The sequence below is a fragment of the Pelagibacterium halotolerans genome (assembly GCF_044811015.1).
Classification (GTDB): domain Bacteria; phylum Pseudomonadota; class Alphaproteobacteria; order Rhizobiales; family Devosiaceae; genus Pelagibacterium; species Pelagibacterium halotolerans_A.
The window spans coordinates 224,043-279,283 of record NZ_CP085243.1; the positions used below are offsets into that span (position 1 = coordinate 224,043).

At 60.2% G+C, this 55,241-nt stretch carries 64 protein-coding genes and 2 tRNA genes (2 of these 66 cut by a window edge); 57 read left to right on the top strand and 9 right to left on the bottom strand.

Annotated elements, in window-relative coordinates; genetic code table 11:
• From LG281_RS01155 to LG281_RS01185, 7 genes are all read left to right on the top strand, one after another.
• Positions 1-421 carry the 3' portion of an ABC transporter ATP-binding protein gene (locus tag LG281_RS01155; RefSeq protein ID WP_404403555.1) on the top strand. It extends 347 nt beyond the left edge of the window, so 421 of the gene's 768 nt are visible here — the last part of the coding sequence; its start codon lies off the left edge, out of view; its stop codon occupies positions 419-421.
• Entirely contained in the window at positions 421-1,182 is a 762-nt protein-coding gene (locus LG281_RS01160) for an ABC transporter ATP-binding protein (protein ID WP_404403557.1), read from the top strand. The genes LG281_RS01155 and LG281_RS01160 overlap by 1 nt, the downstream gene beginning before the upstream one ends.
• Positions 1,183-1,425: 243 nt before the next feature.
• Entirely contained in the window at positions 1,426-3,360 is a 1,935-nt protein-coding gene (gene acs / locus LG281_RS01165) for an acetate--CoA ligase (protein ID WP_404403559.1), read from the top strand.
• A gap of 238 nt (positions 3,361-3,598) precedes the next feature.
• On the top strand, positions 3,599-4,600 hold the full coding sequence (locus LG281_RS01170; RefSeq protein ID WP_404403561.1) for a class 1 fructose-bisphosphatase: 1,002 nt from the start codon (positions 3,599-3,601) through the stop codon (positions 4,598-4,600).
• Between the two features lie 161 nt (positions 4,601-4,761).
• A complete protein-coding gene (locus LG281_RS01175) occupies positions 4,762-6,108 on the top strand; it encodes a TadE/TadG family type IV pilus assembly protein (RefSeq protein WP_404403563.1) in 1,347 nt (448 codons plus the stop codon).
• Between the two features lie 147 nt (positions 6,109-6,255).
• Positions 6,256-7,446: an elongation factor Tu gene (tuf, locus tag LG281_RS01180; protein WP_404403565.1), complete on the top strand. Its 1,191-nt coding sequence runs from the start codon at positions 6,256-6,258 to the stop codon at positions 7,444-7,446.
• 207 nt (positions 7,447-7,653) lie between these two features.
• A tRNA-Trp gene (locus LG281_RS01185) sits at positions 7,654-7,729 on the top strand.
• Between the two features lie 24 nt (positions 7,730-7,753).
• Here LG281_RS01185 and LG281_RS01190 read toward each other — a convergent pair.
• Entirely contained in the window at positions 7,754-8,242 is a 489-nt protein-coding gene (locus LG281_RS01190) for a hypothetical protein (protein WP_404403567.1), read from the bottom strand.
• A 218-nt stretch (positions 8,243-8,460) separates the two neighbouring features.
• On the opposite strand from LG281_RS01190, the gene secE reads away from it, so the two are divergent.
• The 39 genes from secE to rplQ all read left to right on the top strand — a co-directional run bounded on the left by secE (position 8,461) and on the right by rplQ (position 39,255).
• The gene (gene secE, locus LG281_RS01195; protein ID WP_404403569.1) at positions 8,461-8,655 is read left to right on the top strand and encodes a preprotein translocase subunit SecE; all 195 of its coding nucleotides are present in this window, start codon (positions 8,461-8,463) and stop codon (positions 8,653-8,655) included.
• Between the two features lie 35 nt (positions 8,656-8,690).
• Positions 8,691-9,221, top strand: a complete 531-nt coding sequence (gene nusG, locus LG281_RS01200) for a transcription termination/antitermination protein NusG (protein ID WP_404403571.1) — start codon at positions 8,691-8,693, stop codon at positions 9,219-9,221.
• A gap of 130 nt (positions 9,222-9,351) precedes the next feature.
• Positions 9,352-9,780 (top strand): 50S ribosomal protein L11, encoded by a 429-nt coding sequence (gene rplK, locus LG281_RS01205; RefSeq protein WP_404403573.1) that lies wholly within the window; start codon positions 9,352-9,354, stop codon positions 9,778-9,780.
• A 5-nt stretch (positions 9,781-9,785) separates the two neighbouring features.
• Positions 9,786-10,481 (top strand): 50S ribosomal protein L1, encoded by a 696-nt coding sequence (gene rplA, locus LG281_RS01210; RefSeq protein ID WP_404403575.1) that lies wholly within the window; start codon positions 9,786-9,788, stop codon positions 10,479-10,481.
• 344 nt (positions 10,482-10,825) lie between these two features.
• The gene (gene rplJ / locus LG281_RS01215) at positions 10,826-11,344 is read left to right on the top strand and encodes a 50S ribosomal protein L10 (protein WP_404403577.1); all 519 of its coding nucleotides are present in this window, start codon (positions 10,826-10,828) and stop codon (positions 11,342-11,344) included.
• Between the two features lie 66 nt (positions 11,345-11,410).
• On the top strand, positions 11,411-11,788 hold the full coding sequence (rplL, locus tag LG281_RS01220) for a 50S ribosomal protein L7/L12 (protein WP_404403579.1): 378 nt from the start codon (positions 11,411-11,413) through the stop codon (positions 11,786-11,788).
• Between the two features lie 245 nt (positions 11,789-12,033).
• Positions 12,034-16,176, top strand: coding sequence for a DNA-directed RNA polymerase subunit beta (rpoB, locus tag LG281_RS01225; RefSeq protein WP_404403581.1), 4,143 nt, complete (start codon positions 12,034-12,036; stop codon positions 16,174-16,176).
• Between the two features lie 92 nt (positions 16,177-16,268).
• Positions 16,269-20,477: a DNA-directed RNA polymerase subunit beta' gene (gene rpoC / locus LG281_RS01230; protein WP_404403583.1), complete on the top strand. Its 4,209-nt coding sequence runs from the start codon at positions 16,269-16,271 to the stop codon at positions 20,475-20,477.
• Positions 20,478-20,895: 418 nt separating this feature from the next.
• Positions 20,896-21,267 carry a 30S ribosomal protein S12 gene (gene rpsL / locus LG281_RS01235; RefSeq protein WP_041528652.1) on the top strand — a complete coding sequence of 124 codons (372 nt, stop codon included), beginning with the start codon at positions 20,896-20,898 and terminating at the stop codon, positions 21,265-21,267.
• A 14-nt stretch (positions 21,268-21,281) separates the two neighbouring features.
• Positions 21,282-21,752: a 30S ribosomal protein S7 gene (gene rpsG / locus LG281_RS01240; RefSeq protein WP_404403585.1), complete on the top strand. Its 471-nt coding sequence runs from the start codon at positions 21,282-21,284 to the stop codon at positions 21,750-21,752.
• Between the two features lie 12 nt (positions 21,753-21,764).
• Positions 21,765-23,855, top strand: a complete 2,091-nt coding sequence (fusA, locus tag LG281_RS01245) for an elongation factor G (protein WP_404403587.1) — start codon at positions 21,765-21,767, stop codon at positions 23,853-23,855.
• Positions 23,856-23,911: 56 nt separating this feature from the next.
• Complete coding sequence (gene tuf, locus LG281_RS01250; protein WP_404403565.1) at positions 23,912-25,102, top strand: elongation factor Tu; 1,191 nt, start codon at positions 23,912-23,914, stop codon at positions 25,100-25,102.
• A gap of 75 nt (positions 25,103-25,177) precedes the next feature.
• The gene (gene rpsJ / locus LG281_RS01255; protein WP_014130837.1) at positions 25,178-25,486 is read left to right on the top strand and encodes a 30S ribosomal protein S10; all 309 of its coding nucleotides are present in this window, start codon (positions 25,178-25,180) and stop codon (positions 25,484-25,486) included.
• A 96-nt stretch (positions 25,487-25,582) separates the two neighbouring features.
• Complete coding sequence (gene rplC / locus LG281_RS01260; RefSeq protein WP_404403589.1) at positions 25,583-26,284, top strand: 50S ribosomal protein L3; 702 nt, start codon at positions 25,583-25,585, stop codon at positions 26,282-26,284.
• Entirely contained in the window at positions 26,284-26,904 is a 621-nt protein-coding gene (gene rplD / locus LG281_RS01265) for a 50S ribosomal protein L4 (RefSeq protein WP_404403591.1), read from the top strand. The genes rplC and rplD overlap by 1 nt, the downstream gene beginning before the upstream one ends.
• Positions 26,901-27,194 (top strand): 50S ribosomal protein L23, encoded by a 294-nt coding sequence (locus LG281_RS01270; protein WP_404403593.1) that lies wholly within the window; start codon positions 26,901-26,903, stop codon positions 27,192-27,194. Before rplD ends, LG281_RS01270 begins: the two co-directional genes overlap by 4 nt.
• Before the next feature lie 20 nt (positions 27,195-27,214).
• Positions 27,215-28,054, top strand: a complete 840-nt coding sequence (rplB, locus tag LG281_RS01275) for a 50S ribosomal protein L2 (RefSeq protein ID WP_404403595.1) — start codon at positions 27,215-27,217, stop codon at positions 28,052-28,054.
• Between the two features lie 5 nt (positions 28,055-28,059).
• Entirely contained in the window at positions 28,060-28,338 is a 279-nt protein-coding gene (rpsS, locus tag LG281_RS01280; protein WP_127143346.1) for a 30S ribosomal protein S19, read from the top strand.
• 2 nt (positions 28,339-28,340) lie between these two features.
• Positions 28,341-28,721: a 50S ribosomal protein L22 gene (gene rplV / locus LG281_RS01285; protein ID WP_404403597.1), complete on the top strand. Its 381-nt coding sequence runs from the start codon at positions 28,341-28,343 to the stop codon at positions 28,719-28,721.
• Positions 28,721-29,431, top strand: a complete 711-nt coding sequence (rpsC, locus tag LG281_RS01290; protein WP_404403599.1) for a 30S ribosomal protein S3 — start codon at positions 28,721-28,723, stop codon at positions 29,429-29,431. The genes rplV and rpsC overlap by 1 nt, the downstream gene beginning before the upstream one ends.
• Before the next feature lie 15 nt (positions 29,432-29,446).
• Complete coding sequence (gene rplP / locus LG281_RS01295) at positions 29,447-29,860, top strand: 50S ribosomal protein L16 (protein ID WP_404403601.1); 414 nt, start codon at positions 29,447-29,449, stop codon at positions 29,858-29,860.
• A gap of 14 nt (positions 29,861-29,874) precedes the next feature.
• The gene (gene rpmC / locus LG281_RS01300) at positions 29,875-30,072 is read left to right on the top strand and encodes a 50S ribosomal protein L29 (RefSeq protein WP_404403603.1); all 198 of its coding nucleotides are present in this window, start codon (positions 29,875-29,877) and stop codon (positions 30,070-30,072) included.
• Positions 30,073-30,082: 10 nt separating this feature from the next.
• Positions 30,083-30,316, top strand: coding sequence for a 30S ribosomal protein S17 (rpsQ, locus tag LG281_RS01305; protein ID WP_404403605.1), 234 nt, complete (start codon positions 30,083-30,085; stop codon positions 30,314-30,316).
• A gap of 74 nt (positions 30,317-30,390) precedes the next feature.
• The gene (gene rplN / locus LG281_RS01310; protein ID WP_127143352.1) at positions 30,391-30,759 is read left to right on the top strand and encodes a 50S ribosomal protein L14; all 369 of its coding nucleotides are present in this window, start codon (positions 30,391-30,393) and stop codon (positions 30,757-30,759) included.
• A complete protein-coding gene (gene rplX / locus LG281_RS01315; protein WP_404403607.1) occupies positions 30,759-31,073 on the top strand; it encodes a 50S ribosomal protein L24 in 315 nt (104 codons plus the stop codon). Before rplN ends, rplX begins: the two co-directional genes overlap by 1 nt.
• Complete coding sequence (gene rplE, locus LG281_RS01320) at positions 31,066-31,620, top strand: 50S ribosomal protein L5 (RefSeq protein WP_231805630.1); 555 nt, start codon at positions 31,066-31,068, stop codon at positions 31,618-31,620. Before rplX ends, rplE begins: the two co-directional genes overlap by 8 nt.
• 36 nt (positions 31,621-31,656) lie before the next feature.
• Positions 31,657-31,962: a 30S ribosomal protein S14 gene (gene rpsN / locus LG281_RS01325; protein ID WP_404403609.1), complete on the top strand. Its 306-nt coding sequence runs from the start codon at positions 31,657-31,659 to the stop codon at positions 31,960-31,962.
• A gap of 12 nt (positions 31,963-31,974) precedes the next feature.
• Positions 31,975-32,373, top strand: coding sequence for a 30S ribosomal protein S8 (gene rpsH / locus LG281_RS01330; protein ID WP_404403611.1), 399 nt, complete (start codon positions 31,975-31,977; stop codon positions 32,371-32,373).
• A 51-nt stretch (positions 32,374-32,424) separates the two neighbouring features.
• The gene (rplF, locus tag LG281_RS01335) at positions 32,425-32,958 is read left to right on the top strand and encodes a 50S ribosomal protein L6 (RefSeq protein ID WP_404403613.1); all 534 of its coding nucleotides are present in this window, start codon (positions 32,425-32,427) and stop codon (positions 32,956-32,958) included.
• A 12-nt stretch (positions 32,959-32,970) separates the two neighbouring features.
• A complete protein-coding gene (gene rplR, locus LG281_RS01340; protein WP_404403615.1) occupies positions 32,971-33,324 on the top strand; it encodes a 50S ribosomal protein L18 in 354 nt (117 codons plus the stop codon).
• A gap of 41 nt (positions 33,325-33,365) precedes the next feature.
• Positions 33,366-33,896 carry a 30S ribosomal protein S5 gene (gene rpsE, locus LG281_RS01345; RefSeq protein WP_231805620.1) on the top strand — a complete coding sequence of 177 codons (531 nt, stop codon included), beginning with the start codon at positions 33,366-33,368 and terminating at the stop codon, positions 33,894-33,896.
• 25 nt (positions 33,897-33,921) lie between these two features.
• Entirely contained in the window at positions 33,922-34,110 is a 189-nt protein-coding gene (gene rpmD / locus LG281_RS01350; protein ID WP_231805618.1) for a 50S ribosomal protein L30, read from the top strand.
• 15 nt (positions 34,111-34,125) lie between these two features.
• Entirely contained in the window at positions 34,126-34,608 is a 483-nt protein-coding gene (rplO, locus tag LG281_RS01355) for a 50S ribosomal protein L15 (protein WP_231805616.1), read from the top strand.
• Between the two features lie 147 nt (positions 34,609-34,755).
• A complete protein-coding gene (gene secY, locus LG281_RS01360) occupies positions 34,756-36,090 on the top strand; it encodes a preprotein translocase subunit SecY (RefSeq protein WP_404403618.1) in 1,335 nt (444 codons plus the stop codon).
• A complete protein-coding gene (locus tag LG281_RS01365) occupies positions 36,087-36,653 on the top strand; it encodes an adenylate kinase (RefSeq protein ID WP_404403620.1) in 567 nt (188 codons plus the stop codon). Before secY ends, LG281_RS01365 begins: the two co-directional genes overlap by 4 nt.
• 182 nt (positions 36,654-36,835) lie before the next feature.
• Positions 36,836-37,204: a 30S ribosomal protein S13 gene (gene rpsM, locus LG281_RS01370; protein ID WP_231805610.1), complete on the top strand. Its 369-nt coding sequence runs from the start codon at positions 36,836-36,838 to the stop codon at positions 37,202-37,204.
• A gap of 84 nt (positions 37,205-37,288) precedes the next feature.
• Positions 37,289-37,681 carry a 30S ribosomal protein S11 gene (rpsK, locus tag LG281_RS01375; RefSeq protein ID WP_231805608.1) on the top strand — a complete coding sequence of 131 codons (393 nt, stop codon included), beginning with the start codon at positions 37,289-37,291 and terminating at the stop codon, positions 37,679-37,681.
• An 86-nt stretch (positions 37,682-37,767) separates the two neighbouring features.
• Complete coding sequence (locus LG281_RS01380; protein ID WP_404403623.1) at positions 37,768-38,796, top strand: DNA-directed RNA polymerase subunit alpha; 1,029 nt, start codon at positions 37,768-37,770, stop codon at positions 38,794-38,796.
• A 33-nt stretch (positions 38,797-38,829) separates the two neighbouring features.
• Positions 38,830-39,255 (top strand): 50S ribosomal protein L17, encoded by a 426-nt coding sequence (gene rplQ, locus LG281_RS01385; RefSeq protein WP_404403625.1) that lies wholly within the window; start codon positions 38,830-38,832, stop codon positions 39,253-39,255.
• 65 nt (positions 39,256-39,320) lie between these two features.
• Here the strand turns inward: rplQ and LG281_RS01390 are convergent, their stop codons facing one another.
• Positions 39,321-40,472 (bottom strand): hypothetical protein, encoded by a 1,152-nt coding sequence (locus tag LG281_RS01390; protein WP_404403627.1) that lies wholly within the window; start codon positions 40,470-40,472, stop codon positions 39,321-39,323.
• Between the two features lie 182 nt (positions 40,473-40,654).
• On the opposite strand from LG281_RS01390, the gene LG281_RS01395 reads away from it, so the two are divergent.
• The 5 genes from LG281_RS01395 to LG281_RS01415 all read left to right on the top strand — a co-directional run bounded on the left by LG281_RS01395 (position 40,655) and on the right by LG281_RS01415 (position 45,898).
• Positions 40,655-42,046 (top strand): Do family serine endopeptidase, encoded by a 1,392-nt coding sequence (locus LG281_RS01395; RefSeq protein WP_404403629.1) that lies wholly within the window; start codon positions 40,655-40,657, stop codon positions 42,044-42,046.
• Entirely contained in the window at positions 42,043-43,380 is a 1,338-nt protein-coding gene (locus LG281_RS01400; protein WP_404406578.1) for a replication-associated recombination protein A, read from the top strand. Before LG281_RS01395 ends, LG281_RS01400 begins: the two co-directional genes overlap by 4 nt.
• A 75-nt stretch (positions 43,381-43,455) precedes the next feature.
• Positions 43,456-44,454, top strand: a complete 999-nt coding sequence (locus tag LG281_RS01405) for an RluA family pseudouridine synthase (protein ID WP_404403631.1) — start codon at positions 43,456-43,458, stop codon at positions 44,452-44,454.
• Entirely contained in the window at positions 44,454-45,122 is a 669-nt protein-coding gene (locus LG281_RS01410) for an HAD-IA family hydrolase (RefSeq protein ID WP_404403633.1), read from the top strand. Before LG281_RS01405 ends, LG281_RS01410 begins: the two co-directional genes overlap by 1 nt.
• Positions 45,122-45,898 (top strand): ATP12 family chaperone protein, encoded by a 777-nt coding sequence (locus LG281_RS01415; RefSeq protein ID WP_404403635.1) that lies wholly within the window; start codon positions 45,122-45,124, stop codon positions 45,896-45,898. Before LG281_RS01410 ends, LG281_RS01415 begins: the two co-directional genes overlap by 1 nt.
• On the opposite strand, the gene folK is transcribed toward LG281_RS01415, so the two are convergent.
• The 6 genes from folK to lipB form a co-directional block, all read right to left on the bottom strand.
• Positions 45,888-46,331 carry a 2-amino-4-hydroxy-6-hydroxymethyldihydropteridine diphosphokinase gene (gene folK / locus LG281_RS01420; RefSeq protein WP_404403637.1) on the bottom strand — a complete coding sequence of 148 codons (444 nt, stop codon included), beginning with the start codon at positions 46,329-46,331 and terminating at the stop codon, positions 45,888-45,890. The two genes, LG281_RS01415 and folK, sit on opposite strands and share 11 nt — an antisense overlap.
• Positions 46,331-46,720, bottom strand: coding sequence for a dihydroneopterin aldolase (folB, locus tag LG281_RS01425; RefSeq protein WP_404403639.1), 390 nt, complete (start codon positions 46,718-46,720; stop codon positions 46,331-46,333). Before folB ends, folK begins: the two co-directional genes overlap by 1 nt.
• A gap of 6 nt (positions 46,721-46,726) precedes the next feature.
• Positions 46,727-47,581: a dihydropteroate synthase gene (folP, locus tag LG281_RS01430; RefSeq protein ID WP_404403641.1), complete on the bottom strand. Its 855-nt coding sequence runs from the start codon at positions 47,579-47,581 to the stop codon at positions 46,727-46,729.
• Positions 47,578-48,927 (bottom strand): 30S ribosomal protein S12 methylthiotransferase RimO, encoded by a 1,350-nt coding sequence (gene rimO, locus LG281_RS01435; protein WP_404403643.1) that lies wholly within the window; start codon positions 48,925-48,927, stop codon positions 47,578-47,580. Before rimO ends, folP begins: the two co-directional genes overlap by 4 nt.
• A gap of 211 nt (positions 48,928-49,138) precedes the next feature.
• The gene (locus tag LG281_RS01440) at positions 49,139-49,687 is read right to left on the bottom strand and encodes a DUF4282 domain-containing protein (RefSeq protein WP_404403645.1); all 549 of its coding nucleotides are present in this window, start codon (positions 49,685-49,687) and stop codon (positions 49,139-49,141) included.
• Positions 49,688-49,860: 173 nt separating this feature from the next.
• Complete coding sequence (gene lipB / locus LG281_RS01445; protein ID WP_404406580.1) at positions 49,861-50,598, bottom strand: lipoyl(octanoyl) transferase LipB; 738 nt, start codon at positions 50,596-50,598, stop codon at positions 49,861-49,863.
• A gap of 76 nt (positions 50,599-50,674) precedes the next feature.
• Between lipB and LG281_RS01450 the strand changes: the two genes are divergently transcribed.
• The 3 genes from LG281_RS01450 to LG281_RS01460 all read left to right on the top strand — a co-directional run bounded on the left by LG281_RS01450 (position 50,675) and on the right by LG281_RS01460 (position 52,011).
• Positions 50,675-50,908: a FliM/FliN family flagellar motor switch protein gene (locus LG281_RS01450; protein ID WP_404403647.1), complete on the top strand. Its 234-nt coding sequence runs from the start codon at positions 50,675-50,677 to the stop codon at positions 50,906-50,908.
• A 185-nt stretch (positions 50,909-51,093) separates the two neighbouring features.
• Positions 51,094-51,180, top strand: a tRNA-Leu gene (locus tag LG281_RS01455).
• 207 nt (positions 51,181-51,387) lie between these two features.
• Complete coding sequence (locus tag LG281_RS01460) at positions 51,388-52,011, top strand: L,D-transpeptidase (RefSeq protein WP_404403649.1); 624 nt, start codon at positions 51,388-51,390, stop codon at positions 52,009-52,011.
• 77 nt (positions 52,012-52,088) lie between these two features.
• On the opposite strand, the gene LG281_RS01465 is transcribed toward LG281_RS01460, so the two are convergent.
• Positions 52,089-52,664, bottom strand: a complete 576-nt coding sequence (locus LG281_RS01465) for a DNA-3-methyladenine glycosylase (RefSeq protein ID WP_404403651.1) — start codon at positions 52,662-52,664, stop codon at positions 52,089-52,091.
• Positions 52,665-52,831: 167 nt separating this feature from the next.
• On the opposite strand from LG281_RS01465, the gene mgtE reads away from it, so the two are divergent.
• The 3 genes from mgtE to LG281_RS01480 form a co-directional block, all read left to right on the top strand.
• Positions 52,832-54,247: a magnesium transporter gene (mgtE, locus tag LG281_RS01470; RefSeq protein ID WP_404403653.1), complete on the top strand. Its 1,416-nt coding sequence runs from the start codon at positions 52,832-52,834 to the stop codon at positions 54,245-54,247.
• Between the two features lie 365 nt (positions 54,248-54,612).
• A complete protein-coding gene (locus LG281_RS01475) occupies positions 54,613-55,038 on the top strand; it encodes a DUF1489 family protein (protein WP_404403655.1) in 426 nt (141 codons plus the stop codon).
• Between the two features lie 182 nt (positions 55,039-55,220).
• On the top strand, positions 55,221-55,241 hold the 5' end (the start) of the coding sequence (locus tag LG281_RS01480; protein ID WP_404403657.1) for a division plane positioning ATPase MipZ. 855 nt of this gene lie beyond the right edge of the window; the window shows 21 of its 876 coding nt (coding positions 1-21); the start codon lies at positions 55,221-55,223; its stop codon lies off the right edge, out of view.

The window sequence follows — 55,241 nt, forward strand, 5'->3', positions numbered from 1 at the left end:
CCGAATCAAGATGACAAAGCCTCTCGAAGGGGAGTCCGCGATCCGGGAAGAGGCCGAGGCGATGCTTGAGGACGTGGGGCTGATCGAACGGGTCGGCGAGCACGCCGGGGCGCTCTCGCGCGGGGACAAGCGGCGTCTGGAACTGGCAATGTGCCTCATGCAGAAGCCCCGGCTGCTGTTGCTCGACGAGCCGACGGCAGGGATGAGCCGGCACGATACCAACACGACGATCGAGCTTTTGAAAAAGATCAAGAGCCGGGGGATGACCAAGGTCATCATCGAGCACGATATGCATGTGGTCTTTTCGCTCGCGGACAAGATTTCGGTGCTTGCGGGCGGGCGGATCATCGCGGAGGGGCTGCCCAATGAGGTCCGGGGTGATCCGCGCGTGCAGGAAGCATATCTCGGAGGAGCGCACTGATGAGCGCACTTGAACAGGCGAGCGAACGTCAGGGTGCCGCCATCGAAACCGAGGCCGCGCCGTTCTTCGCGGTCAACGATATCCACGCTTATTACGGAGAAAGCTACATCGTGCAGGGTGTTTCCTTTGACATCCAGCACGGCGAAATCCTCGCACTCTTGGGCCGCAACGGGGCTGGCAAGACGTCAACGCTGCGGGCGCTTGCGCGGCTGGACAATCCCAGTTTGCAAAAGGGCGAAATCTGGCTCGATGGCTTGCCGGTGCATCGGATGCGGGCATTCGAGGCCTCGCGGGCGGGCATTCAGCTCGTGCCTGAGGACCGGCGCATCATCCAGGGGCTGACGGTCGAGGAAAACCTCACGCTGGCGCAGGTAGCGCCAGGCGGCGGCTGGGATCTCGACCGGATCTACGGGCATTTTCCGCGCCTTGCCGAGCGGCGCAAGCAGGAAGGCACGACGCTTTCGGGCGGCGAGCAGCAGATGCTGGCGATTGCCCGGGCGCTGGCTCGGGACATCAAGCTTTTGCTGCTTGATGAACCCTATGAGGGTCTGGCGCCCGTGATCGTGCAGGAAATCGAGGGGATTTTGAAGGAGATCAAGCAATTGGGGATCACCACCGTGATCGTCGAGCAGAACGCTGTGGCCGCGCTCAAGCTCGCCGATCGGGCGGTGATCCTCGATACAGGGGAGGTCGCCTATTCGGGCAGCGCACAGGAAGTGCTCGAGAACGCCGAGTTGCGGCACGAGTATCTGGCGATCTGAGGACGAAATGCTTGTGTGATTGCTCGTTGCAGGTGCTGCAGGCACCCCTCACCCCAACCCCTCTCCCTTAAGGGGAGAGGGGCTCACTGGGGCGTACAAGCGCACCGTGTCCCTTCTCCCCTTAAGGGAGAAGGTGGCCGCGAAGCGGTCGGATGAGGGGTGAGCGGCGTTGCGTAAGGCTCCGCACGCTCTGTGAGACCGGTCGTTGCAGCGCCGTTATTGTCAAAATCCAGGAGGTTGAACATGAACGTTCATGCCATTCCGCCCAAGACCACGCACTCGCGGCTGACGCCGGCGGGGTTCGAAGAAAAATGCAGGACGGCGCTCGCCGACCCGGATGCCTTCTGGGGCGAAGAGGGCAAGCGGTTGGACTGGATCACGCCCTACACGAAGGTGAAGAATACCAACTACGCCTATCCCGACGTCTCGATCAAATGGTTCGAGGACGGGGTTCTGAACGTCTCGGCCAACTGCATCGATCGGCATCTTGAGAAGAATGGCGACAAGGCGGCGATCATTTGGGAGCCGGATGATCCGAAGGCCGAGGCGCAGGTGATCACCTATCGGCATCTGCATGAGGAAGTGTGCCGGTTCGCCAATGTGCTCAAGAGTTTTGGCGTCAAAAAGGGCGAGCGGGTTACAATCTATCTGCCGATGATCCCTGCTGCGGCTTATGCAATGCTCGCCTGCGCGCGGATTGGCGCGATCCATTCGGTCGTTTTCGGTGGATTTTCGCCCGACGCGCTCGCGGGACGGATCAACGACTGCGATGCGCGGGTGGTGATTACCGCCGATGAGGGCCGGCGCGGCGGCAAGACCGTGCCCTTGAAAGCCAATGTCGACACGGCGCTCGAGGATTGTCCGGGCGTCGAGAAGGTGCTCGTGGTCGAGAATACCGGCAATCCCGTGACGATGAAGGGCGCGCGGGATGTCTGGTGGCATGAGGCGGCGACAGGAGTCGAACCGTTCTGCGATCCTGAGCCGATGAATGCGGAGGATCCGTTATTCATTCTGTATACGTCGGGGTCGACGGGGAAGCCCAAGGGCGTGTTGCACACTTCGGGTGGATACCTCGTCTGGGCGTCCTTAACCCATGAGATGATCTTTGATCCGCAACCTAATGATATTTATTGGTGTGCGGCGGATGTCGGATGGGTGACCGGCCACACCTATATCGTTTACGGACCGCTGGCCAATGGTGTGACGACACTGATGTTCGAGGGCGTCCCGAACTGGCCGGATGCGTCGCGGCTGTGGCAGGCTGTGGACCGGCACAAGGTCAACATTCTTTATACGGCGCCGACGGCGATCCGGGCGCTGATGGGGGCGGGGACCGAGTTTGTCGAAGGGGCCGACCTTTCGAGCCTGCGGCTGTTGGGCACGGTTGGGGAGCCGATCAATCCCGAAGCCTGGCAATGGTACCACGCCAATGTTGGCCGGGGGCGGTGCGAGATCGTGGATACGTGGTGGCAGACCGAGACCGGTGGGGCGATGATCACGCCGCTGCCAGGTGTGATTGCGACCAAGCCGGGTTCGGCGACCAAGCCGTTCTTTGGCATCGACGCACGCGTCCTGACGCCCGAAGGGCAGGAGATCGTCGAGACGGAGGCCGAGGGCGTCCTTGTCATTGCTGATAGCTGGCCTGGGCAGATGCGGACCGTCTGGGGCGATCATCAGCGGTTCGTCGAGACGTATTTCTCGACCTACAAGGGCTTCTATTTCACCGGTGACGGCGTGCGGCGTGATCCGGATGGGTATTACTGGATCACCGGGCGCGTGGACGACGTGCTCAACGTTTCGGGCCACCGGCTGGGAACGGCGGAGATCGAAAGCGCGCTGGTAGCGCATCCGAAGGTCTCGGAGGCGGCGGTCGTTGGGTATCCGCATGCGCTCAAAGGGCAGGGAATCTATTGCTATGTGACGCTGATGGCCGGGGAGGCCGAAAGCGACGATCTGGCGCTGGAACTCCGCAATTGGGTGCGCAAGGAAATCGGGCCGATCGCCTCGCCGGATCTTCTCCAGTTCGCGCCGGGACTGCCCAAGACGCGCTCGGGCAAGATCATGCGGCGCATCCTGCGCAAGATTGCCGAGAACGAGTTTTCCGCGCTGGGCGACACCTCAACGCTGGCGGATCCGGCGGTGGTGGATAATCTGATCGAGAACCGGAAGAACCGGTAAGGCGAAATCATTGCGGCGGATGGACCCTAGAGCATGTTAGCGCTTCGTTGAATCGCCAACATGCTCTAGGTCTTTGTTTTGACGCGTTTTCAGGAAAAGTCTGTCAACTTTTCCTGAAAACGCTTTAGCGGAAGCGCTCGCCGGGGTCTTTGCGTTGAATTGGACTTTTGTCGTTCTGGACAGGGCATTGTTAGGCTGGCGATAAGGGAGGTTCATGCCAAGACAAGAGGACCCGGCCTTGCCCCGCACAACGCTTGAAGACTGGATGAACGCCCAATCGGTGCCCGCGCCGCTGGCGCGGATTTTCGCGATGACAGCCGATTGCGGGATCGAAATATCGGTGGCTTTGCGAACGGCCTCGGCATGCGGGCAGACCGGCAAGGTCGGAAGCGTCAATGTGCAGGGGGAAGAGCAAAAAGCGCTCGATATCGTCGCCAACGACATTTTCCTGCGACGGGGGGCGGCGAGCGGCGTGCTCGCGGTGATGGTTTCCGAGGAGCTCGACGACATCTGGCCGGTGGTCGAGGCCGGGCCAGAGGCGCAGTATGCGTTGGTGTTCGATCCGCTGGACGGGTCGTCGAACCTCGAGGTCAATGGCGCTGTCGGGTCGATCTTTTCGGTGCTCGATGTCGGCAAGAGTGCCGGGGTGACGGAAGCAGACGTCTTGCAGCCAGGGGTCAGGCAGGTTGCGGCGGGATATATCCTCTATGGACCGGCGACGATGCTGGTGCTTACGACAGGCGACAGCGTCGCGATGTTCGGGCTCGATGAGGCCGCGGCGGAATTCGTGCTGGTCGAAGACGGGGTGCAGATTCCTGCCGAGGCGGGGGAATTTGCGATCAACATGTCGCGCTATCATCAGTGGTACGCGCCCACGCGCGGATTTATTGAAGATTGCCTCCGCGGCAAAGAGGGGCCCTTGGGCAAGGCTTACAATATGCGCTGGTGTGCGGCGATGGTGGCCGATCTGCACCGGATTTTGTGCCGGGGGGGCGTTTTCCTCTATCCCGAGGACGAGTCTACAAAACTGCGCGGTGGACGGTTGCGGCTGATGTATGAGGCCAATCCGATGAGTTTGATCGCGGAGGCCGCCGGCGGCGCGGCTTTGACGGGAACAACACGCATTCTCTCGATCAACCCCACCGATTTGCACCAGCGGGTCGGAATCATCATCGGGTCGCGCCGGGAGGTGGAAACCGCCTGCAAATATTATGCGGCCGAAACGGCAGCATATCCTTAACGGATTGTTAGCTGGGGTGGCCCAATTGGCCATAGCCGTGTAAATTTACCGAAAATACATGCCGATATAGTGTGTTGTACTTAGGCAGGGGCCGATAAAGCCGGACTTATGGCAGTCCGGCTGTTTTTCGGTTGCCCCAGGACAGCATACGGAACGCAGAAATGGCGAATTTTCGGACCGATGAGCGGGGCGTCGTTGCCATCATCTTCGCCCTCATGGCCGTACCCTTTATCGCATTGGCGGGATGGGCTGTGGATTATGTGCGGATCAAGCACGTGCAGGACTTTCTGCAGGCGCAGGTGGATGCGGCGGCGCTGAATGCGCTTGTGGGGGCGACGGAAGACCCTGACTGCCTTGTGCCCAACGATCTGTGGGAGGCCGTTTTTTACGAGGAGCTCGCTATGCAGTATAGCAGCAGCTGGGCCTCCGACGTCGTCGTCGAAGGAAACTGCCTCAATGGAAACGACTTTCACGTTGAGGCCGTTGCCGATGTTCCCCTGGCGTTCATCAAGTTGATGCCGGGGATACCGGACACGCAAGAGGTATGGGTCGAGGCGACGTCGCGCCTTAACGATGTCGTGAAGGAATACAAAATCGAGGTTGCGGACCTCGATTACAACGCGGGCGACTACAACCGTGTCTGGGCTTATTGCTATTGGCGGGACCGGCCGGAAAACGATCCCGATCTCCCCAAGCGGACCCAGATGGTGCCAATTGCCGATAACGGCGGGCCGAACAAGAATCAGAGAAACGTATACGAGCGTGATCCTGGGGTGCCGAGGCCTTACGGCGACAAGCAGCATATCGAAGATTCGATTCTGAAAGCGGAACTCGCGGAGATCAACGAGGAGTACGAAGCGGGGATCGATGGCCGGGAGCGGGGACTTTGGCGGCAAACCGCGGGCGGCGAGTCCAACTGGCGCGAATATGTTTATGTTGCACCGCAATGCCCTGACGGATCAGAGCTTAGTTTCCGCCTCGAAAACGTGCGGTTCTCACGCGGGCAAGCCTACTATTGGGAAGACGAATACAACGAAGATATGGGGTGGGATGGACACAGCCGTGTCGATTTTGCTCCCGGCGGCCATGGGCACAAGGGGCGGTTCAACTACTATACGGACACGTACTATGAGGATGGAGTTGATGGTGAGCAATATGACGGGCTCACGCTTCCCGATGTGAATAATCCTTATGTGCAGCCGGGTGCACCCGCCAAGGTGCTCGAGACAATTTTGTGCGACACTAAGGAGGAGTGCGAGACGACCGCCGATGGGGGCATCATTCCCCACGAACAAACCGATCGAGAGCCTTTGCGTGCTTCGGAATCCTGTCAGGAAGGTAAGTATATGTATTACGGATGGGAAGACCGCCCTCCCGGATTAAGCGGTCCCGATGATACCTGGGAAGATGTTGCCTGGACAGACTCGGACTATGATGACATTCGCGTCGTGATCCAATGTCCCGTCGAAAAGAGTATAGGCGACCGAAATGCGCGCCTGATCCACTAAGTTATTATACTTACGGAAAAGGGAGCGGATTGCCGCTCCTTTTTTCGTTCTGCACCTTCGCTGCCCTGTGTGCCCAAAAAGCACTTGTTTATCCGGCCTCAAGCGGTTAAAGGCCCCTCCAGTTTCAACTCCTACTGGTTGTGAGCGATGGGCAAGGAAAAGTTTTCTCGTAGCAAGCCGCACTGCAACATTGGCACGATTGGTCACGTTGACCATGGCAAGACGACGTTGACGGCTGCGATCACGAAGGTTCTGGCGGAGACGGGGGGCGCGACGTTCTCGGCGTATGACCAGATCGACAAGGCGCCTGAAGAGAAGGCGCGCGGGATCACGATCTCGACGGCGCACGTTGAGTATGAGACGGCGAACCGTCACTATGCGCACGTGGACTGCCCGGGGCACGCGGACTATGTGAAGAACATGATCACGGGCGCGGCGCAGATGGACGGGGCGATTCTTGTGGTTTCGGCGGCCGATGGGCCGATGCCGCAGACGCGCGAGCACATTCTTCTGGCGCGCCAGGTTGGCGTTCCTGCGCTTGTTGTGTTCCTGAACAAGGTCGACCAGGTTGACGACGAGGAGCTTTTGGAGCTGGTTGAGCTTGAAGTGCGCGAGCTTCTTTCCTCGTACGAATTCCCCGGCGACGACATTCCGATCGTGAAGGGTTCGGCGCTTGCGGCGCTTGAGGACAAGACGCCTGAGATCGGTCACGACGCGATCCTGGAATTGATGCGGAACGTGGACGACTACATCCCGCAGCCTGAGCGTCCGAAGGACCAGCCGTTCCTGATGCCGGTCGAGGACGTGTTCTCGATCTCGGGCCGTGGCACGGTTGTGACGGGTCGCGTTGAGCGCGGTGTGATCAAGGTCGGCGAGGAAGTCGAGATTGTCGGCATCAAGCCGACGCAGAAGACGACGGTGACGGGCGTCGAGATGTTCCGCAAGCTCCTGGATTCGGGTGAGGCGGGCGACAACATCGGTGCGCTGATCCGGGGCATCGACCGCAGCCAGGTTGAGCGTGGGCAGGTTCTGTGCAAGCCCGGTTCTGTGACCCCGCACACCAAGTTCGTTGCCGAAGCGTACATCCTGACCAAGGACGAGGGCGGTCGTCATACGCCGTTCTTCACGAACTACCGTCCGCAGTTCTACTTCCGGACGACGGACGTGACGGGTGTCGTGACGCTGAAGGAAGGCGTCGAGATGGTGATGCCGGGCGACAATGTGGAGATGAACGTGGAGCTGATCGTTCCGATCGCGATGGAAGAAAAGCTCCGCTTCGCCATCCGCGAAGGCGGCCGTACCGTCGGTGCTGGCGTCGTCTCCAAGATTGTCGAGTAGTCGGCGGTCATATCCAATTCGTTTGAAGGGCGGCTTTCGGGCCGCCCTTTCTTTTTGTGCGCCGGGCACATTCGCCCCTTGCGTCAACGGGGCAACTCGACTAGATCATCCCTCGGCTCGCATAGCGGGTTCATATTCGCGCTTTCGAACCGAAAAAGTGGTCCCCACTTTTTCGCTCTCGCGACCCTACGGGTTTGAAAGCGCTGCAGGGGTGTAGCTCAGTTGGTAGAGCATCGGTCTCCAAAACCGAGGGCCGGGGGTTCGAGTCCCTCCGCCCCTGCCAGTTTCCAGAAGGGTTCAAGTCTGCTCAGCTCCCGGGCAGTTCGCAGGCGACCCGTTCCGGGCTCACGGTAACCAAGCTGTTCGCCTGGACATCGAGACGGATCGCCCAAACGGTCTGACCGGTTTCGATCCAGCCTCCAGCATCGCGGTAGGTTACAACGCCGATTGTTCCGCTGTCGGGAGCGCCGTCGAAATAGCAGAATTCCATCGCCCAGGTCTGACCGTCTTCGAGCAGAGGCGGTTTTTGAACATCGATCGTTTCCCAAAATGGAGCGCCGTCGGGATCACGATGGGAGAGCCGAGAGGCGACGACCGCAACCACATCGCCTTCCGAATCGTTGAGCGTCGAGATGGAGAAGGCACAGACATCCGTGCCAGCAAGGTCGGGAACGCAGGCGCCCATGCCGCTTGTGAGGCCTTCGGGGTAGGGCGGCATGATGGTGCCGACCAGATCGGAGGCAGCCACCGATGCGGCCAATTGCGCGAACACAGCTGCGACAAAAAACGGCTTCATGGACGTCCCCTTCGCCAAGCGACACATATTCGCTCAAGAAACTGCTCTCGGCAATATGATCGGAGTAGGCGGGCCCGACGCGGAAAATCGTTCGGTAAGGTCTTGCTTTAAGCGCTTGCAGGCGCTAGATAGGGCCTCTCTCAGCCGTGCGAAGCGACTCGCGCGGCGATTGCTTATGGACCTAACTCCCTGAAAACAAGCCAGGTATCGAGCATTTTATGGCCCGGACTAACCCGTTTACGTTTTTTCAGCAGGTGCGCTCGGAGGTTGCCAAGGTTGTTTGGCCGACCCGCAACGAGACCCTCATCTCCACGGTGATGGTTCTGGTCATGGTGACGCTTGCGAGCCTCTTTTTCCTGGCGGCCGATCAGGTCATCGCCTTTTTCGTCGGGCTGATCCTGTCGATCGGCTGAGTGGGCCGGCATAAACGCGGAGCGGAAAGTATAATATGGCCAAGCGTTGGTACATCGTGCAGGCATACTCGAATTTCGAGCGGAAGGTTGCGGAGTCCATAAAGGAGAAGGTCGCCTCGGGTGGGCTCGAGCATTTGTTCGAGGACGTTCTGGTGCCGACCGAGAAGGTGACCGAAGTGCGGCGCGGCCGGAAGGTCGATGCCGAGCGCAAGTTCTTTCCCGGCTATGTGCTGGTCAAGATGGAGCTGACCGACGAGACGTTCCACCTGATCAAGAACACGCCGAAAGTTACGGGGTTTCTGGGCGCGGACAACAAGCCGCAGCCGATCTCCGAACGTGAAGCCATGGCCATCCTGCAGCAGGTGCAGGAAGGCGTCGACCGGCCCAAGCCCTCGGTGAGCTTTGAGGTGGGCGAGAGTGTACGGGTGTCCGATGGCCCGTTCGCGAGCTTTTCGGGCGTCGTCGAGGAAGTCGACGAAGAACGCGCGCGGCTCAAGGTCGAGGTTTCGATTTTCGGCAGGCCGACGCCGGTCGAATTGGAATACGGTCAGGTCGAAAAGGTCTGACCGGAAAGTCCCCGGTTTTGGCCGGGGCGTTTCGATGTGGGAGAGGGCGGCGGTTGCCATCCGCCGATAACACCCTCGGACCACAACGTCACCAAATGGCCGCTTCGGCGGTCTATTGAAAGGAACGGAAATGGCAAAGAAAATTGCTGGTTATATCAAGCTGCAAGTGCCTGCCGGCTCGGCGACCCCGTCGCCCCCGATCGGTCCGGCACTCGGTCAGCGTGGCCTCAACATCATGGAATTCTGCAAGGCGTTCAATGCCGCCACGCAGGAAATGGAGAAGGGTGCCCCGATCCCGGTCGTGATTACCGCGTTCGCCGACAAGAGCTTCTCATTCGAGATGAAGCTGCCGCCGGTGACCTATTTCATCAAGAAGGCGATCAACCTGAAATCCGGCTCCAAGAAGCCTGGGCATGACAGCGCCGGCAAGCTGACCGAGGCTCAGCTGCGCGATATCGCCGAAAAGAAGATGAAGGACCTCAACGCGGATTCCGTTGAAGCCGCCATGAGCATGGTTGCGGGCTCCGCCCGGTCCATGGGTCTGCAGATCGAAGGTTGATTGCCATGACGAAGATTGCAAAGCGTACCAAGCAGATCCGCGAAGGCATTGACCGCAAGAAGGCCTACGCCATCGATGAGGCGATCAAGCTCGTCAAGGAGCGTGCGACTGCCAAGTTCGACGAAACCATCGAAGTTGCGATGAACCTCGGCGTCGATCCGCGTCACGCCGACCAGATGGTCCGCGGCGTCGTCAACCTGCCCAAGGGCACGGGCAAGACCGTCCGCGTCGCCGTGTTCGCCAAGGATGCCAAGGCTGAGGAAGCCAAGGCCGCCGGTGCGGATATCGTGGGTGCCGACGATCTCGCCGAAGAGATCCAGAAGGGCAACATCAATTTCGACCGCTGCATTGCGACCCCGGATATGATGCCGCTGGTTGGCCGCCTGGGCAAGATTCTCGGCCCGCGCAACCTGATGCCGAACCCGAAGGTCGGCACCGTTACCCCGGACGTTACCGGCGCGGTCAAGGCAGCGAAGGGCGGTGCCGTCGAGTTCCGTGTCGAGAAGGCCGGCATCATTCACGCCGGCGTCGGCAAGGCTTCCTTTACGGAAGCCGATCTTGTGGAGAACATCAAGGCGCTGGCCGATGCGGTTAACAAGGCGAAGCCTTCGGGTGCCAAGGGTACTTATGTCAAGCGCGTCGCTGTGTCCTCGACCATGGGCGCGGGCGTGCATGTCGATCCGTCTTCGGTTCTGAACTAGCGCCGTTTGACGAAATGAGTTTCGGGCGGTTCCGGCCGCCCGGAATACCGGAAAGCGGGTTTCCCGGTTTCCGGTAAAGTCCTGTCCGAGACTGCGTGGTGAAAGCCGGCTGGCTTTCCTAATCGCCGGGTGCTCCCGGAGGCCACCAATAGATGGGGTTTAATCCGGACGAGATTTTTTGGCAGACGCCGAGGCTCGTTTTGGTTTGAACCGGACTGACTGAGATGGGGGTTCCCAATTCAAGTCGGTTTACAGGCATTGCACCGCCGAAATGCCCCTGGGCAAATCGGCTTTACGCAAACGGTCCGGTCCATGGAGGGCTGGGCTAAACGTGGAGAGTAGCAGTGGATAGAGCGGAAAAAGTAGAGGCCGTCGCCGCGCTCCAGCAGGCTTTCGCCAGCTCGGGTGCTGTCGTCGTCGCTCACTATGCCGGTCTGTCGGTCGCCGAATTCGAAGGTCTGCGCAAGCAGATGAAGTCGGCCGGTGGACAGGTTAAGGTCGCCAAGAACCGCCTCGCCAAGCTCGCTCTTAAAGACTCCGAAATTGCGGATATCTCGGCCTATCTGACGGGCCCGACGGTTCTCGCCTATTCGGAAGATCCCATCACGGCCCCGAAAGTGGCCAAGACGTTCGCGGACAAGAACGACAAGTTCAAGATCCTCGGCGGCGCGATGGGTTCGACCGAACTGGACGCCGATGGCGTCAAGGCGCTGGCCGAACTCCCGTCTCTGGACGAACTGCGCGCCAAGATCGCCGGCCTGCTCACGCAGCCTGCGGCCAAGATCGCGTCCGTCCTGCAGGCGCCCGGCGGCCAGGTCGCCCGGGTTATCTCCGCTTATTCGGAAAAGGGCAACGCCGCGTAAGACGCGTTCCTTGTGACCTATTCCACGGTTCAAACTGAAACCTAGACTTTAGAAAAGGCTGATCAAATGGCTGATCTTGAAAAGCTCGTTGACGAGCTGTCTGCACTGACCGTCCTGGAGGCTTCCGAGCTCTCCAAGATGCTCGAAGAGAAGTGGGGCGTTTCCGCCGCCGCTCCTGTTGCCGTTGCTGCTGCCGGTGGCGCTGCCGCCGCCGCTGCTCCGGCTGAAGAAAAGGACGAATTCGACGTGATCCTCGCCGATGCCGGCGCTCAGAAGATCAACGTCATCAAGGAAGTCCGTGGCATCACCGGCCTGGGTCTGAAGGAAGCCAAAGACCTCGTCGAAGGCGCTCCGAAGCCCATCAAGGAAGGCGTTGCCAAGGCCGAAGCCGAAGAGCTCAAGGCGAAGCTCGAAGCTGCCGGCGCAAAGGTCGAACTCAAGTAGGTTCGCTCTTTTACGGTTTGCGGGGTGGCCGGTTCCGGCCATCCCGTTCCTGTCCGGGCGTTATCACCAGGCAGACGTCACCCCCGAAAAAGGGGGCAGGGCGGAAGTTGCGGAATACGCATAGAGGTTGCGTTCTCATTCCGGAGAACGTTCCAAATGGACGGGCACTTGTTCCGAAGGCCGACGGCTGATTGTCGGTCTTTCGAACAGTTGCCCGAAAGACATTGAAGGAAAGAGGTACGGGTATGGCTACCACGTTCAACGGCCGCCGCAAGGTGCGCAAGTCTTTCGGGTCCATTCGGGAAGTGACGGAGATGCCGAACCTCATCGAGGTTCAAAAGGCGTCTTACGACCAGTTCCTGATGGTTCATGAGCCCGAAGGCGGGCGCGGCGACGAGGGCCTGCAGTCGGTCTTCAAGTCGGTTTTCCCGATCACGGATTTCTCAAACACCGCTTCGCTCGAATTCGTGCGTTACGAGTTCGAACAGCCCAAATATGACGTCGAAGAGTGCCGCCAGCGCGACATGACGTTCGCCGCGCCCTTGAAGGTGACGCTGCGGCTGATCGTTTTCGAGGTCGACGAAGATACCGGCGCCCGCTCGGTCAAGGACATCAAGGAGCAGGACGTCTATATGGGCGACATGCCCTTTATGACGTCGAACGGCACGTTCATCGTCAATGGCACCGAGCGCGTGATCGTCTCGCAGATGCATCGCTCTCCGGGCGTCTTTTTCGACCACGACAAGGGCAAGACCCATTCCTCGGGCAAGCTGCTGTTTGCCGCGCGCATCATTCCTTATCGCGGCAGCTGGCTCGATATCGAATTCGATGCCAAGGACATCGTCTATGCGCGCATCGACCGCCGCCGCAAGATTCCGGTCACGTCGCTCTTGAAGGCGCTGGGACTCGATGCCGAAGAAATCCTAGCGACCTATTATGGTACGCAGACCTACATCAAGGGCGACAAGGGGTGGCGCAAGCCGTTTGACGCTGAATCGATGAAGGGCACCAAGCCCGTCTTCGACCTGATCGACGCCGATACCGGCGATGTGGTCCACCAGGGTGGTACCCGCCTGACGGCGCGCGCTGCCAAGAAAATCGTCGAGAAGGGCGTGACGCATCTTTTGGCGACCGACGAGGACCTTTATGGCGCGTATCTTGCGCAGGATATCGTCGATCTGACCAATGGCGAGATTTTCGCAGAGGCCGGTGACGAGATTGACGAGAAGCTGCTTACGACGCTCGTCGAGAAGGGTTTCACCGAACTGCCTCTGCTCGATATCGATCACGTCAATGTCGGTGCCTATATCCGCAACACGCTGGCGGTCGACAAGAACGAGACACGCGAAGACGCGCTTTTCGACATATACCGCGTGATGCGTCCGGGCGAGCCGCCCACCATCGAAACCGCCGAAGCGATGTTCAACTCGCTGTTCTTCGATAGCGAACGCTATGACCTTTCTTCAGTCGGCCGCGTGAAGATGAACATGCGCCTGGACCTCGATGTCGAGGATACCGTGCGCATCCTGCGCAAGGAAGACATCGTCGAGGTCGTGCGCACGCTCGTCGAACTGCGTGACGGCAAGGGCGATATCGACGACATCGACAATCTCGGCAACCGCCGCGTGCGGTCGGTCGGCGAACTGATGGAGAACCATTACCGCCTCGGCCTTCTGCGCATGGAGCGCGCCATCAAGGAGCGCATGAGCTCGGTCGAGATCGACACGGTGATGCCGCAGGACCTCATCAACGCAAAGCCGGCTGCCGCCGCGGTGCGTGAGTTCTTCGGATCCTCGCAGCTTTCCCAGTTCATGGACCAGACCAACCCGCTTTCGGAAATCACCCATAAGCGGCGCCTTTCGGCGCTTGGGCCGGGCGGTCTTACCCGCGAGCGCGCGGGTTTCGAGGTTCGCGACGTCCACGTGACCCACTATGGCCGTATCTGCCCGATTGAGACGCCCGAAGGGCCGAATATCGGTCTGATCAATTCGCTGGCGACATTTGCGCGGGTCAACAAGTACGGCTTCATCGAAGCGCCGTACCGGAAGGTCGTGGACGGGAAGGTGACTGACGAGGTCGTCTATCTGTCGGCGATGGAAGAGGCCAAGCACTACGTTGCGCAGGCCAATGCCAACGTCAACGAGAAGGGCGAGTTCGTCAACGAAATGGTCGTTGCCCGTCACGCGGGCGAGCCGTCGCTAACCCCGCGCGAGCAGGTTGACCTGATGGACGTTTCGCCCAAGCAGGTGGTCTCGGTCGCCGCGGCGCTCATTCCGTTCCTTGAAAATGACGACGCCAACCGCGCTCTTATGGGCTCGAACATGCAGCGTCAGGCCGTGCCGCTCCTGCGAGCCGAAGCTCCGTTCGTGGGTACCGGCATGGAGTCGGTGGTTGCGCGTGACTCGGGTGCCGCGATTGCGGCGCGCCGGACGGGTATCGTCGACCAGGTGGACGCAACCCGCGTGGTTATCCGTGCTACGGAAGAAACCGACTCCTCGAAGTCGGGCGTCGACATCTACAACCTCATGAAGTTCCAGCGGTCGAACCAGTCGACCTGCATCAATCAGCGCCCGCTGGTGAATGTTGGCGACCATGTGCAGGCCGGCGATATTATCGCCGACGGCCCGTCGACCGACCTGGGTGATCTCGCGCTTGGCCGGAACGTGCTCGTCGCGTTCATGCCCTGGAACGGGTACAACTTCGAAGACTCCATCCTGCTGTCCGAACGGATCGTTCAGGACGACGTCTTCACCTCGATCCATATCGAGGAATATGAGGTGATGGCCCGCGATACCAAGCTCGGTCCGGAAGAAATCACCCGTGATATTCCGAACGTTTCGGAAGAAGCGCTCAAGAACCTCGACGAAGCCGGTATCGTGCATATCGGTGCCGAGGTGCAGGCGGGCGATATTCTGGTGGGTAAGATTACGCCCAAGGGCGAGAGCCCGATGACGCCGGAAGAAAAGCTGCTGCGCGCCATCTTCGGCGAGAAGGCGTCCGACGTTCGCGATACATCGCTGCGGATTCCGCCGGGCGATGCCGGTATCGTTGTCGAGGTGCGGGTGTTCAACCGCCACGGCATCGACAAGGACGAGCGCGCGATGGCCATCGAGCGCGAGGAAATCGAGCGTCTGGCCAAGGACCGGGACGACGAGCAGTCGATCCTCGACCGGAACGTCTATGCGCGTTTGAAGGAAATGTTGTTCGGCAAGGCCGCGACGTCTGGCCCGAAGGGCTATGTCGCCGGGACCAAGCTCAACGACTCCATCTTCGATGCGCATCCGCGGTCGAAGTGGTGGCAGTTTGCCGTCGACGACGACAAGCTGATGACCGAGATCGAGGCCCTGCAGGCGCAGTATGACGAGAGCCGCAAGCTTCTCGAGCAGCGCTTCATCGACAAGGTCGACAAGCTCCAGCGCGGCGACGAACTGCCTCCGGGCGTGATGAAGATGGTCAAGGTCTTTGTCGCGACCAAGCGTAAGATGCAGTCGGGCGACAAGATGGCCGGCCGTCACGGCAACAAGGGTGTGGTTTCACGCATCATGCCGGTCGAGGACATGCCGTTCCTCGAAGATGGCACGCCTGTCGATATCGTTCTCAACCCGCTCGGCGTGCCCTCGCGCATGAATGTCGGGCAGATCCTCGAGACGCATCTGGGCTGGGCCGCGCGCGGCATGGGCCACAAGATCGACAAGATGATGGATGCCTACCGCCAGTCCAAGGACATCACGCCGCTCAAGAAGGAAATCTCCGCGCTTTATGACGGCGACGAATTCGTGGGTGATCTCGACGACGACGGGATCGTGCGGCTTGGTGAGCAGATTTCCAAGGGTGTTTCGATCGCCACGCCGGTGTTCGATGGCGCCAAGGAACATGACATTGTCGAAATGCTCGAAGCGGCGGGCCTCGATGGCTCCGGCCAGTCCACACTCTTTGACGGACGGACCGGCGAAGCCTTCGACCGCAAGGTGACGGTTGGGTACATCTATATGCTCAAGCTGCACCATCTTGTGGACGACAAGATCCACGCCCGTTCGATCGGTCCCTACAGCCTGGTTACCCAGCAGCCGCTGGGCGGCAAGGCGCAGTTCGGCGGTCAGCGGTTCGGTGAAATGGAGGTGTGGGCGCTCGAAGCCTATGGCGCCGCCTACACCTTGCAGGAAATGCTCACGGTCAAGTCGGACGACGTTGCCGGCCGGACCAAAGTCTACGAAGCGATCGTTCGTGGCGACGACACCTTCGAGGCAGGCATTCCCGAGAGCTTCAACGTTCTGGTCAAGGAAATCCGGTCGCTGGGCCTCAATGTCGAGCTTACGGATATTGAAGCCGACAATGACGAACCCGGTGGCGATCCGGAACTCGCGCCTCCTGCGGACGCGGCGGAATAATCCGCCGCGTTTGAGCCGAACTGACTTTTTTGCCCAAGCGGTGCGCTGACACGGTTCAGCAGCACCGCGAGGGCACCAAGGAGAGACATAAGATGAATCATCATCAACACGTCATGGATCCGTTCAACTCGCAGGCGAGCGCACCGACTTTCGATCAGATCAAGATCAACATCGCGAGCCCCGAGAAAATCCTGTCGTGGTCTTACGGCGAAATCAAAAAGCCCGAGACCATCAACTACCGTACGTTCAAGCCCGAGCGTGACGGCCTGTTCTGCGCGCGCATCTTCGGTCCCGTGAAGGACTACGAGTGCCTTTGCGGCAAATATAAGCGCATGAAGTTCAAAGGCGTCATCTGCGAGAAGTGTGGCGTGGAAGTCACCCTTTCACGCGTACGCCGCGAGCGCATGGGCCACATCGAGCTGGCCGCACCGGTTGCACACATCTGGTTCCTGAAGTCGCTGCCGAGCCGCATTTCGCAGCTGCTCGACATGACCTTGAAGGATGTCGAGCGCATCCTTTATTTCGAGAACTATGTGGTGATCGAGCCGGGCCTAACCCCGTTTACGCAGCATCAGCTCATCACGGAAGAAGAGTATATGGACGCGCAGGACCAGTATGGTCCGGATGCGTTCACCGCGATGATCGGTGCCGAAGCGGTGCGCGAGATGCTCGCCGCGCTCGACCTCGAAAAGCTCGCTGCCGACCTGCGGGTGGAAATTGCCGAGTCGACGACGGAACTTAAGCCCAAAAAGCTCGCAAAGCGCTTGAAGATCGTCGAGCAGTTCATCGTTTCGGGCAACAAGCCCGAATGGATGATCATGACGGTCATTCCGGTCATTCCGCCCGAACTGCGTCCGCTGGTGCCGCTCGACGGCGGCCGGTTTGCGACGTCGGATTTGAACGACCTCTACCGCCGCGTCATCAACCGTAACAACCGTCTGAAGCGGCTTATCGAACTGCGTGCGCCGGATATCATCATCCGCAACGAAAAGCGCATGCTTCAGGAAGCCGTCGACGCTCTGTTCGACAACGGCCGGCGTGGCCGTACCATTACCGGTGCGAACAAGCGGCCCTTGAAGTCGCTTTCGGACATGCTCAAGGGCAAGCAGGGCCGGTTCCGTCAGAACCTCCTGGGCAAGCGCGTCGACTATTCTGGTCGTTCGGTGATCACCGTGGGGCCGGAACTGAAGCTCCACCAGTGCGGCCTGCCCAAGAAGATGGCACTCGAACTGTTCAAGCCGTTCATCTATTCGCGGCTTGACGCGAAGGGGCTCTCTTCGACCGTCAAGCAGGCGAAAAAGCTGGTTGAAAAGGAAAAGCCGGAAGTCTGGGATATCCTCGATGAGGTGATCCGCGAGCATCCGGTGCTCCTGAACCGTGCGCCGACACTGCACCGTCTGGGCATCCAGGCGTTCGAGCCGATGCTGATCGAGGGTAAGGCGATCCAGCTTCACCCGCTGGTCTGTGCCGCGTTCAACGCCGACTTCGATGGCGACCAGATGGCCGTGCACGTTCCGCTGAGCCTCGAGGCCCAGCTCGAAGCGCGCGTTCTGATGATGTCGACCAACAACATCCTGCACCCGGCCAATGGTCAGCCGATTATCGTGCCCAGCCAGGACATCGTGCTTGGTCTTTATTATCTCTCGATCATGGCCGAGGGTGAACCCGGAGAGGGCATGGCGTTCGGATCGATGAACGAGATCGAGCACGCGCTCGAGAGCAAGGTCATCACGCTGCACTCCAAGATCAAGGGGCGCGTGCGCGCGCTCGATGCGGATGGCAACAAGACGACCCAGATCGTGGAAACGACTCCAGGCCGCATGATGCTGGGCCGGGTTCTGCCGGACAATGTGCCGTTCGAGACGGTCAACCAGCTCATGACCAAGAAGATGATCTCCAAGGTCATCGATACGGTCTATCGCGCCTGCGGCCAGAAGGAGACCGTGATCTTCTGCGACAAGGTCATGGATCTGGGCTTCAAGCAGGCCTGCCGGGCTGGCATCTCGTTCGGCAAGGACGACATGGTCATCCCGGATTCCAAAGCCAAGATCGTGGGCGATACCCGCAAGCAGGTCGAAGAATTCGAGCAGCAGTACAATGACGGCCTGATCACCCATGGTGAGAAGTACAACAAGGTCGTCGACGCTTGGGCCAAGTGCGGCGACAAGGTCGCCGACGAGATGATGAAGCGCATCTCGGCGGTCGAGAAGGATGAGACCGGCCGGACCAAGCAGATCAACTCGGTCTATATGATGAGCCATTCGGGCGCTCGCGGTTCGATCGCCCAGATGAAGCAACTCGCCGGTATGCGTGGCCTTATGGCCAAGCCGTCGGGCGAAATCATCGAGACCCCGGTGATCTCGAACTTCAAGGAAGGTCTTACCGTTCTCGAGTACTTCAACTCGACCCACGGTGCCCGTAAGGGGCTGGCCGACACGGCGCTCAAGACAGCGAACTCGGGTTATCTGACCCGTCGTCTCGTCGACGTGGCGCAGGACGCCATCATCACCGAGGACGATTGCGGCACCGAAAACGGCCTGACCATGGAAGCGATCATCGATTCCGGTCAGGTGGTGGCTTCGCTCGGGCAGCGTATCCTGGGCCGCGTGGCCGCGGACGACGTGCTTGTGCCTGGTTCGGACGAGATTATCGTCAAGAAGGGCACGCTCATGGACGAGCGTGACGTCGAGGCGATCGAGGCTGCCAAGGTGCAGTCGGTGCGCATCCGCTCGCCGCTCACCTGTGAGGTGCGTCAAGGGACGTGCGCCAAGTGCTACGGCCGCGACCTTGCACGCGGCACGCCGGTCAATATGGGCGAATCCGTGGGCGTTATCGCCGCACAGTCCATCGGCGAGCCGGGCACGCAGCTCACCATGCGCACGTTCCACATCGGCGGTACTGCGCAGGTGGTCGACAACTCGTATCTCGAGGCCGGGGCCGAGGGTAAGATCGCGTTCCGCAACAAGTCGATCGCGACCAACTCGGACGGGCATGTCGTGGTCATGGGCCGCAACGTTGCCATCGTCATCGAGGACGCCGACGGCAAGGAGCGGTCCGTCCACAAGATCGCCTACGGCGCGCGTCTGCTGGCCAAGGAAGGCGAGCAGGTCAAGCGTGGTCAGCGTATCGCCGAATGGGATCCCTATACCCGTCCCGTGCTCTCGGAAGTCGAGGGCGAGGTCATCTTCGAAGACCTCGTGGACGGTGCATCGGTTGCCGAAACCACGGACGAGACCACAGGCTTCACCAAGCGTCTGGTCATCGACTGGCGCTCGAGCCAGCGTGGTGAAGGGTTGCGTCCGGCGATTGCCATCGGTGCGGCAGGGCAGGTGCTCAAGTCCGACCGTGGCACGGATGCGCGGTATTTGATGAGCGTGGATGCGGTCATCGCCGTCGAGCCGGGGACCCGCGTGGCCCAGGGCGACGTTCTGGCCCGTATCCCGCTCGAGAGCGCCAAGACCAAGGACATCACCGGCGGTCTGCCGCGCGTTGCGGAACTGTTCGAGGCGCGCCGGCCCAAGGATCACGCCATCATCGCGGAGATCGACGGCACGATCCGGTTCGGCCGCGATTACAAGAACAAGCGCCGTATCGTGATCGAGCCCAATGACGAGAGTCTCGAGCCGGTTGAATACCTGATCCCGAAGGGAAAGCCCTTCCACCTTCAGGAAGGCGACCAGATCGAGCGTGGCGAATATATCCTCGATGGCAACCCGGCACCGCACGACATCCTAGCGATCAAGGGGGTCGAGGAACTGGCCAAGTACCTCGTCAACGAGATCCAGGAAGTCTACCGGCTGCAGGGCGTGTTGATCAACGACAAGCACATCGAGGTGATCGTTCGCCAGATGCTGCAGAAGGTCGAGATCACCGATCCGGGCGAAAGCGGGCTCCTGAAGGAAGAGCAGATCGACAGGATCGACCTCGACGAGCTCAACGAGCAGCTCGTGGCCGACGGCAAGAAGCCCGCGGAGGCCGTTCCGGTTCTCCTTGGGATCACCAAGGCCTCGTTGCAGACCCGTTCGTTCATCTCGGCGGCATCGTTCCAGGAGACCACACGTGTGCTCACCGAGGCTGCGGTTTCGGGCAAGGCGGACGTGCTAGAAGGCCTTAAGGAAAACGTCATCGTCGGCCGGCTGATCCCGGCGGGTACGGGCGCGCGGATCTCGTCGATCCGCCAGATCTCGACCAAGCGCGACGATTTGATCCTCGAGGAACGCCGCCGCCAGGCGGAAACCGTCGCCATTCCGGCACCGGAGGCGATGACTCCGACGGAAACGGCGGATACGCCTTCCGAGTAGGATCGGATAAAGTTGAAACGATCAGGGAAGGGGGCCGATCGGCCCCCTTCTTTTTTTTGAACTGGGACCGCTCTCGCGTACGCCGTGATGACGGTGCGAACCCGTCCAAGTGCCTTTTTCCGGCGCGGGGCTTGACGACTCCGAATCCGGGCTGTATGACCCGCCCTACCTAAGCGGTCGGTCGTGGCTTGCCAGCGGAATTTGAAGCGTCCAAGGCTTCTCATTCGAGGCGGTCAAACACACTGTCGGGTAGTTAGACGCAACAAGTCTTGGGCGCATGATTGCTTCCGGTTGAGGGGGCGATCCTCTGCATTCTTGGCGCCGCCGGTTCCTTAAATCTGGAGCACGGACGGGCGCCGCTCGCTTGTTTGTGTTGAGAACGATTTGTTTGGTACGGATGAAAGAGGGTTCGAGCGATATGCCGACCATTAATCAGTTGATCCGCAAGCCCCGGCAGGCGAAGCCGAAGCGGAACAAGGTTCCGGCGATGGAGGCGAACCCGCAAAAGCGTGGCGTTTGCACCCGCGTCTATACGACGACCCCGAAGAAGCCGAACTCCGCGCTTCGCCGTGTCGCCAAGGTGCGCCTGGTCAACCAGCGTGAAGTCATCACCTATATTCCGGGTGAGGGTCACAATCTGCAGGAACACTCCGTTGTTCTCATTCGCGGCGGTCGTGTGCGCGACCTTCCCGGCGTGCGCTATCACGTGCTGCGCGGCGTGCTGGACACCCAGAGCGTGAAGGATCGCAAGCAGCGCCGGTCCAAGTACGGCGCAAAGCGGCCGAAGTAAGGAGAAGCTGATCTATGTCCCGTCGGCATCGTGCAGAGAAGCGTGAGATTCACCCCGACCCCAAATTCGGGGATCTCGTCGTTTCCAAATTTATGAATTCGCTCATGAAGGACGGCAAGAAGTCTGCCGCCGAGAGCATTGTCTATGGCGCGTTCGACGTCATCGAAGAGCGTACCAAGCAAGACCCGATCCAGGTCTTCCACGGCGCACTGGACAATATCCGTCCGGCTGTCGAAGTGCGTTCGCGTCGCGTTGGCGGTGCCACCTATCAGGTGCCTGTCGAGGTGCGCTCCGAGCGTCAGCAGGCGCTCGCGATCCGCTGGCTGATCGATGCCGCCCGCAAGCGTGGCGAAACGACTATGGTTGGCCGTCTGTCCGGCGAGCTGATGGATGCGCTCAACGGGCGCGGCCAGGCCGTCAAAAAGCGCGAAGACACGCACCGTATGGCTGATGCCAACCGCGCGTTCTCGCATTACCGCTGGTAAGGACGAACGAACATGGCCCGCGAATACAAGCTCGAAGACTACCGCAATTTCGGCATCATGGCTCACATCGATGCCGGCAAGACCACCACGACCGAGCGCATCCTGTTCTATACCGGCAAGAGCCACAAGATCGGCGAAGTCCATGACGGCGCTGCGACCATGGACTGGATGGAGCAGGAGCAGGAGCGCGGCATTACGATCACGTCCGCTGCTACGACCACGTTCTGGCAGGGCCGTGACGGCAAGAAGCGCCGCTTCAACATCATCGACACCCCGGGCCACGTGGACTTCACCATCGAAGTCGAGCGTTCGCTGCGCGTGCTCGACGGTGCGGTCGCTCTGCTCGATGCCAATGCCGGCGTGGAGCCCCAGACGGAAACCGTCTGGCGCCAGGCCGACAAGTACAACGTTCCGCGTCTGATCTTTGTCAACAAGATGGACAAGATCGGCGCCGACTTCTACCGCTCGGTGGAAATGGTCGGAACCCGTCTGGGAGCCAAGGCGGTCGTTCTGCAATTGCCGATCGGCGCAGAGAGCGATTTTGCCGGCGTCGTCGATCTCATCGAGATGAAGGCCTATATCTGGAACGGCGAGCAGCTTGGTGCGTCCTGGGATGTTGTGGACATTCCCGATGACCTCAAAGCCAAGGCTGAAGAATACCGTGAGCAAATGATCGAAGCTGCCGTCGAAGTCGACGAAGCTGCGATGGAAGCCTATCTTGAAGGCGAGATGCCGGATAATGACACGATCCGGAAGCTGCTGCGCAAAGGTATCATCCGTAACGACTTCTTTGGCGTTCTTTGCGGTTCGGCCTTTAAGAACAAGGGGGTGCAGCCACTTCTCGACGCTGTCGTCGACTTCCTGCCTGCGCCCAACGACATTGAGGCCATCAAGGGTATCGATGCCAAGACCGAAGAGCCCATCGAGCGTCATGCCGATGATGGCGAGCCGCTCTCGATGCTGGCGTTCAAGATCGCCAACGACCCGCATATGGGTTCTCTAACCTTCTGCCGTATCTATTCGGGCGTGCTGGAAGCCGGTGCGCAGTTGCAGAACACGGTGAAGGACAAGCGTGAGCGTGTCGGCCGTATGTTCCAGATGCACTCCAACTCCCGCGAGCAGATCACCGAGGCTTATGCCGGCGACATCGTGGCGATTGTCGGTCTCAAGGACACGACGACCGGTGACACGCTTTGCGTTCCATCCTCGCCGGTGATCCTCGAGCGTATGATTTTCCCCGAGCCGGTCATCGACATTGCTGTCGAGCCGAAATCCAAGGCCGACCAGGAAAAGATGGGTCTGGCTTTGCAGCGGCTCGCTGCCGAGGATCCGTCCTTCCGCGTGAAGTCGGACGAGGAAAGCGGTCAGACCATTATTTCGGGTATGGGTGAACTGCATCTCGACATCATCGTCGACCGCATGAAGCGCGAATTCAAGGTCGAGGCCAATATCGGTCAGCCGCAAGTGGCTTATCGTGAGACCATCACCAAGCAGGCCGAAATCGACTACACCCACAAGAAACAGTCTGGTGGCTCGGGTCAGTTTGCGCGCGTCAAGCTCGTCATCGAGCCGAACGAGGCGGGCGCCGGATTCACCTTCGAAAGCAAGATTGTCGGTGGTGCGGTCCCGAAGGAATATATCCCGGGTGTTCAGAAGGGTCTCGAATCCGTCATGGGCGCCGGTATTCTCGCCGGGTTCCCGATCGTGGACGTTAAGGCGACCCTCATTGATGGTGCTTACCACGACGTCGACTCGTCGGTTCTGGCGTTCGAGATTGCCGGGCGTGCGGCCTTCCGGGAAGGCTTGCAGAAGGCCGGTGCGAAGCTGCTCGAGCCGATGATGAAGGTCGAAGTCACGACTCCCGAAGAGTATATGGGCGACGTGATTGGCGACCTCAATTCCCGCCGCGGGCAGATCCAGGGCACCGAAGCCCGGGGTATTGTTCAGGTCGTCAATGCTTATGTGCCGCTCGCGAACATGTTCGGCTATGTAAATGCTCTGCGCTCGATGAGCCAGGGCCGCGCACAGTACACCATGTTCTTCGACCACTATGAGCAGGTGCCGCAGGCGGTTGCTGACGAAGTCCAGGCCAAATACGCCTGAGTTTGAAACACGGAAATACCAGCAGCCGCTGAGCTGACTGAATACGGAGATATGCGATGGGCAAGGAAAAGTTTTCTCGTAGCAAGCCGCACTGCAACATTGGCACGATTGGTCACGTTGACCATGGCAAGACGACGTTGACGGCTGCGATCACGAAGGTTCTGGCGGAGACGGGGGGCGCGACGTTCTCGGCGTATGACCAGATCGACAAGGCGCCTGAAGAGAAGGCGCGCGGGATCACGATCTCGACGGCGCACGTTGAGTATGAGACGGCGAACCGTCACTATGCGCACGTGGACTGCCCGGGGCACGCGGACTATGTGAAGAACATGATCACGGGCGCGGCGCAGATGGACGGGGCGATTCTTGTGGTTTCGGCGGCCGATGGGCCGATGCCGCAGACGCGCGAGCACATTCTTCTGGCGCGCCAGGTTGGCGTTCCTGCGCTTGTTGTGTTCCTGAACAAGGTCGACCAGGTTGACGACGAGGAGCTTTTGGAGCTGGTTGAGCTTGAAGTGCGCGAGCTTCTTTCCTCGTACGAATTCCCCGGCGACGACATTCCGATCGTGAAGGGTTCGGCGCTTGCGGCGCTTGAGGACAAGACGCCTGAGATCGGTCACGACGCGATCCTGGAATTGATGCGGAACGTGGACGACTACATCCCGCAGCCTGAGCGTCCGAAGGACCAGCCGTTCCTGATGCCGGTCGAGGACGTGTTCTCGATCTCGGGCCGTGGCACGGTTGTGACGGGTCGCGTTGAGCGCGGTGTGATCAAGGTCGGCGAGGAAGTCGAGATTGTCGGCATCAAGCCGACGCAGAAGACGACGGTGACGGGCGTCGAGATGTTCCGCAAGCTCCTGGATTCGGGTGAGGCGGGCGACAACATCGGTGCGCTGATCCGGGGCATCGACCGCAGCCAGGTTGAGCGTGGGCAGGTTCTGTGCAAGCCCGGTTCTGTGACCCCGCACACCAAGTTCGTTGCCGAAGCGTACATCCTGACCAAGGACGAGGGCGGTCGTCATACGCCGTTCTTCACGAACTACCGTCCGCAGTTCTACTTCCGGACGACGGACGTGACGGGTGTCGTGACGCTGAAGGAAGGCGTCGAGATGGTGATGCCGGGCGACAATGTGGAGATGAACGTGGAGCTGATCGTTCCGATCGCGATGGAAGAAAAGCTCCGCTTCGCCATCCGCGAAGGCGGCCGTACCGTCGGTGCTGGCGTCGTCTCCAAGATTGTCGAGTAAGTTCAAGCCAATAGCGAGTGCGGTGCACTTTTTAAATTCACGTGCACCGCGCTCCTTTTTTCGGGATAGAACAAAATGAACGGTCAGAACATTCGCATTCGGCTCAAGGCGTTCGACCACCGGGTTCTGGACAACTCGACGCGCGAGATCGTCAACACGGCAAAGCGCACCGGTGCCCAGGTCCGTGGCCCGATCCCGCTGCCGACGCGAATTGACAAGTACACCGTCAACCGGTCGCCCCACGTCGACAAGAAGAGCCGCGAGCAGTTCGAAATCCGGACTCACAAGCGTCTTCTGGACATCGTGGATCCGACCCCCCAGACGGTGGACGCCCTGATGAAGCTCGATCTGGCGGCCGGTGTGGACGTCGAGATCAAGCTCTAAAGATCAGAGTAAGGTTTTCGCGTATTCCGCTTAATTCGGGTCCTCTTGGACAAAACAATGACCCGGGAATGCGCCTAAGAGAAAAGGTAACAACCGATGCGTTCTGGAGTGATCGCACAGAAGCTGGGAATGACCCGCATCTTCACCGATGACGGCGCGCATGTCCCCGTCACGGTTCTGGCGCTGCAAGGCTGCCAGGTGGTGGGCCAGCGGACGCAGGAAAAAGACGGCTATGTCGCGCTGCAGCTTGGCGCCGGCTCGGTCAAGGTCAAGAATGTCAACAAGGCTCAGCGCGGCCAGTTCGCCGCTGCGAAGGTCGAACCCAAGCGCAAGGTCGTTGAGTTCCGCGTGAGCGAAGACAACCTCATCGAGGTCGGCGCAGAACTGCTCGCCGACCACTTCGCTGAAGGCCAGCTTGTCGACGTGACCGGAACCTCGATCGGTAAGGGCTTTGCCGGTGCGATGAAGCGGCACAATTTCGGTGGTCTGCGGGCATCGCACGGTGTGTCGATTTCGCACCGCTCGCACGGTTCGACCGGTAACAGCCAGGACCCCGGCAAGGTGTTCAAGGGCAAGAAGATGGCTGGCCACATGGGCGATGCCCGTGTCACCACGCAGAACGTCAAAGTCGTTAAGACCGACGTCGAGCGCGGCCTGATCATGGTTCAGGGTTCGGTTCCGGGCGCCAAGGGCGGCTGGATCCAGATCCGCGACGCCGTCAAGAAGCCCGCACCGGAAGGCGTTGTGCGCCCCGGTTCGTTCAAGGTTGCTGCCGCCGCGAATGGGGAGAGTGCATAATGGAACTCCAGGTCACAACCCTCGAGGGTAAGTCGGCCGGCAAGGTGACGCTCGATGACGCCGTATTCGGCCTCGAGCCGCGCGCGGATATCATTCAGCGCATGGTGCGTTACCAGCAGCTCAAGAAGATGGCCGGCACGCATGCGGTCAAGAACCGCGCCGACGTTTCGATGACGGGCAAGAAATTCGTACGTCAGAAAGGTTCGGGCGGCGCCCGTCATGGTTCGCGCCGCACCAACATCTTCCGTGGCGGCGGCCGGGCCTTCGGTCCTACCCCACGCAGCCATGCGATTGAGCTGCCCAAGAAGGTTCGCGCGCTTGCGTTGAAGCATGCACTTTCCGCCAAGGCCAAGGCCGGCGAACTTGTCATTCTCGACAAGGCCGTTGCCGATGCACCCAAGACCGGCGCGCTGCGCGAGGTTTTCGGCAAGCTGGGGCTTTCGAACGCGCTGATCATCGGCGGCGCCGAGCTGGACACGAACTTCGCGCTTGCTGCGCGGAACATTCCCCAGATCGATGTGCTGCCGGCTCAGGGTATCAATGTTTACGACATTCTGCGTCGCGAAAAGCTGGTCCTGACCAAGGACGCACTCGCTGCGCTGGAGGGCCGGTTCCAATGAGCGCTGTCAAACACTACGACATCATCCGCAACCCGGTCGTCACCGAAAAGTCGACGCTGGCTTCGGAAAACAGCCAGGTCGTGTTCGACGTGGCGATCGATGCCACCAAGCCCGAGATCAAGGCCGCCGTCGAGGCGCTGTTCGAGGTGAAGGTCAAGGCGGTCAACACCAATGTGCGCAAGGGCAAGACCAAGCGGTTCCGCGGGTTCTCCGGCAAGCGCAAGGACGTCAAGAAGGCCGTTGTGACCCTCGTTGACGGCCAGACCATCGATATTTCGACCGGTCTGTAAGAAGGCGAAGGAAGAGAGAAATGGCTCTTAAGAACTACAATCCGACCTCGCCGGGCCGCCGTCAGCTTGTCGGTGTCAACCGCAGCGAGCTTTGGAGCGGCGCACCGGTCAAAAAGCTGACCGAGGGCCTGACGAAGTCGGGCGGCCGTAACAACAATGGCCGGGTGACCTCGTTCCACCGTGGTGGTGGGCATAAGCGCCGCTATCGCCTGGTCGATTTCAAGCGCACCAAATTCGACGTTGTGGGCACTGTCGAGCGGCTCGAGTACGATCCGAACCGGACGGCGTTCATCGCCCTGATCAACTATGACGATGGCGAGCAGGCCTACATTCTAGCTCCGCAGCGTCTTGCTGCCGGCGACAAGGTTGTCTCCTCGCTTTCGTCGGTCGACGTCAAGCCGGGTAACACGATGCCGCTCGAGCGGATGCCGGTTGGCACCATCGTGCACAACATCGAACTGAAGCCCAAGAAGGGTGGTCAGATCGCGCGTTCCGCCGGTGCTTACGCACAGTATGTGGGCCGTGACGCCGGTTGGGCGATCCTGCGGCTCAACTCCGGTGAGCAGCGTCTTGTGCACGGTTCGTGCCTGGCGACGGTCGGTTCGGTGTCGAACCCCGACCACTCGAACACGAGCCTCGGAAAAGCTGGCCGCAGCCGTTGGTTGGGCAAGCGTCCGAACGTTCGCGGTGTCGCGATGAACCCGGTCGATCACCCGCACGGTGGTGGTGAAGGCCGTACCTCGGGTGGCCGTAACCCGGTCACGCCCTGGGGCAAGCCGACCAAGGGCAAGCGCACCCGTACCAATAAGGCGACGGACAAGTTCATCGTTCGCTCGCGCCACAATAGGAAGGGCAAGTAAGAGCCATGGCACGTTCCGTCTGGAAAGGGCCGTTTGTTGACGGTTACCTCTTGAAGAAGGCCGATAAGGTTCGCGAGTCCGGCCGCAATGAGGTCATCAAGATCTGGAGCCGCCGCTCCACGATCCTGCCGCAGTTCGTCGGGCTGACCTTCGGCGTCTATAACGGTCAGAAGCATGTCCCGGTCAACGTCACCGAGGACATGATCGGCCACAAGTTCGGTGAGTTTTCGCCCACGCGCACCTATTACGGGCACGCGGCCGACAAGAAGGCGAAGAGGAAGTAACAATGGGCAAGCTTAAGCGTGAGCGCGTGCTCAAGGACAATGAGGCGAGAGCCGTCCTGCGCATGGTGCGGACCAGCCCCCAGAAGCTGAACCTGGTTGCCGCACTGATCCGTGGCAAGAAGGTCGAGAAAGCTCTTGCCGACCTGCAGTTCTCGCACAAGCGGATTGCCGGACCGGTCAAGAAGACGCTCGAGAGCGCGATTGCGAATGCCGAGAACAATCATGGTCTCGACACTGACGCGCTGGTCGTCTCGGAAGCTTTCGTGGGCAAGGCTCTGGTGATGAAGCGTTTCCATGCCCGTGCACGTGGCCGGGGCGCGCGGATCCAAAAGCCGTTCTCGCACCTGACCATTGTCGTCCGTGAAGTCGAGGAGGCCGTCTAATGGGCCAGAAAGTCAATCCGATCGGGCTTAGGCTCGGTATCAACCGGACCTGGGATTCGCGTTGGTTCGCCAATAAGGGCGAGTACGGCTCGCTCCTTCAGGAGGACCTCAAGATCCGCGAAATGCTCGAAAAAGAGCTCAAGCAGGCCGCGGTTTCCAAGATCGTCATCGAGCGCCCGCACCGCAAGTGCCGGATTTCGATCCATTCGGCCCGCCCGGGGATCGTGATCGGCAAGAAGGGGGCGGATATCGAGAAGATCCGCAACAAGGTGAAGAAGTTCACCGACAGCGAAGTGCACATCAACATCGTTGAAGTGCGTAAGCCGGAAACCGATGCGACGCTGGTTGCCCAGGGCATCGCCCAGCAGCTCGAACGCCGCGTGGCGTTCCGCCGGGCTATGAAGCGCGCGGTGCAGACCGCGATGCGGATGGGCGCCCAGGGTATCCGGGTGAACGTTGCCGGCCGTCTTGGCGGCGCGGACATCGCGCGGACCGAATGGTACCGCGAGGGCCGTGTTTCGTTGCACACGCTGCGCGCCGATATCGATTACGGCGTTGCGGAGGCCGCAACCACCTACGGCATCATCGGGATCAAGGTGTGGATCTTCAAGGGCGAGATCATGGAGCATGATCCGATGGCCCATGAGCGCCGCGCAACCGAAGGCGGTGACGCCGGCGGGCAGGGCCGTCGCGCTCCGGCTGCAAGCTGATAGGAATTAGGCAAAATGCTGCAACCGAAACGTACAAAGTTCCGCAAGGCCCACAAGGGCCGGATCCACGGCGTTGCCAAGGGCGGTACGAACCTCAATTTTGGCGAATATGGCTTGAAGGCTCAGGAACCTGAGCGTATAACCGCCCGCCAGATCGAGGCCGCACGCCGCGCCATGACTCGCTATATGAAGCGTGCCGGCCGTGTGTGGATCCGGGTTTTTCCGGATGTGCCTGTGTCGTCCAAGCCGACTGAAGTTCGTATGGGTAAGGGCAAGGGTGCGCCTGAATATTGGGCCGCCCGTGTCAAGCCCGGCCGGATCATGTTCGAGATCGACGGCGTAAGTGAAGAAGTTGCGCGCGAAGCGCTGCGTCTAGCGGCCATGAAGCTGCCGATCAAGACGCGGTTCGTTTCCCGTATTGCAGACTAAGGACGAGTGAAGCGATGAAGCCGAGCGACGTTAGGGCCAAGACGGTCGACGAACTCAACGACGAGCTCGTCAACCTTAAAAAAGAGCAGTTCAATCTGCGTTTCCAGCGCGCTACGCAGCAGCTGGAGAACACCGCGCAGGTGCGCAAGGTCCGCCGCGACATCGCGCGTGTTCAGACCGTGCTGCGCGAAAAGCGCGTGGAAGCGAAGTAAGGAGACTTAGATGCCCAAGCGTATTCTGCAGGGGACTGTGGTCTCCGACAAAACAGAGAAGACGGTTGTGGTCAGCGTCGAGCGGCGCTTCACCCACCCGATTCTGAAAAAGACGGTGCGCCGTTCCAAGAAATATCACGCCCATGACGAGGCCGGTTCGGCCAAGATCGGGGATGTGGTGCAGATCCAGGAATGCGCCCCGATCTCCAAGACCAAGCGCTGGACAGTCGTAACGACCGCTTAGCGCCACGCACAATCAAGACGTCTGGGTCGGGCCGGCATGACGGTGGACCCTAAGATAGAAGAAGGCAACCAGTCATGATTCAGATGCAAACAAATCTCGACGTCGCCGATAATTCCGGCGCCCGTCGTGTTATGTGCATCAAGGTGCTGGGCGGTTCGCATCGCAAGTATGCGTCGGTTGGCGACATCATCGTGGTGTCGGTCAAGGACGCAATCCCGCGCGGCCGCGTCAAGAAGGGCCAGGTGATGAAGGCCGTGGTGGTTCGCACCGCGTCCGATATCCGCCGCCCCGATGGCACCGTGATCCGTTTCGACCGTAATGCTGCGGTGATCATCAACAACAACAAGGAACCCGTCGGGACCCGTATCTTCGGCCCGGTTCCGCGTGAGTTGCGCGCCAAGAACCACATGAAGATCATCTCGCTCGCCCCGGAGGTGCTGTAATGGCTGCCAAGATCAAAAAGGGTGACAAGGTCATCGTGTTGACCGGCAAGGACAAGGGCAAGACCGGCGAAGTGCTGCAGGTCATCCCGTCCAAGACCCGGGCGGTCGTTTCGGGCATCAATCTCGTCAAACGCCACCAGCGTCAGACGCAGACCCAGGATGCCGGGATCATCACCAAGGAAGCACCGATCCATCTGAGCAATATTGCTCTTTTGGACGCCAAGGAAAACAAGCCGACTCGCGTCGGTTTCAAGATCGAAGACGGCGTCAAGAAGCGCGTCGCTAAGCGTTCTGGAGAAGTGATCGATGGCTGAGACTTACATTCCGCGCTTGCGCACACATTATGAAGATGTGGTGCGCGCCGGTCTCACCGAGACCTTCAACTATACGAATCCCATGCAGGTGCCCAAGCTTGAGAAGGTCGTTCTCAACATGGGTGTCGGCGAGGCTGTCGGCGACAGCAAGAAGGTGAAGGCTGCGCTGGCCGACCTTGAGAAGATTGCCGGGCAGAAGCCTGTTATCACCTATGCCCGCAAGTCGATTGCCGGCTTCAAGGTCCGTGAAGGCATGCCGCTGGGTGTCAAGGTCACGCTGCGTCGCGCGCAGATGTACGAATTCATCGACCGCCTGGTGAACGTGGCGCTGCCGCGTGTCCGCGACTTTCGCGGGCTTAACCCCAAGAGCTTCGATGGCCGCGGCAACTACGCCATGGGTATCAAGGAACATATCGTGTTCCCCGAGATCAACTACGACCAGATCGAGCAGGTCTGGGGCATGGATGTGATCATCACAACCACGGCGAAGACCGACGACGAAGCGCGTGCGCTTCTCAGGGCTTTCAATTTCCCGTTCCGGCAGTAGTCCGGGGCAGGGAAGAGAGACGAAAGAGAGACTTAAATGGCTAAAGTAAGCGCCGTCGAGAAGAACAAGCGCCGCGCCAAGCTCGCCAAGCAGTACGCCAACAAGCGTGCGGCTTTGAAGGCCAAGGCCAAGGACGAGACGCTGTCGTTCGAAGAGCGTTTTGCTGCGCAGCTCAAGCTCGCCGAACTGCCGCGCAACGCGTCGCCCGTGCGAGTGCGCAACCGCTGCGAAGTATCGGGCCGTCCGCGTGGGTATTACCGCAAGCTCAAGCTCAGCCGCGTTGCGCTGCGTGAGCTCGGGAACATGGGTAAGATCCCCGGCCTGGTCAAGTCGAGCTGGTAAGGAAGAAAGAACATGACACTTATCGATCCGCTTGGCGATATGCTGACCCGCATCCGCAATGCGCAGATGCGCCGTCGCGACGTTGTGCGCACTCCGGCTTCCAAGCTGCGGGCCCACGTCCTGGACGTCCTCAAGTCCGAGGGCTTCATTCGCGGCTATACCGAAGAGACCAGCGCTAACGGTTTGCCTGAGTTCAGCATCGAGCTGAAGTACTCGGAAAACCAGCCGGTCATCCGTGAGCTGCAGAGGGTGTCCAAACCCGGTCGCCGGGTTTACGCATCCGTCAAGAATATTCCCGTTGTCGGCAATGGTCTGGGTGTTTCGATCCTCAGCACTCCCAAGGGCGTGCTGGCCGATCATCAAGCGCGGGCTGAAAATGTTGGCGGTGAGGTGCTCTGCCGCGTCTTCTAAAGACGGCAGGGCGGCACCACACAGCAAAGAGAAGACGAAAAGGCGAAGAAAATGTCGCGTATTGGCAAAAAGCCGATTGCTCCGGTCAGCGGCGTGACGGTCACGGTGGATGGCCAGACGGTCAGCGCCAAGGGCCCGAAGGGCGAGCTGAGCGTCGAGCTCATCGATTGGGTCAAGCCCGAAATGTCCGATGACGGCGTTGTGGTGACGCCCTATGACGATAGCCGCGAGGCCCGGTCGGCCTGGGGGATGTCGCGCACTATGGTGCAAAACATCGTCGATGGCGTGTCCAAGGGCTTCGAGCGCAAGCTCGTGATCAATGGCGTGGGTTATCGTGCTCAGATGCAGGGTTCGGATCTCAAGCTCTCACTCGGGTTTTCCCATGAAGTGATCTTCAAGGCGCCCGATGGCATTCAGCTTGCTGCGCCGACCCAGACGGAAATCGTTGTTTCGGGCATCGACAAACAGCAGGTCGGCCAGGTCGCGGCCAATATCCGCGAGTTCCGGCCACCGGAGCCCTATAAGGGTAAGGGTGTTCGTTATGAGGACGAGCACATTTACCGCAAGGAAGGCAAGAAGAAGTAAGGATTGGTCACAATGGCTAAGATTTCGGGTGTCGACCGCCGCAAGGCGCGGGTCCGCAAGGCCATCAAGGCGCGTGCCAATGGCCGTCCGCGTCTTTCGGTCTTCCGGTCGGAGAAGAACATTTACGCGCAGATCATCGACGATGCGGCCGGGCGCACGCTGGCGTCCGCCTCTTCGCTCGAGAAGGATCTCAAGATCGATAATGGCGCCAACCAGGCCGCTGCCGCTCAGGTCGGCAAGGTCTTGGCCGAGCGCGCCACCAAGGCCGGTGTGGGCGAAGTCGTTTTCGACCGCGGCGGCTATATTTTCCATGGCCGGGTGAAAGCTCTGGCCGATGCCGCCCGCGAGGGCGGGTTGCGCTTCTAAGAAGCCAACTTGAACGCAAAACATAAGAGCTGGTTGAGACGATGAGAGACATTCAAGAGCGCGACAGCGAGTTTGTAGATCGCCTGGTGCATATCAATCGCGTCGCCAAAGTGGTGAAGGGCGGCCGGCGGTTCGGTTTTGCCGCGCTCGTGGTCGTTGGCGATCAGAAGGGCCGCGTCGGTTTCGGTCACGGCAAGGCGCGTGAAGTGCCTGAAGCCATCCGCAAAGCGACCGAACAGGCCAAGCGTCAGATGATCCGCGTGCCGCTACGTGAAGCCCGTACGCTGCATCACGACGTTACCGGCCGTCACGGCGCGGGTAAGGTGATCCTGCGTGCGGCTCCGGCCGGTACCGGTATCATTGCCGGTGGTCCGATGCGCGCCGTTTTCGAAACGTTGGGCATCAACGACATCGTCGCCAAGTCGCAGGGTTCGCAGAATCCTTACAACATGGTGCGGGCGACTTTCGAAGCGCTCAAGAATGTCGACAGCCCGCGCTCGGTCGCTGCGCGCCGGGGTCTCAAGGTTTCCGAACTGCAGGCTCGCCGCGGCGAAGCTGCCGTCGAAGCCTAAGCTGGCGTGAGGACGGAGAAGAACAATGGCTAAGAAGACGCTCATCGTCGAGCAGATCGGCAGCCCGATCCGCCGCAAGGAAGATCAGCGCGCGACGCTTGTGGGGTTGGGGCTCAACAAGATGCATCGCCGCCGGGAACTCGAAGATACTCCTTCGGTCCGTGGCATGATCGCGAAAGTTGCCCACCTCGTCCGCGTCGTGGACGAGCAGTAAGAGGGATTTGCAATCATGAAACTCAACGAGATTGCCGATAAGCCCGGTGCAAACAAGGCGCGTGTCCGCGTTGGCCGTGGTATCGGTTCGGGCCTCGGCAAAACCGGCGGCCGTGGCGTCAAGGGGCAGAAGTCCCGTTCGGGCGTTGCGATCAACGGCTTCGAAGGCGGGCAAATGCCGCTCCATATGCGGATGCCCAAGCGCGGCTTCAACAACGCGTTCGCCAAGAAGTGGAATGCTGTGCGTCTTGACCGGATCCAGGCCTATATCGACAGCGGCAAGCTCGACGCCAAGGGTGTCGTGGATGCCGAAGCGCTGGTTAAGGCCGGTGTGATCCGTCGCGCCAAGGATGGCGTGCGGTTGATCAACGGAAACACCGAATTCTCCGCCAAGAAGGTGACCTTTAAAGTCGCGCACGCATCGGCCGGCGCCATCGCCGCGATCGAAGCCGCCGGCGGCAAGGTCGAGGTGGTCGGCAAGGCCGCCCAGGGCGAATAATTCGTAGCGACCAAGGAGCGCGCTCTCGAGATTCCCGTTTCAATGGGATTGCACGGGGGCGCGCTCTGACTATATCAGAGCATTGTCTTTTCTTTGGGGCCGATCATGGCCCTTTGATTTGCTCTTTTTTGGAGTAGGGGAGCCGTCATGGCGTCTGCAGCCGAGCAACTGGCCCGCAATATGAGCTTTTCGACGTTCTCGAAAGCCAAGGACCTGCAAAAGCGAATCCTTTTCACCCTGGGCGCTCTGCTCGTTTACCGCCTCGGCACCTATATCCCGATCCCCGGCATCGACCCCGATGCGTTCGCCGCCACCTTCCAACAGGCTCAGGGCGGCATTTTTGGCTTGTTCAACATGTTCGCCGGTGGCGCCGTGGAGCGGCTGGCCATCTTTGCGCTGAACCTCATTCCCTATATTACGGCCTCGATCGTGGTGCAGGTGCTCTCGACGGCATCGCCCAAACTCGAACAGCTCAAGAAGGAAGGCGAGAGCGGGCGTCGCAAGCTCAACCAATACACGCGGTATCTCACTGTCGTCTTCTGCGCCGTTCAGGCCTACGGCATTGCCATTGGGCTTGAGGCGAGCGAGGGCGTGGTTGCGGATCCAGGCTGGTTCTTCCGCATTTCGACGATCATCACGCTCGTGGGCGGCACCATGTTCCTTATGTGGCTTGGCGAGCAGGTGACTTCGCGCGGCGTCGGTAACGGCATTTCGCTGATCATTTTCGCCGGTATTGTTGCGTCCCTGCCGACCACCATCGCACAGACGCTCGAATTGAGCCGGACCGGTGCGCTGCCGACTATCGCGGTTGTCGGCATTCTTCTCGCCGGGATCGCGGTGATTGCCATCATCGTCTTTTTCGAACGCGCCCAGCGGCGGCTTCTGATCCAGTATCCGAAGCGTCAGGTGGGCAACAAGATGTATCAGGGCGACACTTCGCACCTGCCGCTGAAGCTCAATACGGCTGGTGTCATTCCGGTGATCTTCTCGTCCTCGCTGCTTCTTCTGCCCGCGACGATCGCGACATTTACCGCGCAGGCCGACGCGCCGCAGTGGCTGCAGGTGATCTCGGCGGTGCTCGGGCGCGGCCAGCCGCTCTATCTCGGGCTGTTCGCCGCGATGATCATCTTCTTCTCGTTCTTTTATACCTCGATCGTCTTCAACCCGACCGAGACCGCCGATAACCTCAAGCGGTCTGGCGGGTTCATTCCCGGCATCCGGCCCGGTGAGCGGACGGCGCAGCATATCGACTATGTGCTGACACGCATCACGGTCGTCGGCGCGCTCTATCTCACTTTCGTTGCCCTTCTTCCGGAAATTTTCCTGAGCCAGCTCAATATTTCCGCGTTCCTCGGGGGCACTTCGCTGCTCATCATGGTGACGGTGACGCTCGATACGGTCAGCCAGATCCAGAGCCACCTCATTGCGCAGCAGTACGAAGGTATGATCAAGAAATCTCGCTTGGGAGGACGTCGTAGATGAGGCTTGTACTGTTGGGGCCCCCGGGTGCGGGGAAGGGGACGCAGGCGCAGATCCTCGTCGAAACATATGACATTCCGCAGCTTTCAACGGGCGACATGCTGCGGGCGGCGATCAAGGCCGAAACGCCTCTGGGACTTGAGGCTAAGGCGATTGTGGACCGGGGTGACCTTGTGTCCGACACGATCGTATCGGGTATCATTTCTGAGCGCATGGACGAACCGGATTGCGCGAATGGCTTCATTCTCGACGGCTTTCCGCGCACCATCGCGCAAGCAGAGTCGCTGGACGATATGCTCGATGCCAAAGGCCTAAAGCTTGATGCCGTCGTTGAGATCAAGGCCGATCCCGAGATTCTGATCGAGCGCATTATCAACCGGGCCAGGGAAACCGGCGGTGCGCGGGCGGATGACAATGAGGACGTGTTGCGCAAGCGGCTCGTGGTTTACAACGAACAAACCGCGCCGCTGGTCAGCTTTTATGCCAAACAGGGCCTGTTGCGCTCGGTCGACGGCATGAAGCCGATCGATGAAGTGACCGCCTCGATAAAGGCGGCGATCGAATAGTTGAATTGGGGCTTGACTCGGAGTTGACTTTCTTCCGTCGAGCCCTTAGAACCGCGCCCAGTCTCAGGAATTCTCGAGGGCTGGATTCGGTTCCTTCCACTGGTGAGGGGGATCGGATGCCGGTCCCTTGTTGTTGAACGAAGTGGGGCGGTAAGCCCTCAGGTTAGATTAGGAGATCCGGCGTGGCTCGTATTGCTGGCGTCAATATCCCGACGAACAAGCGCGTTGTTATCGCGCTTCAGTACATTCACGGGATTGGGCCAAAGATGGCCTCTGAAATCTGCGAAAAAGTCAGCATTCCGGCGGAACGCCGCGTCAATGATCTGACTGACGCCGAAGTAATCCAGATCCGTGAAACCATTGACCGCGATTATGTGGTCGAGGGTGATTTGCGGCGGAACACGGCCATGAACATCAAGCGTTTGATGGATCTTGGCAATTATCGCGGATTGCGGCATCGCCGCGGTCTGCCGGTGCGCGGTCAGCGTACCCACACGAATGCCCGTACCCGCAAGGGTCCGGCCAAGCCGATCGCCGGCAAGAAGAAATAAGCCTCCGGACCCCCGGAGTCTTCGGTGGAGCTGCCCGTACCGGAAGCCGGTCAGGGCAGCGTTGAGATCGAATAGAGGAAGTAAATGGCAAGAACTGACACCACCCGCGTTCGCCGTCGCGAGCGCAAGAATATCAGTGCTGGCGTTGCACATGTAAACGCCTCGTTCAACAACACGATGGTTACCATCACCGACGTTCAGGGAAATACGATTTCCTGGTCGTCTGCGGGTACGATGGGCTTCAAGGGTTCGCGTAAGTCGACCCCTTATGCCGCCCAGATGGCTGCCGAAGACGCTGCCCGCAAGGCGCAGGAACACGGCATGAAGACCCTCGAAGTCGAGGTTCGTGGGCCGGGTTCAGGGCGTGAGTCCGCTCTGCGTGCTCTTCAGGCCGCTGGTTTTACCGTCACTTCGATCCGGGACGTTACATCCATCCCTCACAACGGATGCCGGCCGCGCAAGCGGCGTCGCGTCTGATGTGACCGGGCCCTCGCTTTTGAAGAAGCGGGGGTTCGTTTCGGTTTGCGGCATGGCGGCCGGGGCAGGGCCGCACTTTTGAAAGGATGTTCAACGTGATGATCCAGAAAAACTGGCAAGAACTCATCAAGCCGACCAAGCTGGACGTTATTCCGGGCAGCGATGCCGCGCGCGTAGCTTCCGTGGTCGCCGAGCCGCTTGAACGCGGCTATGGCTTGACCCTGGGCAATACGCTGCGCCGCGTTCTGCTGTCTTCGCTGCAGGGCGCGGCGATCACCGCGATCCAGATCGACGGTGTGCTGCACGAATTCTCGTCGATCCCGGGCGTGCGTGAAGACGTGACGGACCTTGTCCTCAACGTCAAGGAAATTGCCGTCAAGATGGCTGATGAGGGTCCGAAGCGTCTGACGCTTTCCAAGCAGGGCCCCGGCGCCGTGACCGCCGGCGATATCAAGACGACCGGCGATATTGAAATCCTGAATCCCGAGCTGGTTATTTGCCATCTCGATGACGGTGCCGAGATCAATATCGAATTCACGGTCAATACCGGCAAGGGTTATGTACCTGCCGACCGCAATCGCCCCGAAGATGCGCCGATTGGCTATATCGCAGTCGATGCGCTGTTTTCTCCGGTCAAGCGCGTCAGCTACAAGGTCGAAAAGACCCGCGAGGGCCAGAATCTCGACTTCGACAAGCTAACCGTTCAGATCGAGACCAACGGTTCGGTGACCCCGGAAGATGCGCTCGCTTTTGCAGCCCGCATCGTTCAGGACCAGCTTTCGGTCTTCGTCAATTTCGAAGAGCCAACCAAAGAGAAGACCGAAGAATCCACCCCCGAGCTTGCCTTCAACCCGGCGCTGCTCAAGAAGGTGGACGAACTCGAGCTTTCGGTGCGTTCGGCCAACTGCCTCAAGAACGACAATATCGTGTACATCGGCGATCTCATTCAGAAGACGGAAGCGGAGATGCTTCGCACGCCGAACTTCGGGCGCAAGTCGTTGAATGAGATCAAGGAAGTCTTGGCCCAGATGGGGCTCCATCTCGGGATGGATGTCGCCAACTGGCCGCCTGAAAACATTGAAGACCTCGCCAAGCGTTACGAAGATCATTACTGATCTTCCGCTCGGATCAGATACTAGGAGAGTACCATGCGTCACGGTAAATCCGGCCGCAAACTGAACCGGACCTCTTCGCATCGCAAGGCGATGTTCAAGAACATGTCCGCGGCCCTTATCAAGCACGAACAGATCGTCACGACCCTTCCCAAGGCGAAGGATCTGCGTCCGATCGTTGAAAAGCTCATCACGCTGGGTAAGCGCGGCGACCTGCATGCGCGCCGTCAGGCGGCCGCCCAGATCGGTGACGAAGCGATGGCCAAGAAGCTCTTTGAGGTTCTTGGTCCGCGCTACAAGGACCGCAACGGCGGTTATACCCGCGTCCTCAAAGCTGGCTTCCGCCACGGCGACAATGCGCCGATGGCCGTGATCGAGTTCGTAGACCGCGACGTCAGTGCACGCGGCCAGGATTCGGGCCCGACCGCCGAGCAGGGCGGCGAGGAGAGCGAAGCGGCGTAAGCCTGCACGTTCGATCCAGATTATTGGAAAGGCCCGGATTGCTCCGGGCCTTTTTTGTTCGGGGATCAGACGAGGATGTCGTCCACGCGATAGAGATCGCGGCGGTCGAAGCCATTGAACGGGGTTAACGAGGCCTGGGTATAGGCGCCCATCAGACCAAACTCGATGTAATCGTCCTCGGTGATGGATTCTGGCAGAACGAATTTCTGGGGCATCATGTCCCAGCTGTCGCAGGTCGGGCCGAAGATGGTGAAGGTCCAGCTCTCGCCGGTGAGGATGCGGTCGCCGCGCCAAACCCTGAGCGGGGGCATGAATTCGAGGATCATAGCCTCCATGAGCGAGCCGTAGACGCCATCGTTGAGATAGACCGATTGCTCGCCGCGCTGGTGTTTGACACGCAGGAGCAGGGAGGTTGAGGCCGTGACGAGGCCACGGCCGGGTTCGGCGATCAACTGGGGTACACTCGAGCCGAAGGTATCTGCCACAGCGGTTTTGATCGTTTCGAAGTAAACCTCGAGCGGGGGCGCTGAGCTCGACGGGTAGGTGGCCGGGAAGCCTCCGCCGACATTGAGCCGCTTGAGCTCAATCCCCGCTTGCTGAGCGATTCGGCCGGCGGCGGCGATGTGGCGTTCATAGGCGTAGGCTTCTTCACACTGGCTGCCGACATGGAAACACAGCGAGGTGGAATATCCCATTGCCTTGGCGAGTGTGCAGATGGCGACCGCACCTTCTTCCATGACGCCGAACTTGGTGCCGAAGTCGTAGGACTTGAGCGCCTTGCCCGCCTTGAACCGGATGGTGACCTCGACATCTTCACTGGGCGGGATCACCGCGGCGAGCTGGTCGAGTTGGGCGACATGGTCGATGGTGAAGGAGCGCACGCCGTGGTCTTCATAGGCGCGCTGAATCTCGCGGCGCGATTTGATCGGGTTGTTGTAGTGAAGGGCGGCGCCGGGCGCTGTTTCCTCGATCATTGCCATTTCGCGGTTCGAGGCGACGTCGAAGGCCTTGAGCCCCTCGCGATGCATGATCTCAAGAATGTGGCGGGAAGGATTAGCCTTCACCGCGTAGGTCAGGAGGCCGTCGAAATTGGACTGAAACGTTTTGATCGTGTTGACCAGAATGCGTTCGGAGAACAGGAAGGCCGGATAATCCGGTTCCTCAGCTGTGATCAATTCGGCGGTAGTGGCGTAGGCGCGCTGAGCGGCGATGTCCATTCACGGGACCCTCATGAGAGAAGTTGAAAGCGCGGGCTTATAGGGCGCATTGCGCCCCTTCGCAATGACCATTTTTCATTAGGGGAGCTTGATGACGATTCTGTGCTCGTGCATGTCCCAATCCCGTCAAATCGTGGATGCAGATGCAAAGGTTTGCAGGTTCATTTTATGGAGGCAAGGTTATGTCCCGCGTAGCTGTTTTTCTGATCGCGCTTCTTGTTTCGGTAGCACCGGCACAAGCGCAGATCGCGCGCGAGGTTCCGCAGTCTCAAGCAGAGGTTAGGCTGAGCTATGCACCGGTCGTTGAGACCGTGGCGCCAGCGGTCGTCAACGTCTTTGCCACCAAGGTCACCGAACAGCGTCTGAGCTTCGGCGATCCGTTTTTCGAGCGGTTTTTCGGAGGGGCTCCGTTTTTCCGGCAGCGCCCGCAGGCTTCGCAATCGCTGGGGTCGGGGGTTATCGTTGCCGAAGACGGCTTGATCCTTACCAACAACCATGTGGTCGAAGGCGCGACCGATATTCGTGTCGTGACTGTCGAGGGCCGCGAGTATCCGGTGGACCTGGTGCTAGCCGATGCGGCGACCGACCTCGCTGTGCTCAAGGTCCGCAATGCCGACCGGACGTTCCCAATCGTTGAGTTTGCCAATTCCGACGCGTTAGCGGTCGGTGATCTCGTCTTGGCGATCGGCAATCCGTTCGGTGTCGGCCAGTCGGTCTCCAGCGGCATCGTTTCGGCGCTGGCGCGTACGGGGATGGGCATTACGGATTATCAATTTTTTATCCAGACCGATGCAGCGATCAATCCGGGCAATTCCGGTGGCGCGCTTGTCGATATGACCGGTAGGCTTGTGGGCATCAACACCGCGATCTTCACAAGGTCTGGTGGCTCGCAGGGGATTGGGTTCGCGATTCCGTCCAATATGGCTGCCGTGATCAGGGACGCGGCGGCGCGCGGGGGCGAAATTGTCCGCCCCTGGCTGGGCGCGCAATTGCAGGCGCTCGACAGCGCACTTGCCGATAGCCTGGGGATTGACGTGCCGCGCGGTGCGCTCGTGACCGAAGTCGCGCCGGAAAGCCCGGCGGGCCAAGCAGGCCTTATGTCCGGCGACGTTGTTACGGCGATTGATGGATTTCCTGTACAGGACCCCGAAAGTTTGGATTACCGCGTTGCGACGCACCCGGTTGGGATGGAAGCCGAATTCACCATATTTCGCGATGGCCAGGAAATGCGCGTACCGATTACTTTAAACGCTCCGTCAGAGGGCGAGGAGCGGCAGGTCACGATTTCGGGCAATACGCGCTTTGCGGGTACGAAGGCGGTCGAACTTACACCGTACCGGGCGCAGTCGATGGGGTTGAGCTTTTCGGCGGAGGGCGTGGTTATCGTCGATGTCGAGCCGGGCAGTCCGGCGCACCGTCTGGGCCTGAGGCCCGATGATATCGTGTTGGCGCTGAATGGGATCGAAATCCGTGATATTGAGATCTTCGAATCCCTGGCCAGCCAGCGCCCGCAAAGCTGGCATATTATATTGCAGCGGGACGGACAGGTGATCCGTTCCTTCGTGAGTGGCTGATGACTGACCTTTTTCCAGATGATATCCCGTCGTCCCGGCCCGAGGAGATCGACGGCGAGCGTCCACTTGCCGACAAGCTGCGGCCCAAATCGCTCGATGAGGTGATCGGGCAGACGCATATCCTGGGCGAGGACGGCACCCTGCGCCGGATGCTTGCGTCCGGCCGGTTGGGTTCGCTCATCCTCTGGGGGCCACCGGGAACCGGAAAGACGACGGTCGCACGGCTCCTCGCCGATGCGGCGGGATATCGGTTCGAGCAGATTTCGGCGATTTTTTCCGGAGTCGCGGACCTTAAGAAGGTTTTCGAGACCGCGCGGACGGCGCGGCGGGCGGGGCAGCGTACGCTGTTGTTCGTCGACGAAATCCATCGGTTCAACCGGGCGCAGCAGGACAGCTTTCTGCCCGTGATGGAGGATGGGACGGTCGTCCTCGTTGGCGCGACGACGGAGAACCCGAGCTTCGAATTGAATGCGGCGCTGATGTCGCGCGCGCAGGTGCTGCGTTTCGAGAGCCTCAACCGCGACGATCTATTCGCGCTGATCGAACGGGCGGAGGCCGAGATGGAGCGGCCCCTCCCGGTCGACGAGACGGCCCGGGAAACGCTGATGTCGCTGGCCGATGGGGACGGGCGGGCGCTTTTGGGGTTGGTCGAGGAAATTTATGCCGCAACGGGCTCCGATGATATTCTCGACCATGAGGGGCTGACGAAACTCGTGCAGCGCCGGGCTCCGATTTACGACAAATCGCAGGACGGGCACTACAACCTGATTTCGGCACTGCACAAGACCGTGCGGGGATCGGATCCGGACGCGGCGCTTTACTATTTCGCGCGCATGATCGACGCGGGCGAGGATCCGATGTATCTGGCGCGGCGGTTGATCCGCATGGCATCTGAGGATATCGGCATGGCCGACCCGCAGGCGCTCCCATTGGCGGTCGCGGCCAAGGATGCCTATCACATGCTCGGTTCGCCCGAGGGGGAGTTGGCACTCGCCGAGGTGGTCGTTTATCTCGCAACGGCGCCGAAATCGAACGCCATCGAGGTCGCGTACAACACGGCTCTGGCGCTCGCCAAACAAACCGGCTCGCCCACACCGCCGATGACCATTCTGAATGCGCCCACCAAGATGATGAAGTCGCAAGGGTATGGCGAGGGCTATATATACGATCACGACACGCCGGAGGGCTTTTCGGGGCAGGAATATTTCCCCGAAAAGATAGGGCGGCAGAATTTTTACCAGCCAGTCGAGCGGGGGTTCGAGCGGGAAATCCGCAAGCGGATGGATTACTTCTCCAAGCTGCGCGCAACCAAACGCGAGAGCGGAAAATCCTGAACGGTTTATGTGACGCGGCGTGTGTTTCGCGCTAGAAGGGCGCCATCAGGCGCGCATGGCACTAAAGGAATACCTATGAGCGGCGTACAATTGCGCGAAGTGGCGCGCGACGAAGATGGCATGCGGCTGGACCGATGGTTTTCGGTTCATTTTTCGGGGCTCGGCTTTGGCCGGCTGCAGAAGCTCTTGCGTAGCGGACAGGTGCGGGTCGATAGCGGGCGGGTGCAGACCAGTACGCGGCTTTCGGCGGGGCAGATCGTGCGCGTGCCGCCGCTGGGTGATCTCGACATGCCCAAGCCCAAGGGGTCTAAGATCAATCCCAAGGACGCGGAATTCCTGCGCAGCCTGATCCTTTATGAGGATGATGAGGTTTACGTTTTCAACAAGCCACACGGGCTTGCCGTGCAGGGCGGGTCCGGGACCAAGCGGCATATCGATGGGATGCTGCGGAGCCTGCCCAACAAGAAGGGCGAGGCGCCACGACTTGTCCATCGGCTGGACCGCGATACGTCCGGCTGCCTGCTGGTCGCCAAGACGCGGGCGGCGGCGAGCCATTTCGGGAGCGTTTTTCGCTCGCGGTCGGCACGGAAGATTTATTGGGCGGTTGTTGTGGGGGCGCCGACGCCGCGGCAGGGGCGGATTTCGTGCTTTCTCGCCAAGCAGGCGACGCGAGACGGCGAGCAGATGATCGTGGTTGAGAACGGGACCGAAGGTGCGCAGCATTCGACGAGCTATTATTCTGTGACCGATAGCGCAGCGAACCGGTTTTCCTGGGTGACGCTCAAACCGGTGACCGGGCGGACGCACCAGTTGCGCGTGCACATGATGGAGTTGGGGACGCCGATCCTCGACGATCCGCGCTATTTCAACCTCGAGAACTGGAACTGGGAGCGGCCCGAGGATCTGGGGGAGGGGCTGCATCTACATGCGCGGCGGCTGTCGCTTCCCTTACGCAGCGGCAAGCGGCTCGATGTGACGGCGCCGTTGCCCGAGCATATGAAAAAGACCTTTGATCTCTTGGGCTTCGATGCCGAGCGGTACGATGCGCAGAGTGCCGATCCGGAGGACGCGTGATGAGTGAACCACGGCTCATCATGTTCGATATGGATGGGACTTTGATCGATTCCGGGTCGATCATCGCCGAGCATATGGCGTCGACGTTCCTCTCGCATGGGCTTGAGGCGCCTACACGGGAAATGAGCAATTCCGTCATAGGGTTATCGCTCGAAGTTGCGATGATGAATCTGGCCAAATGCGATGCCGAGACCGGTGCGGCGATGGCGGAGACGTATCGCGGGCATTACCGGGCGATGCTGGCGGAAGGCGAGCGGCACGAGCCGCTTTATGCCGGGGCCATGGAGGCTGTTTTGCGGCTCAAGGCGCACGAGGCGTCGCTCTTGGGGATCGCGACAGGTAAGGGATTATATGGGGTTAGCCGGATTTTAGCGCTGCACGGGATGACGGATCATTTCGTCACGCTGCAGACGCCGGACCATAATCCGTCCAAGCCGCATCCGGGAATGATCCTGCGTGCGTGCGAGGAAACGGGCATTCATCCCGGGCGAACGGTGATGATTGGCGATACGACCTTCGATATCGGGCTCGGGCGTGCGGCGGGGGCGAAAACGATCGGTGTGACTTGGGGTTACCACCACCGGGTTGCGCTGGAGGAGGCTGGCGCCGATATGATCGTTACGAATTACGATGACCTCAATGAAACAATCGATGAAGTGCTTGGCTGATGCGCGAATTTCTCGAAGACGCACTTGAACATCGCGATGACGGGTATGGCCGTGCGCAGAAGCACCTGCGGCGGGAGTTACCCAAGCGGTTCTACAAGGACGTCGGCGTCGCTCCAGTGGAGGGCGGCTATGCGGTTACGCTCGACGGGCGGCAGACGCGGACGCCGACCAAGGTTCCGGTCGTGGTGCCGCATCTCGAACTCGCGCAGAGGATGGCGAGCGAGTGGCACGGGCAGGGGGATTTCATTGATCCGGATTTGATGCCGCATGTGCGGCTGATCAATTCAGGCATTGAGGGCGGGGAGGCGGCACGGGATCCGCTTGTGGCCGAAGTTGTCAAATTCTGCGGCAGCGACCTGCTCTTTTATCGCGCGGATAGCCCGCGTGAACTGGTGGCTCGGCAGGAAGAGATTTGGGACGATGCGCTGGTGCGGGTTGCCAGGTATTTTTCGGTCACCTTCGAGCCGACTGTCGGAATCCTGCACAAGGAGCAGGCACCTGAAACGATCGATCGGCTTCGAAATGCGATTGCCGAGGTGGACCATCTGACGGCGACAGCGCTTGTGTCGGTTACCGGGATCATGGGATCCGGTGTGCTGGCGATTGCGCTCTATGAGGGGCTCGTCGACCCGGAAGAGGCGTGGATTGCCGCGCATGTGGATGAGGACTACCAGATATCGAACTGGGGCGAAGACTACGAGGCGTCCGAGCGGCGGAAGAAGCGGCGGATAGAGTTCGATGCCGGGGTCAATGTGATCAGGTGGCTCAAGGCTTAGTCTGCCCCCTCTCCACCAGCCACTGCGCCACGTCCGGCGCGATCTCGCGGACCGGGACGAGGACGAAATCGCGTTCGTGGGCATAGGGGTGGGGGATCGTCAGCGTCTCGGTTTCGAGCTCGAGGTGGTTGTAGGCGATCAGGTCGATATCGATCAGGCGCGGGCCCCATTTTTCGACGCGGATGCGGCCCAGGGATTCCTCGATGGTGAGACACGCTTCGAGCAGCGCTTCCGGGGTGAGGCTGGTTTCTATGGACACCGCCGCGTTGTGGAAGTCGTTCTGATCGGTTTTGCCCCAGGGTGGGGTAACGATCACCGTCGAGGCCTTTACGAGCTTGATGGCTGGGTGCGCCGCGATGGCGGTGATGGCGTCGGTGATCTGGCGGGTGGGGTCTCCGATATTGGCGCCCAGCGCCAGAATGGCTTGTGCCATCAGATATCGCTCCGTCGACGGAGGATCTCGATCGCCGCCTCTCCGGCAACGATGGGCAGCGGCGCTTCGGGCTTGCGGACGCGGATGCGGACCCATTCGATCCGCTTGAAGGTTCCAAACAGCCGTACGATCACGTGATAGCCAAGGGCTTCGATGAGCTTGAAACGCTTTTCGCGAAAGGCCGTTTCCACAAGATCGTAGATGTCGGCGTATGAAACCGTGGCGTCGACCTCGTCGGTCCGCCCTGCCTCGGTCATGTCGAAACCGATCTCGAGATCGACACGGAAGCGTTGGCCGAGCTTGCTCTCCTCGGGCATAATCCCGTGATAGCCGTAGAATGCCAGTCCGGCGAGAACGATGCGGTCCCGATCCGCGAAAGAATCTGTCATTTGCGCTTAGCCCTCCACACCGGCAGGCGGACCATAGAGCGTTGCCTGGGCGACGCGCAAGCCATCACGGTTTTCCCTTACGTCATGCACACGGAAAATGTGCCCGCCCTGCTGATAGGCGATGACGGAGGTCGCGACCGTGGCGGCAACGCGCTCTTTGGGCGGTACATCAAGGAGCTTGCCGAGCATGGATTTGCGTGAGGTTCCGATGAGCAGCGGGAAACCCAGCGCGTGCAATTCGTGGAGTCGATTCAGGAGGATATAGTTTTCTCTGAATGTCTTGCCGAAACCGAATCCGGGGTCGAGGACGATCTTGTTTTGCGGGATGCCCGCGCCCAGCGCGATCTCGATGGTGCGCGTGAGCCAGCGGGTCATCTCGGAGATGATGTCGAGATCGCGGTCGCGCTCGGCGTCCCAGTGCATGGCGACAACGGGGACGCCATGCTGGGCTACGACGTCGGCGATCTCGGGGTCGCGCTGGAGGCCCCAGACGTCGTTGACCATGGCCGCGCCGGCCTGAATGGCCTGATCAGCGACCAGCGCTTTATACGTGTCGATGGAGACCGGTTTGCCGATGGGCGCCGCCGCCAGCGCGTCGAGGACGGGCATCACCCGGTCGAGCTCGTCCTGAACAGAGACCTCTTCCGATCCGGGGCGGGTGCTTTCGCCGCCGACGTCGATGATATCGGCGCCTTCGGCAATGTGGTGTTTTGCCTGGCGCACGGCGGCATCCACATCGACGAAATCACCGCCATCGGAGAAGCTGTCGGGCGTGACGTTCAAGATGCCCATGATGAGGGGGCTTGGCCCCAACCGGAGCGTGTCGGACCCCATCGGCACTTCGAACGGCTTGTGGATCATTGCAAGGCGTCCGCGGGTACGGCGTAGAGATCGTATTCGTCGGACTCGACGACTTTCACTGAGACCATGTCGCCGGGCTTGATGCCGGTGGCATCATCGACAATCACATTGCCGTCGATCTCGGGCGCATCCCATTGGCTGCGGGCGATGGCACGGTTGTCTTCGGGTTCAACGTCATCGACCAGCACGTCGATGGTACGGCCGATCTTTTGGGCGAGCCGCTCGGTCGAAACCTCCTGGAGGGCCTCCATCAGGCGGCCGTAACGCTCGGCTTTCACTTCTTCGGGTACAATGTCGAGGCCGAGATCGTTGGCCTTGGCGCCAGTGACCGGCTCATAGGGGAAGGCGCCAGCGCGGTCGATTTTGGTCTCGTGGACCCAATCGAGCAGCATTTCGAAATCTTCCTCGGTCTCGCCAGGGAAGCCGACGATGAAGGTCGAGCGGATGGCGAGGTCGGGGCAGGTTTCGCGCCATTTGCGGATGCGGTCGGCGGTCTTTTCCTGGTTGGCGGGGCGGCGCATGGTCTTGAGGACCTGCGGGCTCGCGTGCTGGAAGGGGATGTCGAGATAGGGCAGGATCTTGCCCTCCGCCATCAGCGGAATGACATTGTCGACATGAGGATAGGGGTAGACGTAGTGCATGCGCGTCCAAACCCCGAGATTACCGAGTTCTTCGGCGAGTGTCTGGAAGCGGGCTTCGACCTGGCGTCCACGATAGGGGGACGTCGCGTACTTCAAATCGACGCCATAGGCGCTCGTATCCTGGGAGATGACCATGATCTCCTTGACCCCGGCCTTGACCAGCCGTTCAGCCTCGTAGAGCACCGAGGCGATAGGGCGCGAGACGAGGTCGCCGCGGATCGAGGGGATGATGCAGAACGAGCAGCGGTTGTTGCAGCCTTCGGAAATCTTCAAGTAAGCGTAGTGGCGCGGCGTGAGCCGCAGGCCCTGCTCGGGGACGAGATCCACGAAGGCGTTGGGGACGGGGGGCACGTGCTCATGGACGGCGCCGACGACGGCTTCATATTGATGCGGGCCGGAGACCGCAAGGACGCCGGGGTGGGTCTGGCGGATCAGTTCTTCCTCGCCGCCCAGACAGCCCGTGACGATGACCTTGCCGTTCTCGCTGATCGCTTCGCCGATGGCGTCAAGGCTTTCGGCCTTGGCGCTGTCGAGGAAGCCGCAGGTGTTGACGATGACGACATCCGCGCCCTCATAGGAGGGGGAGAAGGTATAACCCTGCGCGCGCAGGGTGGTGAGGATGCGTTCGGAATCGACGAGGGCCTTGGGACAGCCAAGGCTGACAAGGCCGATTTTTGGGGCGTTTTGTTCGGTCGGCGCGCTCATGATGGCGTCTATGCAACCTTGTGTCTGCAAATGCGGCACCGCTGTCCGCATAGTGCGGGCACGGCCAGTGGCATTTTTGGAATTACGGCAGCGGTATCGGGGCTTTTGGCATTCGCTGGCCCCGATCCGTCGCATTTTGCCGCTTCAATAGCGCATTACGAGCCAAGGTCAATCCTTGCGCATGCGGGGCGGTTGCGCGCCATGTGCAACGCTATTGTGTCTTTTGCGTGGACGCCTTTGTCGTCGTGGTGCTTCGTTTTTTCGGCGCGGTTGTCTTTTTCGTGCCGGCAGAGGCTGTTGAAGCACGTTTGGCCGGGGCTTTTTTGGCAGGAGCAGGCGCGGCTGCGGACGCTGTCGCCTGAGATGCGGCGGCCGGTTGCGGGGGCGAGCCGGTTTCTTCTTCCTCGTCAGCCAATTCCTCTATGGCACCGCGGACGTCATCGATGAGTGAGGTCGCAGCGCGAGGCTGCGTCGCCCGCGCGGCTTCTGTCTCATGGGCGCGGAAGAAGACTATGACCGCCTCACAGACGATCCGCAGGATGACAAGGCCCAAGAGGCCGAACACGGCGATTTCGATAAGGCCCCAAAGCCCGTTCCCGAAGCCGAAGCGGAAGCTATAGAAGAAGTGATCGACTGCCCAAAGGACGATCCCGGCGAGGCCGAGAAGGTAGAGGATGGTGATCAGCCGCGGGGCGATGATCCGGTTGAGGTTAAAGAGGACCGTACCGGTCGCGAGTTTCTTGACGTCTTCGAACTGCATGGTCTTCGTCCTTGCACCGTGTTGAGAAGCCGGATTCGTCAACCGCCAGATTGCGTCTCAAAGCGTCCGGAAACAAGCCCGACGGGTCGTAACTTCAAAAAAGACGATACAGCCCGCTCGGTTTTTCGGGTGTGGCCTTGTTATTCTCACCTGAAATGAACGGCTGCCGCCGCTCATTTCAGGTGAGGCAAGGCATTGGTGGGACCAAAATGGTCCTCAAATCGGGCTCTTAGCACAGAATCGACCTCCGCAAGACTTACAATCTGGCCCAGATCCTCGAAACTGGTAACGCCGCGATCGGAAATTCCGCACGGGACAATGCCGTCATAGTGGGTCAGGTCGGGGGCGACGTTGAGCGCGATGCCGTGGAAGCTGACCCAGCGCGAGACGCGCACGCCGATAGCGGCGATCTTGTCCTCGGCGAGCGGGCCTTTTTCCGGACGGCGTACCCAAACGCCGATGCGGCCCTCCCGACGCTCACCTTTTATGTTGAAGTCCGCAAGTGTGTCGATGATCCATTGCTCGAGGCCGTTGACGAGTGCGCGGATATCGCGGCCGCGCTGACGCAAATCGAGCATGACATAGGCGACGCGCTGACCGGGGCCATGATAGGTATATTGTCCGCCGCGCCCGGCCTCGAAGACCGGAAAGCGGTCGGGGGCGAGCAGGTCGTCAGGACGGGCTGAGGTGCCGGCGGTATAAAGGGGCGGGTGTTCGAGCAGCCAGACAGCTTCGTCGGCTTCGTCCCGCGCGATCGCGGCGGCTTGTGAGCGCATGGTTTCGAGGGCGAAGGGGTAGGGCACGTAGCCTTCCGAGATCGTCCAGCCGGCAGGATGTGCGTCGGGGCGGAGCAGGCGCGACGCGGGAGGGTTCCCGGTTGCAGCGTCAATTGTTAACGGTTCACTAACCATGGTCATTCAAAGCTCGTTGCATGCGCCCGGGGGTGACTCTGATTCTCGTCGGTGCGCTCGTTCACAAAGGTCGGGTATGAATACGCTCAACTCCATCGAAATTGACGTCTCCGTCGAACTCGGCGCTGCCACGCTGCCGATTCATCATCTGCTACGTCTCGGTCGCGGCGCGGTGATCGAACTCGACGCCTTCGAGAACGACCCGATGCGCATTTATGCCAATAATACGCTTGTCGCAAAGGGCGAGGTGCAGGTGGACGACGGGCATCTCAATGTGGTGGTGACCGAAAAGGTGGTCAAGCCCGCCTGAGCGCCCAGCCGAAAAATCCCTCGCCAGCTCCCAATCACCGAATTGTCGGGTGGGCTCTGATTTCGGGGCATTGCAGAACGGGTGCAAAAGAATATCTCCAAAGGCGAAATTGGCCCTTGAGCCTTGATGTCGGTTTTGCTACATGCAGGCTCGCTTCGCCGGACGGCAAGCGTTTCCATGACAGTGCGGTCGTGGCGGAATTGGTAGACGCGCAGCGTTGAGGTCGCTGTGGGGTAACTCCCGTGGAAGTTCGAGTCTTCTCGACCGCACCATCATCCTCAGGCGAGGATCGGCTCTCCCAAAATCATAGGCATGTTTTCGCGCGGTACCTCCGCGCGTTCCCCACGCAATCGTGACCCCAAAAAAGCCTTTGGGAGGCGCGGAATATGCTTTTGCGGGCGTTTATGGTGAGAATTCATTTAAATTTTAGGGTTAATACTTAGTCTCATTGTTGACGATTTCACGCTTGGGTAGCATTCATGAGTCTTACGCGCCGCAGTTTTCTTATCGGCCTTCCCCTCCTTGTCGGGGCGTGCACCTCGACACGGAGCACGAACACTTACGTCAATGCCTACGCGCCGGTCCGTGACGAGCCGTTCCCGTTGCCGGCGATGAGCCTCAGCCGGATCGATCCGGAATTGCGGCGGCAGGAAGTGCACTTCGAGACCGATCAGCCCGAAGGCACCATCGTCGTCGATACTGCGAACAAGTTCCTCTACTGGACGCTCGGCAACGACCGGGCGATCCGGTACGGCGTCGGTGTCGGCCGGCAGGGGCTGGCGTTCCGGGGACGCGGGTATATTGGACGCAAGGCGGAATGGCCAAGCTGGACGCCGACGGCAAACATGTTGCGGACCAACCCCGAAGCGAACATGCCCTATCGCAATGGGGTGCCGGGAGGGCCGAACAATCCGCTCGGTGCGCGTGCGCTTTATCTCTACCGTAACGGCAGCGATACGATGTTCCGCATCCATGGCACAAATCAGCCGCGCTCGATCGGGTTGGCGATGTCGAGCGGGTGTATCCGCATGCTCAATCACGATGTCATCGATCTTTACGAACGCGTGCCGACGGGGACGCGCGTGATCGTCGTCCAAGCTTAACCCGGCCTTCTCACACTGGCTACGCGCTGCGTCGGATCTCACGCTGCTTGCGCCCTTCGGTTTTTCCGGAGGGCGTTTTAGTTCATGCGGCGGCTGAGGAATCGTGAGCCTTTGAGGGCGAAACGCCATGGCGTTTCGACGGCCCGGGTGATGCCGATTCTCGTTCCGGTTTCGATTTCGATGGAGTGTTCCGCGAGAGTGAGCCGGAAAGGGGCCGCGTAAAGCGGTGTGCCGTTGTGGCCTATGTCAATGCCGAGGGCCTGGGTGAGGCATCCGGGACCGGCGCAGAGGCGTTTCAGATCCGATGTGCCGCGGCGGGTGGCCATCAGGTCGATGCCCTCGACCGGTTCGAGGGCGCGGAACAGAACGGCGCTTCCGGTTCGGCAGACCGCGTTGACACACCAATGGATGCCGTAGGAGCGGTAGACATAGGCCATGCCGGGCGGGCCGAACATTGCCGCGTTGCGATTTGTAGGGCCCGAATAGCTGTGCGAGGCGGGATCGTAGCGGTCATAGGCTTCGGTCTCGACGATAATACCAGCCACGCCGTTGATCTCGAGCCGCGCGCCGATGAGGCGTTTCGCGACGGCGACCACGTCATCGTCGAAGACGTCCGGCGTGTCGAGCGGGGTATGAGCGGCGAGAATGGTCATATGGCCGGTATAAGTTACGCCTTATGGTGGAGCAAGGGCGCTGGCGTGGCAGGCATTCGGACAACAAAGAGCTATGGCAAACTCGCCGGGATTAGGGTAGGGCACGGGCTACGAGCGAGAAAAGAGTCGCGCATGGCGCGATTATAGAACCGGGAAAGGAGCACCGCATGAGCGAGAATGCCGATCTGACTCCTGAACCCGAAGAGACCGCTCCCGAATTCGAGCTGCGCGACGAGGATGGCCGGCTCAATCCCGAGTGGATGAGCGAGTTGCAGGCCGCGCTCGATGCAGAAGATGCGGATGGCCTCATCGCGCTGATGTCGCCGCTCCATGAATCGGAAACCGGCGATGTGATCGAGTCCTTGCCGCATGACGAGCGGGTGAAGCTCGTGCGGCTGATGGGGGAGACGTTCGATTATTCGGCCCTGACCGAGGTCGACGATTCGGTGCGCATCGATCTGATGGAGGCGTTGCCGAATTCGGATATCGCCAAGGGCATGGCCGATCTCGACAGCGACGATGCGGTCTACATTCTCGAGGATATCGAGGAGGAGGACCGTAACGAGATCCTGGCGCAGATGCCGGTCTTCGAGCGGCTTTCCCTAAAGCGCAGCCTCGATTTTCCCGAGGAGTCCGCCGGGCGGCGGATGCAAACCGAGTTCATCGCCATCCCGCCGTTCTGGACCGTGGGGCAAACGATCGACTACCTGCGGACAAACGACGATCTGCCGGACGATTTTTATCAGATCTATGTGGTCGATCCCGCCTTCTCGCTTTTGGGCACGATCCCGCTCGACCGCATCCTGCGCGTGCAGCGCGCGACGCGAATCTCGGACATCATGAACACCCAGGTCCGCGAGATCGACGCCAATGAGGACCAGGAAGAGGCCGCGCGCGTTTTCGAGCGTTACGACCAGGTCGAAGTGGCGGTGGTCGACGAAAGCAAGCGGCTCGTGGGTGTTCTCACCATCGACGACATGGTCGACGTCATTCACGAGGAGGCGGGTGAGGATATCCATCGTATGGTGGGTATCGGCGACGAAGATATATCCGATAGCGTCTGGGACGCCGTCAAATCGCGCGTGACCTGGCTGGCGGTCAACCTTGCGACGGCGATCCTCGCATCGGTTGTTATCGGCCTTTTCGATGCGACGATCGAACAGATGGTGGCTCTGGCCGTGCTCATGCCTATCGTCGCGTCGATGGGTGGGAATGCCGGGACGCAAACGATGACGGTGACCGTACGTGCAATCGCGATGCGGGAACTCGACAGCTATCGCGTGCGGCGGCTTATCTTGCGCGAGCTTTTGGTCGGGGTGGCCAACGGGGTGATTTTTGCGGCGCTCATCGGGGTCGTGACCTGGGTCTGGTTTTCCAATCCGCTTTTGGGAGCCGTGATCGGGGCGGCGATGATCATCAACATGGTCGCCGCGGGAACATCGGGCATCCTGATCCCGCTTGCGCTGGACAAGATGGGCGCCGATCCCGCTGTCGCCTCATCGGCGTTCGTGACGACGGTAACCGACGTGGTGGGGTTCTTTGCGTTTCTCGGACTTGCGGGGCTCTGGTTCGGTCTTTATTAGGGCGTCGTCGTGGCGCCATTCGGGCAGCGCAGGCAAGCTATGCGTGAATATGGCAACATTGCGGTTGCATTCGCGCCAAGCCTTGGTTAACTAGCACTTAACTGCGCGTCGGCGAGAGCCGGGGCGCATGGGGTACAACAGAACACAGGAGCTTGCATGCGTAGCCAATCCAAGGCCGTATGCTGGCGGGCTGCAAGCTGGACTTTCGTTGGCTTGATCTCGCTTGGTTTCATTGTCTCTGTGATCGCCGGGGCGTAAGCGCAACACGCGTATTTTCGCTTTTGACGATAACCAGAGCAGGTTTTAGACAAAGGGGTGACCGTACGGCGGCGCCCCTTTTTCATTTCCGGCAGTCGGGATTTTCCATGCATATCATCAAGCTTTGTGTCGGTGTGTCCTCTGTGGACGAACTCGTGGCCTGGCGTGAGCACAGACGGGCCCAAGGTCTGGGCCGTCCGGATGGCCTCAACCGGCACCGCACGCGGATGATGCCCAAGCGCGCAGACGAGATCGTGGGGCAGGGATCGCTCTATTGGGTGATAGCGGGTGCGGTCCGGTGCCGGCAGAGGATCGTTGCATTGGAGGCGGCGGTCGATGAGGAAGGCCGGTCGTGCTGCGATATCCTCATGGACTCCGAACTCATCCGTACGGTGCCCCAGCCACGCCGGCCGTTCCAGGGGTGGCGTTATCTCGATCCCAAGGACGCGCCGGCAGACCTTTCGACCGGTACCGGCGAAGACCTTCCGCCCGAGGGGATGGCTGAAGAATTAGCCAAATTTGGGCTTCTTTAGCCCAGGTAAATCCACGATTGGGAAAACCCCTCCGCGTTGGCAAATGCTGGGACCTCGCCCACAATAGGCGTGCCGAATCATGATCTGTTCATGATTGGGCGCTATTTTTATGGTTTGTCCGGAACGTGCGGGGACTGACCGCAGCAACTGCCGGTACCGTTGGAGAGAGGGGCGTTTGCCGTATGGGCGCGCATGTGATCGTG

Coding starts and splice junctions, on each gene's coding strand:
- folP (WP_404403641.1), bottom strand. CDS start 47,581: ATGATCCACAAGCCGTTCGAAGTGCCGATGGGGTCCGACACGCTCCGG.
- rpsE (WP_231805620.1), top strand. CDS start 33,366: ATGAGAGACATTCAAGAGCGCGACAGCGAGTTTGTAGATCGCCTGGTG.
- rimO (WP_404403643.1), bottom strand. CDS start 48,927: ATGAGCGCGCCGACCGAACAAAACGCCCCAAAAATCGGCCTTGTCAGC.
- LG281_RS01395 (WP_404403629.1), top strand. CDS start 40,655: ATGTCCCGCGTAGCTGTTTTTCTGATCGCGCTTCTTGTTTCGGTAGCA.
- rplQ (WP_404403625.1), top strand. CDS start 38,830: ATGCGTCACGGTAAATCCGGCCGCAAACTGAACCGGACCTCTTCGCAT.
- rplX (WP_404403607.1), top strand. CDS start 30,759: ATGGCTGCCAAGATCAAAAAGGGTGACAAGGTCATCGTGTTGACCGGC.
- tuf (WP_404403565.1), top strand. CDS start 23,912: ATGGGCAAGGAAAAGTTTTCTCGTAGCAAGCCGCACTGCAACATTGGC.
- rpsQ (WP_404403605.1), top strand. CDS start 30,083: ATGCCCAAGCGTATTCTGCAGGGGACTGTGGTCTCCGACAAAACAGAG.
- rplF (WP_404403613.1), top strand. CDS start 32,425: ATGTCGCGTATTGGCAAAAAGCCGATTGCTCCGGTCAGCGGCGTGACG.
- rplR (WP_404403615.1), top strand. CDS start 32,971: ATGGCTAAGATTTCGGGTGTCGACCGCCGCAAGGCGCGGGTCCGCAAG.
- rplE (WP_231805630.1), top strand. CDS start 31,066: ATGGCTGAGACTTACATTCCGCGCTTGCGCACACATTATGAAGATGTG.
- rplP (WP_404403601.1), top strand. CDS start 29,447: ATGCTGCAACCGAAACGTACAAAGTTCCGCAAGGCCCACAAGGGCCGG.
- LG281_RS01440 (WP_404403645.1), bottom strand. CDS start 49,687: ATGCAGTTCGAAGACGTCAAGAAACTCGCGACCGGTACGGTCCTCTTT.
- rplL (WP_404403579.1), top strand. CDS start 11,411: ATGGCTGATCTTGAAAAGCTCGTTGACGAGCTGTCTGCACTGACCGTC.
- folK (WP_404403637.1), bottom strand. CDS start 46,331: ATGGCACAAGCCATTCTGGCGCTGGGCGCCAATATCGGAGACCCCACC.
- LG281_RS01175 (WP_404403563.1), top strand. CDS start 4,762: ATGGCGAATTTTCGGACCGATGAGCGGGGCGTCGTTGCCATCATCTTC.
- LG281_RS01270 (WP_404403593.1), top strand. CDS start 26,901: ATGAGCGCTGTCAAACACTACGACATCATCCGCAACCCGGTCGTCACC.
- folB (WP_404403639.1), bottom strand. CDS start 46,720: ATGACAGATTCTTTCGCGGATCGGGACCGCATCGTTCTCGCCGGACTG.
- LG281_RS01380 (WP_404403623.1), top strand. CDS start 37,768: ATGTTCAACGTGATGATCCAGAAAAACTGGCAAGAACTCATCAAGCCG.
- LG281_RS01475 (WP_404403655.1), top strand. CDS start 54,613: ATGCATATCATCAAGCTTTGTGTCGGTGTGTCCTCTGTGGACGAACTC.
- rplD (WP_404403591.1), top strand. CDS start 26,284: ATGGAACTCCAGGTCACAACCCTCGAGGGTAAGTCGGCCGGCAAGGTG.
- rpoB (WP_404403581.1), top strand. CDS start 12,034: ATGGCTACCACGTTCAACGGCCGCCGCAAGGTGCGCAAGTCTTTCGGG.
- secY (WP_404403618.1), top strand. CDS start 34,756: ATGGCGTCTGCAGCCGAGCAACTGGCCCGCAATATGAGCTTTTCGACG.
- rpoC (WP_404403583.1), top strand. CDS start 16,269: ATGAATCATCATCAACACGTCATGGATCCGTTCAACTCGCAGGCGAGC.
- LG281_RS01465 (WP_404403651.1), bottom strand. CDS start 52,664: ATGACCATTCTCGCCGCTCATACCCCGCTCGACACGCCGGACGTCTTC.
- rpsL (WP_041528652.1), top strand. CDS start 20,896: ATGCCGACCATTAATCAGTTGATCCGCAAGCCCCGGCAGGCGAAGCCG.
- LG281_RS01460 (WP_404403649.1), top strand. CDS start 51,388: ATGAGTCTTACGCGCCGCAGTTTTCTTATCGGCCTTCCCCTCCTTGTC.
- rplB (WP_404403595.1), top strand. CDS start 27,215: ATGGCTCTTAAGAACTACAATCCGACCTCGCCGGGCCGCCGTCAGCTT.
- rplN (WP_127143352.1), top strand. CDS start 30,391: ATGATTCAGATGCAAACAAATCTCGACGTCGCCGATAATTCCGGCGCC.
- rpsK (WP_231805608.1), top strand. CDS start 37,289: ATGGCAAGAACTGACACCACCCGCGTTCGCCGTCGCGAGCGCAAGAAT.
- LG281_RS01190 (WP_404403567.1), bottom strand. CDS start 8,242: ATGAAGCCGTTTTTTGTCGCAGCTGTGTTCGCGCAATTGGCCGCATCG.
- rpsJ (WP_014130837.1), top strand. CDS start 25,178: ATGAACGGTCAGAACATTCGCATTCGGCTCAAGGCGTTCGACCACCGG.
- rplO (WP_231805616.1), top strand. CDS start 34,126: ATGAAACTCAACGAGATTGCCGATAAGCCCGGTGCAAACAAGGCGCGT.
- rplK (WP_404403573.1), top strand. CDS start 9,352: ATGGCAAAGAAAATTGCTGGTTATATCAAGCTGCAAGTGCCTGCCGGC.
- rpmC (WP_404403603.1), top strand. CDS start 29,875: ATGAAGCCGAGCGACGTTAGGGCCAAGACGGTCGACGAACTCAACGAC.
- tuf (WP_404403565.1), top strand. CDS start 6,256: ATGGGCAAGGAAAAGTTTTCTCGTAGCAAGCCGCACTGCAACATTGGC.
- LG281_RS01415 (WP_404403635.1), top strand. CDS start 45,122: ATGCGCGAATTTCTCGAAGACGCACTTGAACATCGCGATGACGGGTAT.
- rpsG (WP_404403585.1), top strand. CDS start 21,282: ATGTCCCGTCGGCATCGTGCAGAGAAGCGTGAGATTCACCCCGACCCC.
- acs (WP_404403559.1), top strand. CDS start 1,426: ATGAACGTTCATGCCATTCCGCCCAAGACCACGCACTCGCGGCTGACG.
- LG281_RS01410 (WP_404403633.1), top strand. CDS start 44,454: ATGAGTGAACCACGGCTCATCATGTTCGATATGGATGGGACTTTGATC.
- rpmD (WP_231805618.1), top strand. CDS start 33,922: ATGGCTAAGAAGACGCTCATCGTCGAGCAGATCGGCAGCCCGATCCGC.
- fusA (WP_404403587.1), top strand. CDS start 21,765: ATGGCCCGCGAATACAAGCTCGAAGACTACCGCAATTTCGGCATCATG.
- rplV (WP_404403597.1), top strand. CDS start 28,341: ATGGGCAAGCTTAAGCGTGAGCGCGTGCTCAAGGACAATGAGGCGAGA.
- LG281_RS01390 (WP_404403627.1), bottom strand. CDS start 40,472: ATGGACATCGCCGCTCAGCGCGCCTACGCCACTACCGCCGAATTGATC.
- LG281_RS01365 (WP_404403620.1), top strand. CDS start 36,087: ATGAGGCTTGTACTGTTGGGGCCCCCGGGTGCGGGGAAGGGGACGCAG.
- rpsS (WP_127143346.1), top strand. CDS start 28,060: ATGGCACGTTCCGTCTGGAAAGGGCCGTTTGTTGACGGTTACCTCTTG.
- nusG (WP_404403571.1), top strand. CDS start 8,691: ATGGCCAAGCGTTGGTACATCGTGCAGGCATACTCGAATTTCGAGCGG.
- LG281_RS01160 (WP_404403557.1), top strand. CDS start 421: ATGAGCGCACTTGAACAGGCGAGCGAACGTCAGGGTGCCGCCATCGAA.
- rplC (WP_404403589.1), top strand. CDS start 25,583: ATGCGTTCTGGAGTGATCGCACAGAAGCTGGGAATGACCCGCATCTTC.
- LG281_RS01405 (WP_404403631.1), top strand. CDS start 43,456: ATGAGCGGCGTACAATTGCGCGAAGTGGCGCGCGACGAAGATGGCATG.
- rpsH (WP_404403611.1), top strand. CDS start 31,975: ATGACACTTATCGATCCGCTTGGCGATATGCTGACCCGCATCCGCAAT.
- rplA (WP_404403575.1), top strand. CDS start 9,786: ATGACGAAGATTGCAAAGCGTACCAAGCAGATCCGCGAAGGCATTGAC.
- lipB (WP_404406580.1), bottom strand. CDS start 50,598: ATGGTTAGTGAACCGTTAACAATTGACGCTGCAACCGGGAACCCTCCC.
- secE (WP_404403569.1), top strand. CDS start 8,461: ATGGCCCGGACTAACCCGTTTACGTTTTTTCAGCAGGTGCGCTCGGAG.
- LG281_RS01450 (WP_404403647.1), top strand. CDS start 50,675: ATGAATACGCTCAACTCCATCGAAATTGACGTCTCCGTCGAACTCGGC.
- mgtE (WP_404403653.1), top strand. CDS start 52,832: ATGAGCGAGAATGCCGATCTGACTCCTGAACCCGAAGAGACCGCTCCC.
- rpsN (WP_404403609.1), top strand. CDS start 31,657: ATGGCTAAAGTAAGCGCCGTCGAGAAGAACAAGCGCCGCGCCAAGCTC.
- rpsC (WP_404403599.1), top strand. CDS start 28,721: ATGGGCCAGAAAGTCAATCCGATCGGGCTTAGGCTCGGTATCAACCGG.